The organism is Rhodococcus sp. NBC_00294 (assembly GCF_036163995.1).
In the GTDB taxonomy this organism is placed as follows: Bacteria; Actinomycetota; Actinomycetes; order Mycobacteriales; family Mycobacteriaceae; genus Rhodococcoides.
This window is the reverse complement of record NZ_CP108045.1, coordinates 56,884-108,569: the sequence shown is the minus strand read 5'-3', so window position 1 is coordinate 108,569 and position 51,686 is coordinate 56,884. Positions and strand designations below refer to the sequence as shown.

57 protein-coding genes and 2 pseudogenes are annotated in these 51,686 nt (G+C 63.2%); 35 read left to right on the top strand and 24 right to left on the bottom strand.

Annotated elements, in window-relative coordinates:
* Window positions 1–390: 390 nt before the first annotated feature.
* Both OHB23_RS22915 and OHB23_RS22910 read right to left on the bottom strand, forming a co-directional pair.
* Entirely contained in the window at window positions 391–561 is a 171-nt protein-coding gene (locus tag OHB23_RS22915; RefSeq protein ID WP_328811805.1) for a hypothetical protein, read from the bottom strand.
* A 70-nt stretch (window positions 562–631) separates the two neighbouring features.
* Complete coding sequence (locus tag OHB23_RS22910; protein ID WP_328811804.1) at window positions 632–1,084, bottom strand: hypothetical protein; 453 nt, start codon at window positions 1,082–1,084, stop codon at window positions 632–634.
* Window positions 1,085–1,287: 203 nt separating this feature from the next.
* On the opposite strand from OHB23_RS22910, the gene OHB23_RS22905 reads away from it, so the two are divergent.
* The 3 genes from OHB23_RS22905 to OHB23_RS22895 all read left to right on the top strand — a co-directional run bounded on the left by OHB23_RS22905 (window position 1,288) and on the right by OHB23_RS22895 (window position 3,339).
* Window positions 1,288–2,448 (top strand): LysR family transcriptional regulator, encoded by a 1,161-nt coding sequence (locus tag OHB23_RS22905; RefSeq protein ID WP_328811803.1) that lies wholly within the window; start codon window positions 1,288–1,290, stop codon window positions 2,446–2,448.
* Between the two features lie 215 nt (window positions 2,449–2,663).
* On the top strand, window positions 2,664–2,945 hold the full coding sequence (locus tag OHB23_RS22900) for a DUF3892 domain-containing protein (RefSeq protein WP_328811802.1): 282 nt from the start codon (window positions 2,664–2,666) through the stop codon (window positions 2,943–2,945).
* A 271-nt stretch (window positions 2,946–3,216) separates the two neighbouring features.
* Window positions 3,217–3,339 carry a hypothetical protein gene (locus OHB23_RS22895; protein ID WP_328811801.1) on the top strand — a complete coding sequence of 41 codons (123 nt, stop codon included), beginning with the start codon at window positions 3,217–3,219 and terminating at the stop codon, window positions 3,337–3,339.
* A gap of 96 nt (window positions 3,340–3,435) precedes the next feature.
* Here OHB23_RS22895 and OHB23_RS22890 read toward each other — a convergent pair whose 3' ends face one another.
* The 3 genes from OHB23_RS22890 to OHB23_RS22880 form a co-directional block, all read right to left on the bottom strand.
* Entirely contained in the window at window positions 3,436–3,969 is a 534-nt protein-coding gene (locus OHB23_RS22890; protein ID WP_328811800.1) for a hypothetical protein, read from the bottom strand.
* 39 nt (window positions 3,970–4,008) lie between these two features.
* Complete coding sequence (locus OHB23_RS22885) at window positions 4,009–4,362, bottom strand: LGFP repeat-containing protein (protein ID WP_328811799.1); 354 nt, start codon at window positions 4,360–4,362, stop codon at window positions 4,009–4,011.
* 362 nt (window positions 4,363–4,724) lie between these two features.
* On the bottom strand, window positions 4,725–4,880 hold the full coding sequence (locus tag OHB23_RS22880; protein ID WP_328811798.1) for a hypothetical protein: 156 nt from the start codon (window positions 4,878–4,880) through the stop codon (window positions 4,725–4,727).
* 87 nt (window positions 4,881–4,967) lie between these two features.
* Here OHB23_RS22880 and OHB23_RS22875 point away from each other — a divergent pair, with 87 nt between their 5' ends.
* Window positions 4,968–5,096 (top strand): hypothetical protein, encoded by a 129-nt coding sequence (locus OHB23_RS22875; protein WP_328811797.1) that lies wholly within the window; start codon window positions 4,968–4,970, stop codon window positions 5,094–5,096.
* Between the two features lie 208 nt (window positions 5,097–5,304).
* A complete protein-coding gene (locus OHB23_RS22870) occupies window positions 5,305–7,347 on the top strand; it encodes a NucA/NucB deoxyribonuclease domain-containing protein (protein WP_328811796.1) in 2,043 nt (680 codons plus the stop codon).
* 432 nt (window positions 7,348–7,779) lie between these two features.
* Here OHB23_RS22870 and OHB23_RS22865 read toward each other — a convergent pair whose 3' ends face one another.
* Window positions 7,780–8,400, bottom strand: coding sequence for a hypothetical protein (locus OHB23_RS22865; protein ID WP_328811795.1), 621 nt, complete (start codon window positions 8,398–8,400; stop codon window positions 7,780–7,782).
* A gap of 167 nt (window positions 8,401–8,567) precedes the next feature.
* Between OHB23_RS22865 and OHB23_RS22860 the strand changes: the two genes are divergently transcribed.
* Window positions 8,568–10,295 carry an LGFP repeat-containing protein gene (locus OHB23_RS22860; RefSeq protein ID WP_328811794.1) on the top strand — a complete coding sequence of 576 codons (1,728 nt, stop codon included), beginning with the start codon at window positions 8,568–8,570 and terminating at the stop codon, window positions 10,293–10,295.
* An 86-nt stretch (window positions 10,296–10,381) separates the two neighbouring features.
* Complete coding sequence (locus tag OHB23_RS22855) at window positions 10,382–11,017, top strand: hypothetical protein (RefSeq protein ID WP_328811793.1); 636 nt, start codon at window positions 10,382–10,384, stop codon at window positions 11,015–11,017.
* Between the two features lie 669 nt (window positions 11,018–11,686).
* On the opposite strand, the gene OHB23_RS22850 is transcribed toward OHB23_RS22855, so the two are convergent.
* Complete coding sequence (locus tag OHB23_RS22850; RefSeq protein ID WP_328811792.1) at window positions 11,687–12,472, bottom strand: GAF and ANTAR domain-containing protein; 786 nt, start codon at window positions 12,470–12,472, stop codon at window positions 11,687–11,689.
* A 55-nt stretch (window positions 12,473–12,527) separates the two neighbouring features.
* Complete coding sequence (locus tag OHB23_RS22845; RefSeq protein ID WP_328811791.1) at window positions 12,528–12,647, bottom strand: ANTAR domain-containing protein; 120 nt, start codon at window positions 12,645–12,647, stop codon at window positions 12,528–12,530.
* A gap of 346 nt (window positions 12,648–12,993) precedes the next feature.
* On the opposite strand from OHB23_RS22845, the gene OHB23_RS22840 reads away from it, so the two are divergent.
* The 10 genes and pseudogenes from OHB23_RS22840 to OHB23_RS22805 all read left to right on the top strand — a co-directional run bounded on the left by OHB23_RS22840 (window position 12,994) and on the right by OHB23_RS22805 (window position 23,775).
* Complete coding sequence (locus tag OHB23_RS22840; RefSeq protein ID WP_328811790.1) at window positions 12,994–13,554, top strand: hypothetical protein; 561 nt, start codon at window positions 12,994–12,996, stop codon at window positions 13,552–13,554.
* Window positions 13,555–13,831: 277 nt separating this feature from the next.
* On the top strand, window positions 13,832–15,400 hold the full coding sequence (locus OHB23_RS22835; protein ID WP_328811789.1) for an LGFP repeat-containing protein: 1,569 nt from the start codon (window positions 13,832–13,834) through the stop codon (window positions 15,398–15,400).
* Window positions 15,401–16,774: 1,374 nt separating this feature from the next.
* On the top strand, window positions 16,775–17,929 hold the full coding sequence (locus OHB23_RS22830) for an ATP-binding protein (protein WP_328811788.1): 1,155 nt from the start codon (window positions 16,775–16,777) through the stop codon (window positions 17,927–17,929).
* A gap of 193 nt (window positions 17,930–18,122) precedes the next feature.
* Window positions 18,123–18,356, top strand: a complete 234-nt coding sequence (locus tag OHB23_RS22825; RefSeq protein WP_328811787.1) for a DUF2188 domain-containing protein — start codon at window positions 18,123–18,125, stop codon at window positions 18,354–18,356.
* Between the two features lie 22 nt (window positions 18,357–18,378).
* The gene (locus OHB23_RS22820) at window positions 18,379–19,245 is read left to right on the top strand and encodes a hypothetical protein (RefSeq protein WP_328811786.1); all 867 of its coding nucleotides are present in this window, start codon (window positions 18,379–18,381) and stop codon (window positions 19,243–19,245) included.
* A 1,026-nt stretch (window positions 19,246–20,271) separates the two neighbouring features.
* Window positions 20,272–20,808, top strand: a pseudogene (locus OHB23_RS22965) (LGFP repeat-containing protein); the annotation flags it as partial.
* A 365-nt stretch (window positions 20,809–21,173) separates the two neighbouring features.
* Entirely contained in the window at window positions 21,174–21,590 is a 417-nt protein-coding gene (locus tag OHB23_RS22815; RefSeq protein ID WP_328811785.1) for a hypothetical protein, read from the top strand.
* Window positions 21,508–22,563, top strand: a complete 1,056-nt coding sequence (locus OHB23_RS22960) for a NucA/NucB deoxyribonuclease domain-containing protein (RefSeq protein WP_442973055.1) — start codon at window positions 21,508–21,510, stop codon at window positions 22,561–22,563. The genes OHB23_RS22815 and OHB23_RS22960 overlap by 83 nt, the downstream gene beginning before the upstream one ends.
* Before the next feature lie 219 nt (window positions 22,564–22,782).
* The gene (locus OHB23_RS22810; protein ID WP_328811784.1) at window positions 22,783–23,082 is read left to right on the top strand and encodes a hypothetical protein; all 300 of its coding nucleotides are present in this window, start codon (window positions 22,783–22,785) and stop codon (window positions 23,080–23,082) included.
* A gap of 81 nt (window positions 23,083–23,163) precedes the next feature.
* The gene (locus OHB23_RS22805) at window positions 23,164–23,775 is read left to right on the top strand and encodes an SMI1/KNR4 family protein (RefSeq protein ID WP_328811783.1); all 612 of its coding nucleotides are present in this window, start codon (window positions 23,164–23,166) and stop codon (window positions 23,773–23,775) included.
* Between the two features lie 438 nt (window positions 23,776–24,213).
* Here the strand turns inward: OHB23_RS22805 and OHB23_RS22800 are convergent, their stop codons facing one another.
* Together OHB23_RS22800 and OHB23_RS22795 are read right to left on the bottom strand one after the other, a co-directional pair.
* On the bottom strand, window positions 24,214–25,200 hold the full coding sequence (locus OHB23_RS22800; RefSeq protein WP_328811782.1) for a DUF2971 domain-containing protein: 987 nt from the start codon (window positions 25,198–25,200) through the stop codon (window positions 24,214–24,216).
* Between the two features lie 596 nt (window positions 25,201–25,796).
* Window positions 25,797–26,198: a hypothetical protein gene (locus tag OHB23_RS22795; RefSeq protein ID WP_328811781.1), complete on the bottom strand. Its 402-nt coding sequence runs from the start codon at window positions 26,196–26,198 to the stop codon at window positions 25,797–25,799.
* Window positions 26,199–26,331: 133 nt separating this feature from the next.
* Between OHB23_RS22795 and OHB23_RS22790 the strand changes: the two genes are divergently transcribed.
* Window positions 26,332–27,192, top strand: a complete 861-nt coding sequence (locus OHB23_RS22790; protein ID WP_328811780.1) for a DUF2690 domain-containing protein — start codon at window positions 26,332–26,334, stop codon at window positions 27,190–27,192.
* A 96-nt stretch (window positions 27,193–27,288) separates the two neighbouring features.
* On the opposite strand, the gene OHB23_RS22785 is transcribed toward OHB23_RS22790, so the two are convergent.
* Entirely contained in the window at window positions 27,289–29,070 is a 1,782-nt protein-coding gene (locus OHB23_RS22785) for a relaxase/mobilization nuclease domain-containing protein (protein WP_328811779.1), read from the bottom strand.
* Entirely contained in the window at window positions 29,067–29,447 is a 381-nt protein-coding gene (locus OHB23_RS22780; RefSeq protein WP_328811778.1) for a plasmid mobilization protein, read from the bottom strand. Before OHB23_RS22780 ends, OHB23_RS22785 begins: the two co-directional genes overlap by 4 nt.
* A 426-nt stretch (window positions 29,448–29,873) precedes the next feature.
* Here OHB23_RS22780 and OHB23_RS22775 point away from each other — a divergent pair, with 426 nt between their 5' ends.
* The 9 genes from OHB23_RS22775 to OHB23_RS22735 all read left to right on the top strand — a co-directional run bounded on the left by OHB23_RS22775 (window position 29,874) and on the right by OHB23_RS22735 (window position 37,331).
* Entirely contained in the window at window positions 29,874–31,367 is a 1,494-nt protein-coding gene (locus tag OHB23_RS22775) for a pentapeptide repeat-containing protein (protein ID WP_328811777.1), read from the top strand.
* A gap of 157 nt (window positions 31,368–31,524) precedes the next feature.
* Window positions 31,525–31,941, top strand: coding sequence for a hypothetical protein (locus OHB23_RS22770; RefSeq protein WP_328811776.1), 417 nt, complete (start codon window positions 31,525–31,527; stop codon window positions 31,939–31,941).
* Window positions 31,938–32,921 (top strand): hypothetical protein, encoded by a 984-nt coding sequence (locus OHB23_RS22765; protein ID WP_328811775.1) that lies wholly within the window; start codon window positions 31,938–31,940, stop codon window positions 32,919–32,921. The genes OHB23_RS22770 and OHB23_RS22765 overlap by 4 nt, the downstream gene beginning before the upstream one ends.
* Complete coding sequence (locus OHB23_RS22760) at window positions 32,918–33,478, top strand: thermonuclease family protein (protein ID WP_328811774.1); 561 nt, start codon at window positions 32,918–32,920, stop codon at window positions 33,476–33,478. Before OHB23_RS22765 ends, OHB23_RS22760 begins: the two co-directional genes overlap by 4 nt.
* A complete protein-coding gene (locus OHB23_RS22755) occupies window positions 33,471–33,821 on the top strand; it encodes a hypothetical protein (protein WP_328811773.1) in 351 nt (116 codons plus the stop codon). The genes OHB23_RS22760 and OHB23_RS22755 overlap by 8 nt, the downstream gene beginning before the upstream one ends.
* A 776-nt stretch (window positions 33,822–34,597) precedes the next feature.
* Window positions 34,598–34,972 (top strand): SdpI family protein, encoded by a 375-nt coding sequence (locus tag OHB23_RS22750; protein WP_328811772.1) that lies wholly within the window; start codon window positions 34,598–34,600, stop codon window positions 34,970–34,972.
* A gap of 70 nt (window positions 34,973–35,042) precedes the next feature.
* Window positions 35,043–35,738, top strand: coding sequence for a hypothetical protein (locus tag OHB23_RS22745; protein ID WP_328811771.1), 696 nt, complete (start codon window positions 35,043–35,045; stop codon window positions 35,736–35,738).
* A 67-nt stretch (window positions 35,739–35,805) separates the two neighbouring features.
* Window positions 35,806–36,321, top strand: coding sequence for an SdpA family antimicrobial peptide system protein (locus OHB23_RS22740; RefSeq protein ID WP_328811770.1), 516 nt, complete (start codon window positions 35,806–35,808; stop codon window positions 36,319–36,321).
* On the top strand, window positions 36,315–37,331 hold the full coding sequence (locus OHB23_RS22735) for a sporulation-delaying protein SdpB family protein (protein ID WP_328811769.1): 1,017 nt from the start codon (window positions 36,315–36,317) through the stop codon (window positions 37,329–37,331). The genes OHB23_RS22740 and OHB23_RS22735 overlap by 7 nt, the downstream gene beginning before the upstream one ends.
* 309 nt (window positions 37,332–37,640) lie before the next feature.
* On the opposite strand, the gene OHB23_RS22730 is transcribed toward OHB23_RS22735, so the two are convergent.
* The 4 genes and pseudogenes from OHB23_RS22730 to nrdH all read right to left on the bottom strand — a co-directional run bounded on the left by OHB23_RS22730 (window position 37,641) and on the right by nrdH (window position 38,912).
* A complete protein-coding gene (locus tag OHB23_RS22730; protein WP_328811768.1) occupies window positions 37,641–37,880 on the bottom strand; it encodes a hypothetical protein in 240 nt (79 codons plus the stop codon).
* Window positions 37,877–38,464: a DnaB-like helicase N-terminal domain-containing protein gene (locus OHB23_RS22725; RefSeq protein WP_328811767.1), complete on the bottom strand. Its 588-nt coding sequence runs from the start codon at window positions 38,462–38,464 to the stop codon at window positions 37,877–37,879. Before OHB23_RS22725 ends, OHB23_RS22730 begins: the two co-directional genes overlap by 4 nt.
* Entirely contained in the window at window positions 38,461–38,628 is a 168-nt protein-coding gene (locus OHB23_RS22720; RefSeq protein ID WP_328811766.1) for a hypothetical protein, read from the bottom strand. The genes OHB23_RS22725 and OHB23_RS22720 overlap by 4 nt, the downstream gene beginning before the upstream one ends.
* Window positions 38,629–38,669: 41 nt before the next feature.
* Window positions 38,670–38,912: pseudogene (nrdH, locus tag OHB23_RS22715) on the bottom strand (glutaredoxin-like protein NrdH).
* A gap of 233 nt (window positions 38,913–39,145) precedes the next feature.
* On the opposite strand from nrdH, the gene OHB23_RS22710 reads away from it, so the two are divergent.
* On the top strand, window positions 39,146–39,325 hold the full coding sequence (locus OHB23_RS22710; RefSeq protein WP_328811765.1) for a hypothetical protein: 180 nt from the start codon (window positions 39,146–39,148) through the stop codon (window positions 39,323–39,325).
* A 154-nt stretch (window positions 39,326–39,479) separates the two neighbouring features.
* Here OHB23_RS22710 and OHB23_RS22705 read toward each other — a convergent pair whose 3' ends face one another.
* The 4 genes from OHB23_RS22705 to OHB23_RS22690 all read right to left on the bottom strand — a co-directional run bounded on the left by OHB23_RS22705 (window position 39,480) and on the right by OHB23_RS22690 (window position 41,435).
* Window positions 39,480–40,442 (bottom strand): DUF4192 family protein, encoded by a 963-nt coding sequence (locus OHB23_RS22705; RefSeq protein ID WP_328811764.1) that lies wholly within the window; start codon window positions 40,440–40,442, stop codon window positions 39,480–39,482.
* Window positions 40,443–40,480: 38 nt separating this feature from the next.
* Window positions 40,481–40,621 (bottom strand): hypothetical protein, encoded by a 141-nt coding sequence (locus OHB23_RS22700; RefSeq protein WP_222626631.1) that lies wholly within the window; start codon window positions 40,619–40,621, stop codon window positions 40,481–40,483.
* Between the two features lie 494 nt (window positions 40,622–41,115).
* Complete coding sequence (locus OHB23_RS22695; protein ID WP_328811763.1) at window positions 41,116–41,286, bottom strand: hypothetical protein; 171 nt, start codon at window positions 41,284–41,286, stop codon at window positions 41,116–41,118.
* Entirely contained in the window at window positions 41,283–41,435 is a 153-nt protein-coding gene (locus OHB23_RS22690; RefSeq protein ID WP_328811762.1) for a hypothetical protein, read from the bottom strand. Before OHB23_RS22690 ends, OHB23_RS22695 begins: the two co-directional genes overlap by 4 nt.
* A gap of 286 nt (window positions 41,436–41,721) precedes the next feature.
* Between OHB23_RS22690 and OHB23_RS22685 the strand changes: the two genes are divergently transcribed.
* The 7 genes from OHB23_RS22685 (at window position 41,722) to OHB23_RS22655 (ending at window position 48,468) form a co-directional block, all read left to right on the top strand.
* The gene (locus OHB23_RS22685) at window positions 41,722–42,102 is read left to right on the top strand and encodes a carboxymuconolactone decarboxylase family protein (protein ID WP_328811849.1); all 381 of its coding nucleotides are present in this window, start codon (window positions 41,722–41,724) and stop codon (window positions 42,100–42,102) included.
* Window positions 42,103–42,950: 848 nt separating this feature from the next.
* A complete protein-coding gene (locus OHB23_RS22680; RefSeq protein ID WP_328811761.1) occupies window positions 42,951–43,739 on the top strand; it encodes an amino acid ABC transporter ATP-binding protein in 789 nt (262 codons plus the stop codon).
* Complete coding sequence (locus OHB23_RS22675; RefSeq protein ID WP_328811760.1) at window positions 43,739–44,392, top strand: amino acid ABC transporter permease; 654 nt, start codon at window positions 43,739–43,741, stop codon at window positions 44,390–44,392. Before OHB23_RS22680 ends, OHB23_RS22675 begins: the two co-directional genes overlap by 1 nt.
* Entirely contained in the window at window positions 44,389–45,075 is a 687-nt protein-coding gene (locus OHB23_RS22670) for an amino acid ABC transporter permease (protein WP_328811759.1), read from the top strand. The genes OHB23_RS22675 and OHB23_RS22670 overlap by 4 nt, the downstream gene beginning before the upstream one ends.
* Before the next feature lie 16 nt (window positions 45,076–45,091).
* Window positions 45,092–45,940 carry a substrate-binding periplasmic protein gene (locus tag OHB23_RS22665; RefSeq protein WP_328811758.1) on the top strand — a complete coding sequence of 283 codons (849 nt, stop codon included), beginning with the start codon at window positions 45,092–45,094 and terminating at the stop codon, window positions 45,938–45,940.
* A 159-nt stretch (window positions 45,941–46,099) separates the two neighbouring features.
* Window positions 46,100–46,957 (top strand): aspartate/glutamate racemase family protein, encoded by an 858-nt coding sequence (locus tag OHB23_RS22660; RefSeq protein ID WP_328811757.1) that lies wholly within the window; start codon window positions 46,100–46,102, stop codon window positions 46,955–46,957.
* A gap of 1,139 nt (window positions 46,958–48,096) precedes the next feature.
* Complete coding sequence (locus OHB23_RS22655) at window positions 48,097–48,468, top strand: histone-like nucleoid-structuring protein Lsr2 (RefSeq protein WP_328811848.1); 372 nt, start codon at window positions 48,097–48,099, stop codon at window positions 48,466–48,468.
* Between the two features lie 144 nt (window positions 48,469–48,612).
* Here OHB23_RS22655 and OHB23_RS22650 read toward each other — a convergent pair whose 3' ends face one another.
* The 4 genes from OHB23_RS22650 to OHB23_RS22635 form a co-directional block, all read right to left on the bottom strand.
* On the bottom strand, window positions 48,613–49,647 hold the full coding sequence (locus OHB23_RS22650) for a hypothetical protein (protein ID WP_328811756.1): 1,035 nt from the start codon (window positions 49,645–49,647) through the stop codon (window positions 48,613–48,615).
* Window positions 49,648–49,765: 118 nt separating this feature from the next.
* Window positions 49,766–50,122, bottom strand: a complete 357-nt coding sequence (locus tag OHB23_RS22645) for a hypothetical protein (RefSeq protein ID WP_328811755.1) — start codon at window positions 50,120–50,122, stop codon at window positions 49,766–49,768.
* A gap of 63 nt (window positions 50,123–50,185) precedes the next feature.
* Window positions 50,186–50,398 carry a hypothetical protein gene (locus tag OHB23_RS22640; RefSeq protein WP_328811754.1) on the bottom strand — a complete coding sequence of 71 codons (213 nt, stop codon included), beginning with the start codon at window positions 50,396–50,398 and terminating at the stop codon, window positions 50,186–50,188.
* Between the two features lie 43 nt (window positions 50,399–50,441).
* Entirely contained in the window at window positions 50,442–51,509 is a 1,068-nt protein-coding gene (locus tag OHB23_RS22635; protein WP_328811753.1) for a GGDEF domain-containing protein, read from the bottom strand.
* Window positions 51,510–51,686 lie beyond the last annotated feature (177 nt).

The window sequence follows — 51,686 nt, the reverse complement described above, 5'->3', positions numbered from 1 at the left end:
GAGGTGATTGACCGCGAATTGGCCCTCCCACCCTTGAGCCGTCCGTTCGAGTGGGGTAGCCATGATCCCGGAGGTCGCGAACAGCAGATCGACGTGGTTGCCGAAGTCCGCGATCGTCGCTGCGGCGGCGCGGATGCTCTCCTGGTCGGTGGGTCCATCTCCTCGACCTGCACGCCGGTGACGCCGCCGAGCACGGTGTGGGCGGAATCGACACGGCGGGCCGGGAGGAGAAACACGGGCGCCGGAGCGGGAGAGCGCCGTGGTGGTGTGCAGCCCCAGGCCGGGGTATCTGCCGGTGACGACCGCGACCGTGCCGGTGAGGTCGACACCGTCCACGACCCCCGGCAAGAACGTCTAGGTCAAGAGCAGAGCGGCGTCCATGTCCATCGATCACCGCGCCAGCACCTTCGTTCTCTCGGCGCCAATTGTCCCGATGGTCAGATCCCCGGTGGCGGTGGCGGTGGCGGTGGCGGTGGCGGTGGCGGTGATGTTCGGTCGCCGCGCTCCGGTTTCCGCTCGACCGAACGTGACGAGCTGGTCACCGCACTGTGGCCGAGGCATCGACCCCGACGAGGCGTTTGGGCCGAGTGCCACGCACATGGCGCACTCGGCCCGAGCCCAGTCAGGACCCTTACAGCGCTTTCGCAGGAGCGGCGGCGGGCGAGCCGGTCATCGACAGGGCACCGGGAGCCTCCGCGGTCGGTGCGGTCACCCCCTTCATGACTGCCATGCCGATGAGTGAGAGCAGGACAAGCGCGGCGATCACGCCGGCCTCGATGATTGCTGCATCAGTGACGAACCGGAACGCACTGGCCGTCGCGGCGACGGTAGTGGGGAGCCAGGTCCGCTTGAGTCTTTTGGCAGTTACGGCCAATCCGAATCCGATGGCGATCGCCGCGGCGATACTGCCGACGTAGAGCGGGATCGCGATGGTCTCGAGGGACCACCCCGGGATGCTGTGCAGTGCGGTCATCACCGCGATCGCGCCGACGACGGTCTGCATGGTGGGCTCGAACGTTTTGACCTCGAACTTTATCCCCACCGAGAGCTTGAGAAGCCGGTCCTCGGTTATAGACTGCGACATGGCGAACCTTCTTCCAGGGAGGATTCTGCTACTGGTGGCGCCCTGGCCGGGGCGCCACCTTATTTTTACCCGCATCCACGGCTTCGGGAACCCCCATTCACCAGGGATAACGCGACTTTGCCGTCGCATATCTGAGTAATCTGAGCTTGAGCGACTAGAAACTCATTTCAAACGACATTGTATCGTCTGAGGAGCTCAGCGCCATGAACTCTCGTGCAGAGTCCACACCGGAAGCTGTGGCCCGTGAGATCGAGATCGCCCGAGGTGTCGACACCTTGACTCCGGTGCGGATGCGGGTACTCGTCGAGGTGGCACGCACGAAGGTGATCAGTACCGCGGCCGAGAATCTCAACGCCGACCCGACCACGGTGACCAAGCACCTGCGGACTCTCAATGCACTCTTTGGACCGTTGACGGTGGCACACCGAGGCAACGCCGAGGTGACGATCACCGAGCTGGGCCGCAGTGTCGCTGCACGCTTCGACGAGATTCTGATGGCCCAGCGCAGTCTGGTGCACCAGCGGCGCACGACGGCGGTCCGTTATCTGCCGCATCACAGCCCGACGGTGATGCCGGCCGCCGCGGCGATGATCGCCGAGAACTATCCGTTGGAGCTCAGCGTGCTCGGCGAGCACCACCGCGCTGTGGACCACTTCGTCGACCGAGCACTCAGGCCGCTGGTGGCCGGATTGTTCGATGTCGCTATCGGGATCGACCCACACGACTTCGGAAGCTCTGCGGAGGTGGCACAGTCCTATGCGACAGTCACCAATCAACTCACCACGACGCCGCTGTACAGAGCGTGGCTGGAAGTGATGGTGCCGAAAGGTGGGCCTCACGCAGAACGCCGATACATCACCGTCGCTGATCTCGCCAACGACCCATTGCCGTTGTTGGTTGCACCGGTAGGAACCCGGTCCCGGGGGCAACTGGAGAAATTGTTCGCGCAGGCCCGACTCACTCCCACTGTGCGAATCGCAGAGTACGAATCGAAGGTACTCATCATGGCGGCGTACTCCGGGCTCGGCTTGGCCGTCCTACCTTCCGATCTTGCTCTGCAATTCGACAGCGCATGGGACGCGCCACTCGCGAGCACGGCTCAGGCCGATCGCTGGGCATGGGTACCGCTCAGAGCCCGCCCGGACGAACCCGCCGACACCTACAACGTGGTCGCCCACCGACGCCGTCAAACCACGGCCGATGCCGGAGCTGGACTGTTCATCGCCAAACTGCAGAATGTCGTACACGAGGTCATGACCGCCTCCGGACGCCTGGACGCACTCGCGATCAGTCAGGAGGACACTCAGACCGTCACGTCAGAACCCGATGGATCAGCCGAACGCGCTGCTACTCGAGGTCCATGACCCAACGCCCCGCCCTTTCCTGCCCTGCCGGGCGGGGCCAAGCGGTCAACTTCGGCGAGCAACTCCACAACGACGACAAGTTCTCGCCCAGGTCGATTATCCAACGTCGGCTGAAGCTAATGAGCGTGAGGACTCACCAACTACCGGGCTACAGCGGCCTGTCGGTGAGCCGTGATAAAACCGGTCGGTCGGGCTACTGAAAATGAGGTCAGCGCATGGCAGTTCAAATCACGCATCGCCGTATGTCCCCGGGCGGTACGAAAAATGAGCACATCACGATGGTGAAGTGGCGGAGCGACGCCGACGGGAGCGTTAATTCCAGCACCAAGGCAACGATGGTCGACTGGATCGACAACAAGAACGGGTCGGCCTACGTTCAGGGCCGGGTGTCGCGGTCGCAGGTGGGGACCGTGCACGAGTCCGGTGCGACTCCGTATCTCCGCACGTATGCGAACGGAGAATGGGACGACAATTTGTTGTCGTTGCCGATTTTCTGATCGGGCGTGCCGTGTCCCGTCTTCGATTCGAGTCCGAGGACGGGACACCGCACAAGCGCGTTTCGTGATCGACTCGGGCCGGCTTCTCGGTCACATCGAGAAGCCGCCAGCGAACTGGCAGAGATGAGGGCGTTCTTCGAAGAGGGCGGAGAAGCATCAGCGCGAGGGACCGCGACCCACCCCTGGATACGAGCAGCCCTGTCTTGGTCGACGGCTGGCTGGACGGTCGGGGCTCCGATTGGGGCGCATCCTGATTGTCGAGCAGACGCTGATGAACGCAGTGCGCTACCACTTCCCGGTGACCGATTCGCAACGCGCTGTAGCGGAGTCGACCAATTCGCAACAACTGTGGCAGGACGCCTACCTCCGCGCCAAGGCGTTCCCGCACACGTAGACCTATCGATGCTAAGCCGACCCACCGGAATCGTGGCGAACCCGGTGGCGCTGACACCGGACCGTCCCGAGTGAGGCGAACGGCCCGGTATCGGCCTCAGCTGCCGAACGCGTCCGTGAGATCGCTGATCGCGGGAAGCGCCGGCTCCGGCGACGCCTGATCGATGGTGATGACGACGGACTTCTGCTGGACGGTGTACGTCGTCCACGGCACGAGGTCTTCCACGTGTTCTTTGATGCCCGGGTAGTCGGACAACCACCAGGCTTCGGTGGAGTCGAACTCGCCGAGCGTGCAGGTGGCGAGCACGACGTACGAGCCGGGTGGGATGTCGGTCACCGTCTGAGTCGTGGTGGCGCCGGCTGCGATCGAACCACTCTCGTAGTACTCGTGCGTCTGCGACACCACTGTCTCGACCGGAGGGAGGACACCCTCGGGTGCCGATGCCAGGGCTGTGGTGCACAGGACGGTGCCGTCGGCCGTGTTGGTGATGGTGTTGGTGACGGTATCGCCGACGACGTCGTAGGAGTAGGTGATGTCGGTGGGCTCGGCAGCGGAGACGCTGCCGGGTGCGGCCAGCGCCAGGGGTACTGCGATGGCTGCGACCACTGCTACGCGTCTGGGTATTCGCACGGTGTGCTCCTTGCTGTCCGGTTGCGTTCGAGGACCTGACTATTCGACGTAGGCGCCGGTGGTGGGGGAGTAGTAGACGGAGCCACCGAGGAATGCCTGGCGGGTGCCGATGCCGTCGCCGGCGGGAGCTTCCGGGCCCTGCGGGTACGACAGAGTGCCGGTGGGTCCACCGAGGGAGGTGTAGAGGTCGAGGATCTCACCGCACACCGGGTACGGGGTGGGCCAGAACGACTGGCACGTCGCCGCAGCAGTGGCCTGCGGGGCGGCGGATGCGGGCTGGGCCATGGCCTGTCCTGCGCCAGCGAGAGCGAGGGCGGCGCCGAGGACGCTGACAGCCGTGAAGCGGACGCGAAGTCCGGTGCTGCGGCGGGTGGAGGTGCGTGTGGTGGTCACGAGGAGGGCTCCTTTACCGGGTTATGCGATGAGCTCACGGGTGCGCCGACACCGACCACGCCGCGAAGCGAAGCGAGACCGCGGAGTCTGATGTCGGACTTGTCGGACGCTATCAGCACTCACGAGCCCCTGTCGCGACAATGACTCCAAGGCCGAAGTCCTTGGCGCAATCCGAAACAGGTTGCGAAACAACGGTACTCGGCGCGTCGCATGCATCTTCACCGTTCCAGACGAGAACCGAGAACAATCGTTCCGTTTTCAACCAAGTCAGCGTGACGAATGGTTCGTTTAGTGACCAGTGGGACCACAGTGACAGTTGCGGTTTCTGAGAATCCGCTTAAGGATGCTCTGGCGACCATCGCTCAGACCGGTCGCAATCCCTCCGAGAGAGCAGCGTCCATGACGATCCTTGCTCGGCCGCCACGGCCGAAACCGATATCCACTTCGTTGCCGCGGTCGGTGTTGACCGCCGGCTTGATCGCGGTCCTGATGGCCACCGGCGGGGGAGCGGTTGCCACTGCGCAACCGTCCACTACCCCGGCCGCACCGACCACCACAGCAGCCCCGCAGATCCTGCAGCAGAAAGCGCCGGCTCCTGCCGATCCGTGCGCGACGACCACAACGCCTACCTCGACGAGCACGGCGCCCCCGACCACCACAACACCGACGACCGCGGTCCCGGCGACATGCACCACAGTCCCGACCACCCCGTCCGCGTCGGCAGTGCCCCCTAGCGCAGAACCTGCCGCACCTGCGCCGGCGACAACCGCCGCTACCGCACCTGCCCCGGCATCGGAGCTCGCCCCCGCGCAGCTGCCGGCTGAGCCCGCCGCTGTCGAGCCTGTCGCACCCACCGACGACGAACTGTCCTCCAAGACAGCCGAACCAGACCCTGACTACACGCCGACCGAGAACCCCAACTCCACACTCGTCCCCGGCCAGATGCGTTCGGACCGCGAGGAAGTACCCGCCCCGTTCACCAAGGAGGACGCCGACCGCGCTGAGATCGCCGAAGCGCGCCTACGCACCTCGCGGGCCGCCACCGCATGCCAGGTCTACTGGCCGTCGTGGTTCAACGTGTGCGGCGAGATCAAGGCCAAATACGACTCACTCGGCGGACCAGGAAGCTTCCTCTCCTACCCGTCCAGCGGAAACATCGTCAACCCCGGCAACACCGGTGAACGAGTCACCTTCCTCAACGGACCCATCTACTGGTCCGCCGCCGGCGGAGCACACCCCGTCGTCAACAGCTTCCTCAACCGCTGGGGCATCCTCGGCTACGAAGGCAGCTACCTCAAATACCCCACCACCGACGAGATCGTCCTCCCCGACGGCGGCCGCCGCCAGGAGTTCCAGGACGGCGCGATCTACGTCTCGTTCCAGAACGCCATCGGCTCGGCCATCCAGAACGGGCCACTCCGCGACAAGTACAACAGCGTCGGCGGACTCACCCCCGGCAGCAGCTTCCTCGGCTACCTCACCGAAGACCACAAACGCACCCTCCCCGACGGCCAAGGCCAAATGGCACGCTTCCAGAACGGCGTCATCTACTACTCACCGGCAACAGGAGCGTATCCGGTCACCGGCGATCTGCTCACCCGATGGACCTGGTCCGGTTACGAGCAGGGGTCCTGGGGATACCCGACAGGAGACGCTACAACTACAGCCGGTAACTCAAGCCAGCAGTTTCAGTACGGCTTGATGAGCTGGCCGTACACCAACGCAGCAGCGGTGGTGGACGACGGGGATCTTGAGCCCATTTTCGTAGACGGCCGGACCCCCACGACCGACCAGGACTACGCAACTGATGCACTTGACGGGCAAAACCCCGCAGACGGGTTCCGCGCAATCTCCAATGGAGGTGGGTTCAGCACAGGCTCTTGCGAGTCGACGCTAACGTGCGTCGAGGGTGGAGACCCGGAAGAGCCCATCGTCGACGCACCAGCGCCATCAATCCTCGCCCCCGAGGATTGCTTTGCCGATACGTCAACCAATCTTGGCGTTTGGTTTGCGACTCGCAAACAAGCCTGCTTGTTGACAGAAACAGCCGGCTACACGGTCAAACTCCCCCAGGATCCGACGAAAGTAGTCGGACGCATACCTGCCTCTGGATACTCCTCCATCACGACATCTCATTTATCGGGAAAGTTTGTGCAAGAGGTCAAACTCTCCTTCGGCCAACACACCGGACGCGTCGGCATCGCACGTCTCAACTACCAGGTCTTCGGCGATCACGCCGAAGACGGTGAGGTAGAAGTCGAATCCGACTTCGAATCGGGAAGTGTTCTTTACTCGAACACCACCGTCACCTTCAAGATCAAGTGGAACTTCGAGGGCGTTCCTCAAGGACAGATCGATAGCCGGCAAAATAATTTCCGCTATTGGTTTACCAACGACGATTCCCAGATCTTTAGCCCGTCCTCGGACGGGAAGTTCGACGCCGACATCGTCAGGTGCGACAACACGATGCGGACGTCAGGCGGCCAATACCGACAAGGATGCGTCATTGCCGGTCATCCTGCTTCGTGGGCAATGAATGAATATGGTGACATTGACGAAGCAGCAGGTCACGTTCTCGCAGCTCAGGGTGTGGGCCTACCGGGCGGATCCTTGGATTCGATGCTCCAGAGAACCACGAACGTGGCGAGTCGAAACGACAATCGCAATCAAGCCTGCCCACGAGGCAACCAGAAAGCGGACAAGCGCCGCGAGGGTGTCCCGACTCGGAGCTGCGACGAGTACCCCTTCGCCAGCACGATACAAGGCGCAGCTGGTAAGGACGGAAACGGGCGCTCCTTCAACCCGGAATGCCACGTCCCCGACCTGCTCAATCCCGGAACCGGCTACAGCGTGTGCATGATCGACAACTCCGAGAACCTCCGCGCCGGTGGCCAACTCGGCGGATTCTACGGCCGCAACCGAGTGGTTCATCAAGACAGCTACTGGGTCGACCCTGTGAGTGGCAACTTGCCACCTGTGCCGTGACCTGCGGCTGTAGAAGCGGTATCATAGAAGGATGCAATCTGGGCAAGTAAGGTCAACGAGAGCGCTCGCTCTAGCGGGCATACTCGTTGCGGCCGCCGGAATTGCCGCTTTCATGGTCGTCGGCGGCGGTCAAGGGGATTCTACGGATCCTTTGTCGCCGCCGGCGGTCACCCGGACGGAGCTGCCGGCCGAACGTCCCGTAACGGCTCCTCCGCCCTCCACCGCAGACGGACCAACCGAGGCTGACGACATGAGTGAACTCGATCCCGAATATTTCGACCCCGAGGAAGCCGTTATCGAAGACGGGCGTACTCCAACCTCGGACAGCGACTTCGCTGAGGACGCTCGAAGTGGACGAAATCCGAATGAGGTTCCGACCCGCCTAGACGGAGGCGGTGGTTTCACCCCGCCACAGTGAACGACGGCCGAGGCTCAGGAGGCCAGGCCCTCTTTGAACACTTGGCACAGTTCTGCAGTCATCAATAGCTCGGCGCGGTTAGCTTTTTCCGAGTTCAATTCGCGCATACCATTTCCGTAATGCTTAGTCAGATATTTACTGCTGTGGTATTGAGATATGACAGTCGCTAGCATCACCGAATTTTCCCATTCCGCTTCCATCCCCGCCTCTGCCGCGATGCTGGCCACTTCAGATGCATCCCGGGAGACTCCCCCACGGTATTCTGCGATATCTATGTATCTTGAGATACTTATATCGGAGCTTGTCTCGATAAACTGCTCGTAATCGGATTTTATGAGATGATCCAAACGATCCAGAATGAGGATCCATCGCGGCCCCAGGTGATCGACCAGGTCCTCACTTGCGATTTGCATACTTCGTAGGGACTGAAGTTCTTGTTGTGCCGGCATGCCAGGAATCCGGTATTTACGAAGCCACTCACGTTCCACCAAAGCGGCGTCTAGGGGAGACCCGACTCTATTCAGGCAGTCTTCGAGAAGTACGTTGTTATTCTGATCAAGCAACTTGGACATAAAGTCCGCAGCCATGTGCGCAACCTGCGTCAATGCTTCGGTCCGTTCCTGTTCACGCTTCATGAACGGATTATAGGTTCGCCGGCTCGCCAACATCGAGGGGCGTGCAATCAGCCAACCGCCGCAACCGTCCCGACTGACGGTGATCGGACGATCAACGAACCCACTTCGATCAGGACGACCGCGCGTGTTGCCTGCTGCATCGTCCGCCGTAACCAGTGACCGCCGGCATGATCGCAGTCCTGATGGCCACCGGCGGGGGAGCGGCGGCCACCGCGCAACCGTCCACTACCCCGGCCGCACCGACCAGCTCCGCGCCCGCAGCGCTGCAGCAGCAGCAGCAGCAGGCGCCGGTCCCGACCGACCCGTGCGCCACCACCACGGCACCGACCACCACAGCGGCCCCGTCTACCAGCACACCGGCGACGCCGACCTCGTGCGCCGAGGTGCCGTCGCCGGCACCTGCCCCGCAGCAGGCACCCGTCACACAGTCAGAAGCCCCGGTCGTCACTGACGTACCGGCACCCACGCCTTCGGGAACGACGACACCGACCACCACGAGCTTGACGCCGAGCGCGGAGGCCACCGCGCCGACCGCAGTGGGCAAGCGGATCCCGTACACCGGGCTACCGACAGAGAACCCGAACAGCACCCTGATCCCCGGCAAGATGCGCTCGGACCGCGAGGAGTGGCCCGAGCCGTTCACCAAGGAAGAAGCCGACCAGGCCGAGATCGGGGAAGCCCGACTGCTCGCCAAACAGCGCACCTCCCGAGCCGCGGCGACCTGCCAGAAATACTGGCCGTCGAACTTCGACGTGTGCGGCGCCATCCGAGACAAGTACAACTCCCTCGGCGGAACGTTCAGCTTCCTGCTGCTGCCCACCAGCGGAAACATCGTCAACCCCGGCAACACCGGCGAGCGCGTCACGTTCATGAACGGACCGATCTACTGGTCCGCAGCCGGCGGAGCACACCCCGTCGTCAACAGCTTCCTCAACCGCTGGGGCATCCTCGGCTACGAAGGCAGCTACCTCAAATACCCCACCACCGACGAGATCGTCCTCCCCGACGGCGGCCGCCGCCAGGAGTTCCAGGACGGCGCCATCTACGTCGCCTTCCAGAACGCCATCGGCTCCGCCATCCAGAACGGACCACTCCGCGACAAGTACAACAGTGTCGGCGGACTCACCCCCGGCAGCAGCCCCCTCGGCTACCTCACCGGAGACCACATCCGGTCACTGCCCGACGGCCAAGGGCAGATGGCACGATTCCAGAACGGCGTCATCTACTACCACCCAACACACGGAGCATGGCCAGTGCGCGGGGATATCCTGTCTCTGTGGGGCCACCTCGGCTATGAAGCCAGCAAGTATGGATACCCCCGCAGCGATGCGATTGATGACGGCACAGGATGGTTCACACAAACTTTTGCGAACGGGCCGCTCTCGGGCGAGATGACCCCTCCGATAGCGGGACCCGAAGGGGCTTTCTACTCCTTCGACAGTCGCGAAGCCGCAATTGCATGGTTCGACAGTCAGGAGGCGTTGGCGGGTGACCCGCAAGCGCGTCAGAGCGCTACGGCCTCACGCATTCCCCCAGGCTCTGTCCAATACGGACCGTGCATTTTGATACCACAATTTCTGCACTGGCGGACAGACAGTGGTCCCGGAGCTATCGTCGGTTATAAACCGGTCACACGCTGTGACGAGCCGATGACCTCAATCAAGCACGAAACCGATCTGCGTTACGAATACTTCGGTTATTGGCGAATTGCTGACTCCTACTCTTCGAACAACTACGGAGTCAAGAATCTCCAACAGAAGAACGTGGAGTTTCACTGCACGGGTGACACAGGAACATGGTTTGGCGGACGCACGCTGGGCACAATCAATGTAGGCGGTAAGGAGTATTACGCTGCCGTCTACCCGCCGCGCAAAAAGTTCGACTGCGAGGTTTAGCTTTCGCTCACTCGACATTTACAGATAGTTCTGGGGGCGCCTTCGATGGCGCCCCCCAGAACTATCTGAAGGTGTAGAATAGAACAATGACGAGCTTGGATTGGTGGACTAGTTACAACAAAGGCATCAGGAACCTGCAGCGTAAGAATGCTGCAGGTTGTGCATCCACCTTGTCCTTTGAAATTTGCAGCCTGCTTGATGACGTCGACCAGGCATACCACTTGTTGGCCGCCGATTCGTCGACGCGTTCGGACTCAGCCGCTACACGGCGGGCAAGAGCATGGTGCACGGTCGCCGTCAATCGCGGCTGGGCTCAGCTCGACGACGACGCATTTGAGGGCCATCGCCAAGAAATCTCGCTTATCCCATTCGCCAAGGACGCGTTTCCTCTCCTTTTTCAGATAACGAACGCAGATTTTGGTCGGATTGACTGCGGCGTAACAGCATTTGCAATAATCGATCAAACTAAAATCCAGTTAGTTCATGTACAGGAATCTCGCAATATGCAAACGTTCGCCGAGGAAATCGAAGATCTTGATAAATGGGTTTTTTCCATCCTAGACGGGTCTTTTATGATCGAATCGGCCCAAACGTATTTCACGGTAAGTACGTCATTCATGTCCGAAACTACGAAATCTCGTCACCGTCAACTTGGGCTTGGTCAGTATATCGCGAGGCCCTGGATGCACGGTTGGGAAAGTCGCTCGATTACAAAGCCGTAAATTTTCGTACACCGTCAGTCCTGAGCACCAGCATGGTCAGTTCCGGTGGAGCGACCTTCGGCGCATCCGCGAGCAGATATTGTTCATGCTCGGCCCATCCTTCGGGAAGGCGCCCGCTGTGCACTGACACCGCCTTCACGCAGCAATGCACGACCGCTCAGATCGTGGGCGGCGCGCTGCTCGACGATGCTCGCCGCCGAAGCCCGGACCCGTGGCAACAACGCCCTCAGCCTGTGGGCCGTGCACTGGGGAATGTTCGGGGCCTGGTCGCGCCCGGTGTCGTCAGCCCACGGCCACCGCCCCCCTCGAGTCCTGGTGCGGCTGGTCGACGAGACCGCGACACCGTCGTGGTACGAGCGGCGGCGACATTCTCCGCGGCAGTAGAGGTGGCCCGCGCTCACAGCGCGGCGTGGGGCGGAAGCATGCGCCACATCGAGGGACCCGATGGCGTCATCGTCGAACCTGACAAATGGGAACAGCTCATCGCAGTGGACGTCCCGTTGTCGTACGTATACACCGTGGAGCTGCGTTCACCCCGCCCACCGAGATGAACGAAACCCATGAACTGGTGTCTGCGCTGTGGACCACCACCAATCCCACCGCGCCGACCGTCCACTTGGCACCCGTGATCGGCCTTGCGGCCACCTCGGGCGAGACAGAGTCGGCCATTCAGCTCTCGCGTCTGTTCGGATTCCGTACAGACTCGATCAGCTCCTGCGCGAGGTCCCGGACCTTCCGGTTCGTGTGCTGCGACCGTTCCACCAGTACCGCGAATGCCTTCTCGGCGGTGACGCCGTGCACGGCCATGAGGATGCCTTTGGCCTGCTCGATCGGTGCGCGGTGCTCCATTGCTTCCCGCAGCCCCTGGACTTCGGAGCGGAGGGAGTCGAATCGGTCGTAGTCACCGAGGACCTCCGCGAGCACCGAGGTCAACCCGACGGCGGTGTCGACGTCGGCGTCGGTGAACGCCGCCTCCGCCTCGCCGTAAAGGTTGAGCGACCCGAACCGGATGCGCCCGGTGCTCAGCGGGACCGCGAGAAACGAGCGGATGTTCTCCTCGCGGGCAGTGTCCGCGAACCGCGGCCACCGCCGCTCGGCCTGAACAGAATCGACGCGCACGACCTCTCCAGTGCTGGCGGCGTGCAAGCACGGACCCGAACCGACTTCGTATTGGTCGGCGTCGACGCGCAAGGTGCGGGAGTCGCTGTGGACAGCGGTGAACATTCGCTGACCCACGTGCACGGTGACCCCGCAACTCGCGGCGCCGTCGATGGTCTTCGACGACAGCGCCACCAGCGATCGCAGCGCACGGTCGAGTCCGTCGTCGGTGTCGACGACCGCCCCGAGCGCCGCTCGAACGTCGGCGTCCTGCTCCACCTGCCCCCACCGGACGTCGGCGGGTTCCATGGCACGTACCGAGTTCTGCGTCGCCCGATCCGCGTCCTTCGCATCCATGACACCCATTATCGCCATTACCAGTGAACACCGGCGCCAACCGACTTCGCGACGATCAGTCGGGATCGCTTTGTGTGATGCGTTCGGCGAGCTTGATGACCGATGTGTGCCATTCCTGCGAGAGTCGCACCAGCATGGTGAACGCCGCATCGGCTCGCAGGTCGTAGCGTTCCATGATGATTCCTTGGCCTGGCCGATGACATCGCGGGTAGCCAACGCCAATTCGAGTTGCGCTTCTAGCTCCGCCGCGACGAGGGCGACCGCTGCGTGGGTGGCGAGCAGAATCCCGTCGTCGTCGTCGTCGTCGTCGGCGGCGACGAATCCGGCCGCGCACCGTGACACCGAGGATGACGCGCGACTATGGGTGTGATCGCACCAAGGGAGTCGAGGCAGTGTAGAAGCACCAGCGGCCGGCGTGGGGAGAACCTTCGTGAGGTGGTGTGCCGCGGTTTCTAGGGGCTCCCGACTCGGCAGGCATGATGTCGTTGACGCTCCAGACAGCGTGCGAGCACACTCCACTGATGGACTTGCAGCCATATGTGGTGCGCGAAGGGTGTGCTGTCACCGGTACCGGCGTCGTCGTCATGGACGAGTCCGGTGCCGCTCACCTCGCCCCGAATACACCGTTCCCTGACCCGCGAGAGGCGGCGAGGAAGATACCGCTGCGCTACAACGGCTTCGATCGAGAGTGGGACGGCGCATGGGCCGACGTAGTGGGCCGCTTCGCCCACGGCGGGGTCGACGTGGACTCGGTCCAGCGTTTCGACAGGCCCGCCTTCCCGGGCGAGGCGACTGTGCTCGTGACCTACCCGGACAGTCCAGGGTGGACGCGCGACGAACTACTGACTGTCGCGGGAGACACCGACCTGCACACGACGAGAGACCCGATTTACGGCTCCGGCGCTCGGCGCGACAAGAACGGAACGGACACACTGACCCTCGACTGCCTGTACATCGACGAGCCCCTCGCGCAATGGCTCGGCCACCCCCACCCCGGTGACATAGAGATTCGCAGCGCGCTCGTACCGTGTTCAGTGAACGACGTCACCCCTGGGGCGGGTCAATATGGACGTGCGCGGTAACGAGGTAGTGGGCTGCCAGTGAGCCTCTGTGACTGAAGTACTTGACAGAAACGGCACGGGTCGCTGATCGGCTCGATCGGCGCGTCGCGGTCGAAAAACCTGTGGAAATCCCCGCGCTCGGATGCAGTGGCGGTTCCACACCCTCCTATCGACCGGATAGTCAGCTTCGTTGAGTTTGCGAGTTTGGTGAAGTTGCACTTCTCGTGACTTGTGCTCAGGATGCAAGGCGCGACCGGCAATCGGACCGGTCGTATTCCTCTCCGAGAGAGCAGCATCCATGACGACCCTTGCTCGGCCGCCACGGCCGAAACCGATGTTCTCCTCGACCCCGCGGACGGTGTTGACCGCCGGCATGATCGCAGTCCTGATGGTCACCGGCGGGGGAGCGGTGGCCACCGCGCAACCGTCCACCACCCCGCCCGCACCGACCAGCTCCGAGCCGGCAGCGTTGCAGCAGCAGGCACCAGCGCCGGCCGACCCGTGCGCCACCACCACGGCACCGACCACCACGACCACCACAGCGCCTCCGTCGACCACCACGCCGGCAACGCCGACGTCGTGTGCTGAAGTGCCGACGCTGGCTCCGTCCACCTCGCAGGCACCCGTCATCGAGTCCGAGGCACCGGGTGTCGCGGACGTACCGTCGAGCACGACAACACCGACAGCCACGAGCCTTCCCCCGAGCGCCGAGGCCACCGCGCCGACACCTACCGGCGAGCGGATCCCGTACACCGGGCTACCGACCGAAAACCCGAACAGCACCCTGATCCCCGGCAAGATGCGCTCGGACCGCGAAGAGTGGCCCGAGCCGTTCACCAAGGAAGAAGCCGACCAGGCCGAGATCGGGGAAGCCCGACTGCTCGCCAAACAGCGCACCTCCCGCGCCGCGGTGACCTGCCAGAAATACTGGCCGTCGAACTTCGACGTATGCGGCGCCATCCGCGACAAGTACAACTCCCTCGGCGGCACCTTCAGCTTCCTACTGCTCCCCACCAGCGGAAACATCGTCAACCCCGGCAACACCGGCGAGCGCGTCACGTTCATGAACGGGCCGATCTACTGGTCCGCAGCCGGCGGAGCACACCCCGTCGTCAACAGCTTCCTCAACCGCTGGGGCATCCACGGCTACGAAGGCGGATTCCTGGGGTACCCCACCACCGACGAGATCGTCCACCCCGACGCAATTGGGCGGCGACAGGAATTCACCGGCGGCGCCATCTACGTCGCGTTCCAGAACGCCATCGGCTCCGCCATCGCCAACGGACCAATCCGCAATGAGTGGAATGCGCTTGGAGCTCACACGGGATGGCTCGGCTATCCGACCTCAGATGAGCTAAGTATCGGCACAACTAAGTACCACAATTTTGTCAACGGAAGCATCTACGACACCGAGTTTGACGTACCACGCGCCGTCGCAAATACCGACTCCCTGGAAAACTCAGCAGGAGACCCTTGCAATGCGATCGAACTGAATGCAGGGCAGTGTGATATCAATAGCCCTGATTTCAAGGGCGCACTGCAAGCCATGGAGGACTGCCTGTACTCCTCGGACGCCAAAAAGCGCGATCCCGAAGTTGTCGTAGCAGTCATCAAGTCTCCGTCGAATCTCGATCCAAAGCTCTACTTGACGTGCGGACGCTACAGGCACATGAAAAACGAGCACCGTGCCGATCAAGACCCCGAAAATGCGCTCGCCTGCATCGGTTTGGTCTATAACTTCGGTAGCGGAGCGGCCGCTGCACCGGATAGTACACAGGCAGGCCCCAAGAAAGGCCCGCGAATGGACAAATCCGAAAACAAATGTCAAGAGTACCGTGGTGTGGGAAGACACGCCCGCGCGGGCTAAAATCGTTACAGCGTTTGCCGGCCCCGAGAGCGATGACAAAGAATTCAATGGAAACGACTGGGGTAACTGCGCAGACGGTTACATAACCGACGAACCCAGACCGTAGACGGGCACCGACATGATCCAGGATTTGAACCAGAGGGCAGAGCAGTTCCTCTTGGCCGGCACGGTGACAGTGTCGGAAGCTCGCGCACTTCGGGTTCCCCTTGAGGCGAATGACCTACTTCGCGATCTCAGAGACAATGTGCTCATGCACTTGTGCGCACACCCCATGGGTGAGGCGGGTCGCTCCTCGGGACTAGCAGAACTCGAAGCTACCGGTCGGGCGATCCAGCGTGAACCAGAAGAATGGGAGGGGGTGCTTGCCAATGGCATTGGGCGTCATTTCATCTCCGTTGCACGATCGGTGACAAAAGAGAACAGACCGGATAAACGATGGGAAATGCTAACGCCGCTCGGTGCCCCAGCGGAAAATGCAAGAGATGCTGCGATCAATGTCTTTGCGCGAGTCATTTCGTCGCGAGTATCGGACGGATTACTTCATCCAGTCGTAGCCGCGGACCGCGTTCACACTTTCGAGTACGAAACGACAGACTGGTTGTCAGGCATTGGAGTGATGAACGAGTCGAAACGACTTTTGGAATCCTGGAAGGCAAGCTCTAGTGACTCACGCGGACACATCGAAACGGATATGAGGTCACTTTTCGAAGCTTGCAGCTGGCCAGCACTCCCGTCCTAGAAGGCTTCGACCGTGGCTCGCTCGCGCAACGTGCCCCATCCTCTCCCATGAGGATGGGGCACGAGAAGCAAGCACCCAACGCACGATGACCCACCCTGCAAGGCCCAGGGTCCCGGCTACGTGGTGCGCCCGGGGCCCTATCTCAACACCACAGTCGCCTCACACTACCTGCTGAACCCGCCCGGAACGGGCCTGTCGAACCGCGGGTCGCGCATGCACGTCGACGGCCAGAAGGCGGCGGACGACTGCCGGACGACGGCACGTCGATGCTCCTGGCGTAGCGAATCTGTTCCGGCTTCGCGCACGGCCTTACCTAGGCCACAAGCAATCTCATGCCGCAGTACAGCCACGAACAGATCAGCCCAACCATGCACGAGGTTGAGACCTCACCGAACTACCAACTGGTGGCGAGCCAATCGGAACGGCGTTGCGGGCGATAGAGCTCGCCGATCCCATGTTGCACACCAGGAGGTCGTCTCGGCCGCGCTCCGGAGAACTGGACATGACTCCCTACGTCTGGGCACAAAGCGCCCGGCGCCTGGGCCACCGGTTGACACCTTAACCAACTCGAACATTTCATAGCAGACTGTAACGTTTCAGCTATAGCGACGTCTAAATTGCTATAGTCTTGACGGATGGACCCGGCCTTGAACCCCTACACCCCCGGCTCGGGGCTCATGCCACCGTCCCTGCAGGGTCGAGATCGTGAGATCGACGCATTCGATCGCCTCGTGGCCCGCGCCAAGGCCCGGCACTACGACCGTGGGATGATCCTTAGCGGGCTGCGCGGAGTGGGGAAAACCGCCCTGCTCAATCATCTACGCAACCACGCCGAGCATCACGGTTGGTACACCGTCAGACTCGAGGCGCAGGATTCCGCAGCCGGAGCTCGACTCAATCACAAACAGCTCGCGTTGGGTCTGCGCACTGGTCTGCGGAAATTCAGCAGAAAATACGCCCTGAAACAAGCGGGCGAAAACGTCCTGAGCCTGATCGAAGGCTCCTCGCTCTCAGTGGCGGGCGTCAGCATGTCCGCCCCACAGGCGAAATCGCCGGAAGACACCCTGATTGACATCGAGGAGATCGTCGAGGCCATCAGTGAACTCGTGAAACCGAAGGGGTCAGCACTTGCGGTGTTCGTCGACGAGATGCAGGGCCTCGACCCGGATCTGATCGCCGCGCTGCTCGTCGCGCAACACCGAGCCGGCCAGGAAGGGTGGCCATTCTACGTCATCGGTGCCGGGTTGCCGAATCTACCTTCCGTCCTGGCCGAATCACGATCCTACGCCGAACGACTCTTCCTGTTCAGCACGATCGGACCGCTTGACCAGGGGGCCGCTAGGAACGCACTCGATGACCCCGCGGCCAAGATGGGTGGACACTTCGACCCACCTGCACTCGACATGCTGGTCGATGCAGCCGACGGCTATCCGTATTTCCTGCAGGAGTTCGGGGCCGCGATGTGGGAGGTCGCCCCAGCATCACCGTTCACGACCGCTGACGCCGCCGCCGCTATCGAAACGGGTACCACCCAACTCGACCAAGGGTTCTTCCCCTCGCGGTGGGACCGTGCAACCCCCGCAGAACGGCGCTACTTGCGCGCCATCGCCGACACCGGCGAACAAGCACCAAAGACCGCATCGCTGTCGATCTCACAGAGCGCTAGTGGGCCCTTTCGGGCGGCGCTGATCAAGAAGGGCATCGTCTACTCGCCAGAACACGGCAGGATTAGCTTCACCGTCCCCGGAATGGCTGCTTTTATCGCCCGCCAACCCGTCAACGACGCCTAGCAGAACGTATCCACTAGTCACACCTGGTCGATACTGGACGAGGACACATCGCCGATAATTGGGTTCTGTCAGCTAAAGGCTGAGTCCTTGTCGGGGCAACCCGTGACACGGACGAAAGGTCAGCGTTGGCGACCACGCCGAACGGTACGGTCGGTACATCGAGTTCGACGGTTTCCTTTGCAGAGGAGTGCAGGTGGCTGATTACGACGTGCAGTACGACCACGATTCCGGTGATTGGACCGCGAAGCGGGCGGGGGCGTCCCGAGCAGCAGGCAGGTTCGATACGCAGGCCGACGCGCACGACGCGGCCACCGGGTACGCCGAGCGCAGCGGCGGCGGCGAAGTACGGGACCACCGCAAGGACAACAACCAGATCAGGAACACCGACACGATCGGCAAGAAGGATCCGCACCCCCCGAAGGGCTGAGCGCCTATCCGGAGGTATCGACATGGGCCGTAAGTGGCGTCGGCGGCGTTCCACGGAAGCTGGTCGAGGGGCAGCGGGCAGAACAGTCGGCGGGTGGTGGGCTCGGATCAAGACCGATCGTCTCGCCGCGGCCATCGTGCTGGTGGTCGGCTACGTGCTCTCGGTTGTCGTGGCTACCGCTGCATACGGGGCACTCACCCTCGAGGTGCTCGGACCACTCGCAGCCTGGGTCGGCGCCATTCTGACAGCCGGCGCCGTCGTGGTCGCGCTCACGACGAACAGACGAGACCGCGCGTTCACTGCGAACCAGCAGACGGCGAGAGCGGTTGCGGATCTGTGGTCCACGATCGTGGCGGTGCGTAGACCTCTCGCGGCGTTCGACGCCGTTGCGCGCGAACCGAACTCGTTCGTTGACGGCGTTCCCTCCCGCGAGCTGGACCGGTTGTCCGGTGACGTACAAGATGCACTCACGGCAGCAGAAGCATCGTCGTTCTACGCGCGGCTGGTGATCGATACCGGCCGGCTTCTCGATCACATCGACCACATCGCCACCGAATTGACAGAGATGAGGGCATTCTTCGAAGAGGGTGGGGAGCATGAGCGTGAGGGACCGCGCCCCCCGGGATACGAGCAGCCCGTTTTCTCCGTTGACGACTGGCTGGACGGTCTGGGGCTCCGATTACGGCGCATCCTGTCTGTGGAGCAGACGCTGATGGACGCAGTGCGGTACCACTTCCCGGTGACCGATTCGCAACGCGCTGTCGCGGAGTCGACCGATTCGCAACAGCTGTGGCAGGACGCCTACATCAGGGCCAAGGCGTTTCCGCACACGGAGATCTATCGGCGCCATGCCGACTCACCGGGATCGTGGCGAACCCGGTGGCGTTGATACCGGGCCGTCCGGAGTGAGACGAACGGCCCGGCCTCGGCTCTAGTTGTACCCGGCCATCAGGTTGGTGACAGGCGGCTGATGGGTGGGTGACCGCCGAGTGCGCTGTGGCGGCGTCGAGTGTTGTACTCCTCGAGCGGCTACGTGTTCACCTAGACGTCGGAATCGAACCTCGATTACGGCGCTGCGCCGGACAGCAGTGCCTTCGATCTGATGGTGTCGACCCGTGATGTCTCAGATCTGACCCTCTGTCGCTACGACACTGTTGCATTCGACTACACACCCGTCCCGGTCGAACTGGGGAGCCGGGAGGACGACATCCCATTGGAGTTCAGCGATGAGACCGACCAGTTGATCCACTTCGGAATTCGACTCTTCCGCCAGCTTCAGCAACTCGGGACAGTGCTTGCAATCGACATGAGTGCCTACGAGAGGGCGCTCACTTAGAGGACGGCTGGCTCGGACGGCAGATGACCCGCTCACCGGCAGGTGCAGCATGGACGGTATCCGCGCGAACCGAGTGCCATCGGCCTTCCATCCATAAGGACACCGCTGTCCGTGTTCCGTTTGGTCCCGTTCGTCGCAATCCACAACCACCGGCGCTTCGCTTGACTCGTGGCCTCAAGGCTCGGAATCCCTCCTGCGGGACTGCTTTCGCACACATTAACGGGTGCATAGCCCTACTTCACCATACCCAGTGTCACGCAACACCGGTTTCGAGCATTGTACAGTCTCGGTTGCCGTATATACCGAAGGTATTGGCTCGCGACACGCTTTAGCGCGCCATATTGCTTGAAAATTCTTTGTTCATAGGTTTCTGTTGCGAATTGCCGCATGGCGGTCTTTACTGAGCCAAAGCCAACGGGACCGTGCCATACAGTCACCTCTATAGCGGTGGACGGCGCCTAGGTTCGCATAATCACTCTCTCAGGGGGACTAGTGGGTTCAGCGACTAATAGTGGCGCACGACCTAAAATTGATGGCTGCAGACCCGCATGGCGAGGTGCACGGTCACTTGCCCGCGTGATGTCGCTGCTGATTGCATCGGTGGTCACAATCAGTCTTGCAACACCCATTGCACACGCGGATGCAGTCTACGGGAACTATGTCGTTGGCGGCCGAATCGAGCAAGAGTATCTCGCCCGGGGTGGTCCGAATGTCGTAGGAAATCCAACATCGCCCGAATCCAACGCGTTCAACGGCGGAAAATTCCAGACGTTCCAGAACAACGCTTCGATCTACTGGAACGGAAACGTCGCGGGCGGATTCGCGAAATTAGTTGGAGGTCTGATTAGAGATCGTTGGGGTCAAGTCAATTGGGAAAATGGGTTCCTAGGCTACCCCACTACTAGCGAGGGAACGCTGTCGAACCAGAACGGCAGGTTCAACCACTTTCAGGGCGGCTCAATCTATTACACTGCCGCAACCGGCGCAGTGATCGTCAACGGGGCCATCAAGGACATCTGGGCTCAGGCCGGCTGGGAGAACTCCACTTACGGATACCCAGTCAGCGAGGAATATCCGTTGAACGGCGGCTACCAGCAGGAGTTCCAAAATGGCTTGATCTCGTGGAACGTAGGACCAACTCCGGATGGTGACCCGAATCAGACCAACGCACTGGTTGGTGCCGACGATCCCTTCAATCGGTTCCCCAGACGGACGGCAGATCCCATCCCGTCCACTAGCGGATGCTCCACACCGGATGCAGACGGGGATATTATCTGCTTCGGCGTCGGCAAAGCCGCTCCGACGCCAGTTTCACCTTCGCCTGCCCGGTCCGCCCCTCAAGGATCCATGCCGGAAGAATCGTCGTCACCCAGCGAAACATCACCTGGAGCGACCTCGGAGCCGATGCCGTCGAGCAGCACTCCCAATGCCACAACGCTCCCCCCAGCCACGACGGCCACTAACTCGGCGACACTGCCATCGTGCCCGACGACGACAGAACCCTCGCCGACAACCCTGCCAACACCTACAACGGCGGATTCTTCGTGCACACCGGCGCCCGCGGACTCCTTGGCCCCTCCCCCAGAAGCTTCGGCACCTTCATCGTTGCCCGCAACGACCTCAAGTCAACAGCCTGCTCCCCAGAATCGACCGTTCCCGGCATTGCCTCCACTGCGGACGCAGGCCGCCTTTACTATTCCTCCGGACCCAGCGCGAAATCTCACCGCAGAAACAGCGTTCTACAACTCAGGTGGATCGTGCGCAGGCGCAGCTTTTGGCTACTACTTCGGCAAGCGATTCTATCTGTGTGGGACAATGAGGTACGTGCTGAACAGTTGGAAAACAGTCAACGGTGTCATGGAGTTGGCTGGGTCAGAAAAGGGCTTCGTATACCATGACGGTAAAGCAGATGCGTCAGCTAAATCGCAAGTAATCGATTACAGGGTCAGGATCGTACGTGCCGTATCAACCGGTGACACAATTGGCAACACGGCCGTATTCAAAACTTCGGTCGGAGGTAGTCAGAGCCGAACAGGGGAAATCACGCCGGCTGCTAATATTCCGCGGGTAGTCTCATTATCGTCTGGCGGCCAGACTCTTACCTGGAAAGTAACAGCCAAGTTGCCAAAGCCGGGAGAGGCATCGTACTCCCAACGCTGGGAGTGGGACACCGTACAAGGCTCCCTCAAGTGGGCAAGCCCTAGATATACGGAAACCCCGGTTTCGGTGCTACTCGAGAGTGATCTTGTTCTGCCTACAGCGCGATGCGACAACTTTCAGTACATTTTTGCGAATGATCCTGGATGCGTCATGGCACCCACGTTCATGCGCCGCAACCTCCCAGTCATGGACCTCACCACCACACGGAACCTGCCCACCCCTTCGGAGGCGACACAGTTCTGGGATCACGTGCTGACGGCGCAGAACTCAGGTGTTCCGGGGCAACCTGTCGCGCTGGCAGCTCTTACCGGCGCCGGAGTCGCCCTCCAGCGAATCCCCAACGCTGACCAGGCAGGCGAGGCAGGTCGGCAGGCGCGACAGAACAGGCGGACAGCGTGCTCTAAGCGGGTCGCATACCGGCCCGCCCCCGGTGTCGGCGGCTACAATGCTTGGGAGTGCGACGAGTATCCCTTCGCCTCAACTCACCAAGGCGCTAGATTAGATCCAAGCAACGGCCGAACAAGGGACTGGTGTTTCATCCAGAATCTTCCGATCAATATACAGAGCCCGGGCGGATGGAGCGCGTGCTACATACCGAAGGATATGAATCAGGCCGGAGGTCAGCTAATCGCTCCCTTCAACCGCGAGAATCGCATTCTTCTGCGAGCTGATGACCCTCTCGATGGTTACTTTGTCTCGGCGTACCATTAGGGTCCATCTACTTCGGAGTACGGGCGAGATGTACCTCCTCGTTGACAGGAGACGGCAATGAAACCGACAGGCAGGACTGCCACTCTGCTCATTCTCGGTGTTGCAACGACCGCTGCTCTTGTTTGTTTTGTCCTGTGGCAGAGAGAACCGCAGTTCCACGCCCGAACAGCGACCATTAGTTTCCCGCAAGGTCATCCGACAGAAAATGAACAAAGGCCCATGGATCCACCCACAATCTATTCGGGCCAACTGATCGACCTAAGCGACTTCGAAAATGCTAGGAATGTCGCAATACAGCTCGCAGTCGATCGAGGCGGCTCGGTCGACGAGTACTTCGAGCGGCTGTCGATAGATGTAGTTGACACACGCGTAGAGGTAACGGCGACCGGTCGAGACGACGGCGATGCGGTAGATGTCGCTAACCAGGCAGCAGAAATATGGGTGAAGCAGTTCAACGCCATTACGAGAGCCTCGGACGTTGACGGGATACAAGCCGAACTGACTCAACCTGCACGATGATATACCCGACGCGAACTTCCGAGATGCCACTATGTGCCAACCACAAGCAAGTCACGAAGATTTGCTGGGTATGATCACCGCATGACGCTCGCTGAAGTGTGGACAAACTACATGCATGTTTTACGCGAGAAAGCACCGGTCACTGCCTCGTCGATTCGACCTCCGCGCCCAGCAACCGATGTGAGTGAGGCTGAACGCACGGTCGGCTCATGGACCAACGAATTGCGCGAGTTCTACTTGCTCCAGGACGGCCAGGACCCCCTCCATTCTGGTGCAACCCCGCGTGGAGAGGTGTTGCCCGAACTGCGGATACTTCCGCTCGACGAAGCCGTGGCACTTCATCGTTGGTGGCAGGAGCACCCTCACTCGATCGAGTCCTTAGGGCCTACCTGGTCCGAACAGGTGCGTACGCAGAGTGCGGGCGAGAGCGCCGCCATGTTCCTGCCCGAGTACATACCTGTCGCTGAGGGCCTGGCCGGGTCGCTTGCCTACATCGATACCCGGGGCGGAGTGCACAGTGGGTGCGTTCGATTCTTCTCTGCCGAGTCGGCGGACGAAGGCGCAGCAGCGTACGAGTCGCTGTCCGAATTTGTGCGACAGGTGGCCGAAAGCGTGGAAGCTGGTTCGGCGCACGGGGAATTCGCTCCGTCGATTGAAGACGGAATTCTTCTCTGGGAAGAGCTAGACGACTAAGGTCGTGTGTAGTCCGGTGAGCGTGCTGTATTCGTCTGAACGCAGAACACTCGGAAGAATGTTCAGACAAAGACGGCTTCGCTCGCAATCACGGTCCACCCACATAGACCGCAGCTTCGCTAGACGGCCTTGCGGCGGCCCTGGAAGTCGTCGGCGTGGGCACTTATTCACATCGATAATCATTGCCGATAATTAATATTATGACATATGCGCTGTTCAGAAGCCATTCATGAGTCAAAAAAACCGTCGCCATGAGGTGCGTGATACCGACTTAGGGTTGCAGCGCCTTATATCCGAGTGCGTTGTACCCCGATCAAATCACCGGTATGCACACCGCGGCATCCACCGTGCGCACCCGACGACCCCGACCTTGCGGCCGTCGCCTCTCGACTGCGAGACAAGTTTCGTCGACGCTTCACGCCACGATTCGCCACCAAACTAGTCGCGAAACGGCACTTGCGAGTGGACGACCTTAACTCGGTTATAACCAAAACCGTAGCTTTCTAGGAGCTGATGGACTGCCCGTTCACGAAGCTCCGAAGCACTCCCCGGACCAATTACTATATTACTTATAGATTCCGTCGGAAAACCAATCCTCCTGAAAGGAACGACGCCACCGTTGCCGCGGCTACCAGGTCTAAATTCCAGCTTCCCAGTGAACGCGTCGTGCACTACGAGACGCCACTCGTCTTCTTCTTCGAATGCACCGTCTTTCAGGATGGCGCAAAGGCGCATAGCTATAGTGAAAACCTGCGTCGCGAAGTGTGTGTATGGAACTACTTTGTCGTTACTTGATATGAATTTCTCAAGCAGCCCTTTGACGTCACCCATTGTGGAGTCGCGGGCCTCATCCCCATACAACACCGCCTGAGGCGCTGGCACCGGCAGGTCGAGCCAACGGTCAGATTGCGCGTCGACAGCCCCGTTCTTATAATCCCATCCCTTTACGGTCAGTTGGCCCAGCCGAGCACGGTCGAAGCCGATCGCAAACCCGTCACCTCCCGCATAACCCCTCCATTGCCCGAGAGAATCGGGACGTGCAGACAAACACGTGACGTAACCGTTTCCCCATTTCCAGTCAAGCGGCATCTGCGGCAGTGAGGGGTCAACGAGGGCAGCTAGCATGGCCGCCGCCGCATTCACAGCTCTATTAGCCGGTCCGAGTGCATTGGGGTCTTTGTGGTTGGTAACGTTCTCGCCGGGTTTGTGAAGGGTGCCATATTTTACGAGATCATCACCCGCCAGATCCGGCATTTCTTCAGCTATTCCTGCGAGCAGAGCAGACATCTCGGAAACACCGTATACTAGCTCGTTTGCGTCATTCAGGTAGCGAATGTCCGTCGCCCATAGTGATCGAGTACGCAGAATTCCCTCAAGCCCGCGAAAATTGGTGTAGTGATACAAAGTGCGCGATTCTTCGGCCATACCTCTAGCGTAATCCTGGCTTGCTGCTGTGGCCATCCGCCGGTCACCCTGGTCCAACCGGCTGCTCAGTGCCGCCTACGTCGTGCACTGGACGATTAATCATGGAGTGACGACGCCGTGGCTGGACGGGTCGCAGGTAGCGTCGGTAGCACGAGCTACGACGACGATCCCGAACACCGTGTCTTTCTGCTGTAGCAGCACGATCAGTGGCGAGACCGCGCTGCCAGCGACGACTCCGAGGCGGTCACGCTGGTTGCGCTGCTGTATCGGTTCGCCCTGTTGCGCCCGAAGATCACTCTGGTGCACGCGCTGCACAAAGCCTCGGCGGAGGCGCCTGGTCTGGACACCGAGGCGCCTACCCAGCCATAGCGGTGACAAACTTGCCCCATGCCCAGGAGATAGATTGGGCACCCCGCCGGGGCACCGCCTGCGCCACGCACACGGTCACGGCCTCCTCGCCCGTCACCTAGCAGTCAGAGGAGTGGGCGCGGTCCGTGCCGCGACTGCCGGTGCAACGGTCGAGTCGGGAATCGAGCGGGACGAAGTCGGAGGCACCTCGCCCAGACCTCGAGCCCCGGCGGCGACGAACAGGTCGATCAGTTGTCGAGCAGCTCATCGGCCGCGGATGTCGCACACCCGAAGAACGCTGAGCCGATCAAACCTTGTGGGGACATCTTCGCGAACGGCACCGCAGCGACAGCCCAGCCGACGCCCGTCGCGCATGCCTCAATCCATCCCGCGATCTCGGCGCTGCCGGAGTTGCCCGGGATCCAGTGCGCCGGGCCGTACGAATTGCATCCACCACCCATCATGCCGTCACCGCTCAGCGCCTTTACCGTGCACACGCGTCCGTAGTAGCCGGAGCTCCGATCTTGAGCGTGGGCAGGAGCGTCCGCAACCAGTTGGCCTCCGAAGAAGAGGCTGGCACCCATGGCGATTGCTGTCGCTGCTGTCGCCGCAACCGCTTTGCTGTCTCCGGTCGAGGGGAGAATCTTCATCGAAACCACGCTCCTTGGTTGATCCGGGTGCTGCTCTAGGGATTCCCACACAACCACCGATTGCGTCCATCCAGGTGCTCTGAGCAGCAGATCTGGAAGAATCGGAAAAGGGCGGAGCGACCAGGGGGCCGACATGGCAGCTGACAAGCAAGCGAGAACCGAACCGGTGTCGGACACGACGCACACGGAGGAGGCAGTCTCTCTTGAGCAGCTCCTGTGCCCATTCCGCCGAGCACTACAAGACCTCAATGCGGAGAACAAGACAGTCGAGGCATTGTCTAGGGCCGCGAAGAAAGCCGGCCGCACACCGAACAGCAAGTCCACGATGCACACAGTTCAGCAGTGTGTCCGACTTCCTGCTTCGGGTGCCGTCGCCGCATACGTGGCCGCCGTAACCGACAACGACGCCGCCCTCGTCGAGAAGTTCATCGAGTGGCGCACCTCGATCGCAACCAAACTGAGACGCGAAAGCGCTCATGAGGCCGAGCCACCACAGGGCGGCCACTGGACCCGACGTCGTCTCGGCGCACTGGTCATGGGCACGGCGTTGATAACGGCTGTCATCACGGCGTTGATCACTTCGGCAGTGGTAACCCCCCGCACGGTAGACCCCTCCGTCGAACATGAGGCGATACCTCAAACAGGGGAAGACCCTCTCACCAGCGGATGCAGCATGGACGCCGTCCGTGCGAACGCACCAGAGACTGCCGAAGGCATGACTGTCTTCGTGATCTACTCCCCTGCTTGCAATGCTGTGTGGGGAAAGGTCGAGCGGACGGATGGATCAGGTGCTGGCGACTCGATCACGGTCGTCACTTATCGTGGGAATGACCCAACCAGAAGCGACACTCAGCGTGCCGTGGAACCTGGCGTAGGCAACGCCTACTCCCCCATGATCGTCCGCTCGGGAACCGAACTCATCTGCGTACTCGGATCCGTGACCGTGGACAACGGTGCCCGCGTCATTGAGGTCGCAGAACCACAATGCACGTAAATTGCCACTGTTCTCTCGGGCCCCGAACCTCTTTCATTGCGTTCACGGCCGCGGCCGCCGCTCTGGTTAGCGCAGATGCTGCCGCGTATAGAAGGCCTAGCGTCCCGGCCCGTTCCAGTCGCGATCCCGCTCAGGCGACGTGGGGTTCGCACCGTGGGCGCCGTCGCCCGCCAGGCCCCGCCGCATGCGCCGTTCGTCCACTGCCAGCGCTTTGTCCCGTTCGAGCGTCGCCAGCAACTCGTCTCTTTCCTCCGCTGGTAGGTCTTCGATAGAAGTACCCCGTGCGCCCTGCGCCGCCGAACCCGTTGCAATCTCACCTGCCGCGCTACCCGTCGGCTGCGTCGGCGCACGATCAGGATGGGCATCGTCGGTACCGACTCGCACAAGTAGTCGGTCGCGCAGCATCGTCAGTTCTCGTTCCCGCACGAGGGTCAGCGTGTGCGCCTGGTGGGCATGGCCGGCAACACGCTCGGCGTCAGCGAACGCTTCCATCGTCCGCATCATCTGCCGCAGCAGGAGTGCGTTCGCTGCCGCACCGCCATGAGTCGCGAGCGCAGCCTGCAACACGATCAACGCTGCCCCGCCCGCATGACGCCGTTCCGGGTCCGGAGTGATGCGTTGGTGCGCCGGGATCTGCGCGGACCGCGACAGCGCCGCCGCCGCTTTCGCCAATGGCCCCGGTGTCGGCTCGGTGCGCGCAGACCATGCAGCAAACACGCCCGCGGTACGGCCGGCGGCGCGCGCCCACTGCGCGGTGTCCCCGACCGGGATCGACATCAGGTAGGTGTTCCACTTGCTGATGTCCTCTGCCGCCCGCGCCACCAACTCGGGATCGAGCGCCATACGTTCGCGCCCGGTCGTGATGGTCACCGCGGCGCCGCGCCTAGCAGCGGACCACTCCGCGGCTGCGTCCTGCGGGGCGGTCCCGGTGGTGTCCCATTCGTCGCGCAGTCGCGGCAAGGTTAGGTCTTTTGCCAACCGTCCGCCGCCGTACCAGACAGGCTTGGTCCCGGCGGCACGCTCGGTGGCCGTAAGCGTGGTGGCGACGGAGTATCCGATAACGGTGCCTGTAGTTCCGGTGTCGTAGCGGGGGCGCAGGAGCACCTTTTGCCCGCGCAGGCGGCGAACGAACTCCGCCTCGGTCTTCGACGCTGTGGCGCACGCCCGCACTGTGCGCTCCAACAGTGCCCGCGAGGTTTCCGGTGCACCAACTCGGGTGGCGCGAGCTGCTTCCGCCGGCTTGGTTCCGCGGGTGCCGCGTTCGTTCTCACGCGAAGTCAACACGACCAACCCGTGGGTGCGCTCAAGGGTGTTGCACGCAGCCTGTGCGCGCGTGAAGTCGTTGAAGGTGTCGACTTTCGTGCCGTCCTCGCGGACCGCGGATGCGGCGATGTGGATGTGGTCGCCGCCCGCGGTGGTCTTGCCGTGCCGGATCGCCACCCACCGCGCAGACGGGCGGGGAGACTCCGGGTCGTCGAAGCCCATCTCGCGCATGAAGTCGGCCGCGATGGCGCCCCACTTCTCGTCCGACAACTCCCCCTCGTCGGGGTTGAGTGACAGCGAGCAGTGCCAGACGTTGCGGTCACTGGTGGCGTCGGCGAGCGCCACCGACCGGGGCGTGCCGTCCTCGATTGCTGCGTTCATCCGGCGGCGGTTCGTGTACGAGACCTCGGTGCCGAACACGACGCGCGCCGTGTCGATCTCGTGCGCCAGCTCGATTGCCTCGGCGTGCGACAGCTCTCCGGTTGGTGCAGTCAGAATCACGCTGTCGTGGCCGGCGACGATGTGCGGGTTCTCGTGCTCGTTCGACCGGCCGGGACCGGCGAGGTACGACACCAGTCCCGTCATTTTCGCGCCGCGCGTGATGTTCGGGATCACGTCCCGGTCAGCTCCCGCGGCAGCGTGCGGATCCGGTCGAAGACACGGAGCACCGCCGCCAGCGTCGCCTCCGTCTCCGGCGCCAACTCACCCGTCGCGTTGGCGACTTTCGCGAGCTGGTTGACGTTGCGCCCGAGCGCCGCGATGAGCTTGGTGACAGCGAACAGCTCCGTCAGATCCTCACGCGAGACCGACGCCCGCGGAGCCTTGAGCGCCGAGTCCGCCAGCAACCGCGCCACCGTCACACCCTGCACCCGAGCAGCTGCTTGCACGGCGAGTTCCTGCTCGTCGGTCAGCTTCACCACATGCCGGTGCACCCGGCCCCCGATGACGTTGGCCTGGCGGCTGCGCAGCCAGTCAGCTCGGCTCTCACTCACCGCCCGCTCCTCACGTTCATCCCGCACCTTTTCGGCCCAGCGCAGCGACCCCGAACCGGGGACCCACACCGCTCAGTGTGGCAGGTGCCCGCCGAAACCGCCAGGTTTAGGGCACCCAAGTAATAGCTTGCTCCGCCTGGGGCATGACGGTGGGCCGTGGAGCGTGCGGAGCGGGTCGCCGTGAAAGAAGCTCAGGACGAGCGCAGCGAGTTCCGCAACGGGCGGCGAGAGCTGCGCGGCCGGCGGTTGTCCCCGGTGGTGCGTCCGACCCCGACTTGTGGGTGCCTGAGATCGAGCGCAGCGACCGAGAAATATCGGGCATCCACACGAGGAACACGGTCGGTCCACGGCTGGGGTCAATCGCCCACGTTTTTCATCGCGGCGCGCCTGCACTGTCTGTGGTCCTTACCGCGGTGTCATATCGCAATGGGTAAGAAGCCGGACGGTAAAGACAAGGAGCCGCGCCACCTGGGATGGTTAACCGCCCTAGGGATTCTCGCGTCGACGATCACAGGGCTCGCCCTGTTTTACGCGTTCGCCTGGCAGCAGGCTGGCCCTGAATGGAACTTTTTCCTGGACAACACCACTGGCCAGCAAATCTTCGACTCGGCCCGAACCACTGTCACCCTCGTCGGCGTCATCGGCCTCGGCGGAGCCGCGTTTATCGCCTTCCGCCGGCAGCGCAGCACTGAGGAAGCCCAACTCACCGCGAGGGAAGCCCAACTCACCGCGAGCGGTGCGCTGACGCTCAGCCAGAGCGAGTTTCAACATAATTCCGTGCGAGCACTCAGGGAGCGCTACACCGCCGCCGCCGCGCAACTTGGATCGGATTCATTCGCGATCCGGTTAGCCGGCGTTTATGCACTCTCAAGCCTGGCAGACGACTGGGCGGAGGCGGGCTTCGAGACGGAACGCCAGGTGTGCGTTGACGTACTCTGCGCGTACCTGCGCACACCCTCCATTCCCTTCAAGGTCACAGAGTCGGCTACGCAACCCAAGCCCTCAATCCGGACGCTCAGCCGCTGGATTGGCCCTCGACCGAAACCGGATCTTGAGGCGGACAACCGAGCAGCGCAAGAGGGCCAAGTGCGAGGCGCCATCCTCGCTGTGATTGCTGCCAAGGTCAGCGACTTTCCGGACCCTGGGGAGGGTCCGTGGTCGACATGCGCGTTCGATTTCAGTGCCGCCAGGCTCGACGAGGTGGACTTCTCTCATGCACGCTTCTCAAACCGTGTGCTGTTCCGCGGAACTGTGTTCACCGGAGTCGCCAACTTCGCCAACTGTTACCTGACGTCGGACGATTTCACGGATGCCGTCTTCACCGACACAGTGACGTTCCACGCCGCGTACTTCTGGTTCCGATCAACGTTCACCAGAACTCAGTTCCAGGGCAACGCACTCTTCGACTGCGCTCACTTCCACATGGAAACTTCCTTCGACGGTGCAAATTTCAGTGGACAATATTGCGGGTTCAAACTCGCACGTTTCAAGTCCGGCAGTTCCACCTATCTCCAGGAAGCCGAGTTCGACCCTCGCACCACCGTCAGCTTCACAAACGCGAGCTTCGATGGCGCGGTCATGTTCAGTGCAGCGACGTTGAAACGAGCAAAGCTGGTTGAGTTCAAAGCACTGCGCTCGATTGACGTCGAACCATCATTGCTCGGGGAGGACGAAGTTCTTTTAGAGGAGAAGGGTGCACTCCCGAACTTCGAGCCCAGGCTGTGGCCTCCCATCAACCGGTCGAAGCGCAAGGTAACCGCGGCTGACGACGCGCCGGAACCGTCTGGCACGAGTGCCGGTTCTGGGCGGGGTGACAGCGGCACCGACGTCTCTACTTCAACTGTCTCGACGAGGCGCTTCGTCGGCCAGGTAGTGGCCGAACACCGCCGCGCAAAACACCGGAGGCCACCGGGCAGATAGACGCATCGCACGACTGTTTGTAGAGTCGTGGGCGATCGGGACGCCGTGCGGGCCGCCCCGGTCAGCCCTCCTCCATGGGTGAGTCGAGCAGTCGCGTGCGCAGCACGCGGACTCGCGGTGACTCACCCGGACTGACCGCCTCCGAAAGGCCCGCATTATGTCTGTCACCACTGTCACTCCTGTCGACCCGGCCGCAGTTCGCGCCGCCGCCGAGGCGGCGCTGAACGACCGCCTCGCCCACATCGACGCCATCGTCACCGCGCAGAACGACCGCGCCGCCGCCGCCGAGGAAGTGAGAGCGGCGCAGGCACGGGAAGCGGCGCTCGCGGCCGCCGAGACCGCAGCGTTCCGCACCGCTGTCGCTGGCGGGTGGACCGTCGCCGAGCTCCGCAAGGCGGGCCTGTCCGTCCCGGACTCCGTCGCCCGGCCCAGCAAACGCGCCGCCCGCACCACCGGTGGCCGCGGACGGGGCACCGACACCGCGTCCGGCCGGCCCCAGGACACCAGCACTCCCGCCGTCGAGACGACGGCGGACGCCGAGCAGACCGCTGTCGACGAGTCGAGCGCGGCATGAGCGGCGGAGTCGAAGCGACGGTGTGGCGGCGCACCCCTGCTGGGGAACCCGGCCGCACACCGTTGGCGCACGGGGTGTTCGTCGACGACGTCGGCGCGCACGAGTTCGTCCGCCACCAGGTGCAGACGCTCCCCGATCGTGGCGTCGACGACGTGATGATCCAACTCGTCACCGTCGACGGCAACGGTCCGGCACGGCCGACGCGCAACATCGTCGGGTCCACCGAATCGGTACTTGCGGATCTCGACCATCCCGACCAGGCGGCGCACGCGATCTCCTCCGTCCTCACCCGCATCGCGCAGACCCGCAGCGTGGACGTCGCCGCGGTCCTGGAGCATGCGGCCGCGTCGGCGGCGGCGAACGTCGGCGGCACCGACACGTTGCTGGCGGCGTCCCCGCAGTCCGAGTCGGCGCAGCACGTCGCCGCACTGGCAGCGTTCGGGACCGACCCGCAGTTGCCGTTGGCGAAGCGGACAGCGCCGGTGGTGCTCTACCTCGAGACCCGCGACCAACAGCTCGCCGACTACGGGATCCAGGAACTGTGGCACCGGGACCGGACGAGTATCCGGGCGGCTATGCGGCCGGCCGAACTACCGTCCTCGGTGGTGACCGAGCTCGGCGCGGAGCTGGTCGCCGTCGACCGGCTCTACGCCGCGGACACCGCCGCCTACCTCGCCGCGTGGACCGCGGCGGCGACGGAGAAGGCGCGGCGGATGGGCATGCGCGAGTCGGTACCGGTGGTGGTGTCGACGGAGGAGACGGAGTTCTTCGACGACGGGGATCTCGAACCGATCTACGACCACGCGTTCGCCCTCACCCCGTTGCCCGGGTGCGGGTACATACCCGACACGTTCCCGCACCGCACCTCTGACGGCGGTGTCGACGTCGAAGCGTTCATCACCGCCGAACATGCCGCCCGCCGCGGCTACCGCGACCGCGCACAAGGGCAGACCAGTACCGACGAACAGGTGGCGTCATGACCCGACGTCGCCGTGTCGGCGCAGTGGCGGCCGGCGCGGTCGTGGTGGTCGCCGCGACCGCTGGGTGCCTGCCGGGCGGCACCGCCGATGCCGGTCCGCCGAGCACGGTGGGGACGGTGACCCGCGTCGTCGACGTCGAGACCGCGGTCGAGGGCACGGTGCGAGTGCGGGTCATCGGGATCGACACCCCGGAGACGAACCGGCCGAACACACCGGTGCAGTGCTGGGGACCGGAAGCGACCAACTTCGCCCGGGCAATGCTCGACGGACAACGCGTCCGAATGGTTCCCGACGCCGGACAGGACGACGTCGATGACGACGGCCGGGCGTTGCGGTACCTGCGGATCGGTCCCGCGGAGACGGACCACTCCGTGCCCGGTCCTCGGAGGCGGGCGCAGCCCGCGCCTACGTCTACGACCGGAACAACCCATCGTCCGCTGCTTCGGACATCGCCGCCGCCGAGGACCGGGCACAGGCCGCCGGTGTCGGTCTGTGGGGAGCGCCCTGCGGCGGCAGTGTCTGACGGTCACGGCAGCCGGAACCATCGGAGTGCTTGAATCGACCCTGTCCAGGGGGAACGTCGAGAAGGGGGTGGCGGTGGAGTCCGAACGTCAACGCGAGTCGATCATCGACTTCTACCGTCAGGCAGCACTCTGCGATGACCTCGTGAAGAGGCGTGCGGCCGGCGACGAGCTGGCGGGCATGCTCGCGATCTGGGACGACGCATGTTCCGCGCACGAGGACCCGTGGTGGGCCATCCGCAACGAATGCTCGATGTACCGGTTCGATCACCGGCCCTGGTCGACAGCGGCAACCAGCGAGAACTTCCTGCTGACGCTGCGCGCTGTGCTCGAAGGTCGCGGCCACGGACTCAGCGACGCTCCATACGAGATTCGCTGACGAAAACCGCGGCTCGCGGGCCTGGCACCATGTATAGATTCATCCAGCGATTCGCCCGTCGACCGCCGATTCAGCGCAAGAGCGGCGCCGCGCACATCGGGTTCGACCGACCGGGGACTGGCGAGGGCTCGACATGGACGGTGGCCGAGCATGAGAACCTCCCTTCTGCCAATCATCCGCCGGAACAAGCATCATGCCCGTCTCGGCTAAGCGGATGGGTGCGTCCGTAAGAGCACGCAATAGCCCAGTTCACGCGGAGCGCACATCGCACGCGGCGGGCTCGATCGCACGGCTGGAGTCAAATGTTCGCAGGAAGTGCGTGCCCGCACGTAGCCTGGCGCGTCTTACCCGCACCGGTGGTTCATCGCGTACCGAACAAAGACCGTAGACCCCGAAATGGGCGCATTCCCTGAATTACAGGCGGGATGGGGCGAGTTCCATCTAACGACGCGCGTTTCTGGATTCATCGGCGAATCCGATGGGACAAGACGGGTCCGCGCAACTGATACAACTGGGTCCTATTCGGTGACAACAGAAGGTATCGCTCGACGAAGCCAGTGATTTGTAATGCTCTGTTGCGCAACATGATGCAGACCACCACGGTGCTAACTCCGGTGCGATCCGCGACGATGGATCACCCACGTCTTTACTTACTGGATACCAAACCTTGTGTTACCTTTTAGGAGTCAGCGGGTCACGAACGGTGACCCTCCTCATCGATGCGGCCGACTACCGCTCGGCGTGTCGCAACCTGGAAGGGATGCGTAAGACTGAACATGAACACTCCAGCCGTAATATCACTAACGCTGGGGGTTGTGCTGATCGGGGCGCTCGCAGCGTTCATGCGTAAAGGGTACGAGAATCTGGGCCCCAACTCCGCAGTGGGAATCAGAACCAAAGCAACAAAGGCTTCACCAGCGGCATGGCGTGTTGGTCACGAGGCCGCCTCGCCCTTCTTAATGGCCGCAGTCATCACAGCGGTCACCGTTGTTGTACTCACGATCGGGGCGACGATAGCGTCAGCCCTGTCTGACTCCACGGTGACCGACCACGCGGCTGTTGCGATTCCTGCGATTGGTCTCGCTGTCGAAGTAGTGATCCTGATCCTGGCAACCGCGCAAGCAGACAAGGCGGCCAAATCCGCTCGCTGAAGTCCATCGATTACATCACCGTGAACAGCCCTCCCAAGTTGTTCACGACCGACCCTGGAGGTTCTCAGGTATGCAGACACGCTTTATTGCCGGTGCGGCCGCCGGCATATTGACACTGGGCCTAGCGGTGGTTCCGACGGCTACCGCACAGGACTCCGACCCACAGAGCGGGTCTACTGGAGCTGCGCCGGCGCGAGCCAGCTTGAGCAGCCCTGTATCGACGGAAGCAAGCTACTCAGATCGCGACGTACTGAAGCTTCTCCTCGCTGGTCAGGGACAGTTGGCATCCGATCGACCGGAACTACTCAATGTTCTCGGATTCTCTGCCGACAAACCAGCGTCGGACGAGGGTGCGCTGGACCGCGTGGTTTCCGACTATCTCTCGGCGCACCCTGACTTCCACGAGACCGTCAGCGTCCCCTTCCAAAGTGGTGATCCAGCGCGAATCGACTCCGCGTTGGCGACTCTGACACGAAACTTCAACAGCTTCCTCGACGAGAGTGGGCGAGAGGTTGACCCAGCCGTTGTCGGCCAGGACGGTGGGGCGACGGCACGCGGTTGGGCATGGGCAGGTGCCAACGTCGTCATCTACGCCAATGCTGTCGGCGTGGCGAACGCCGTGGGCTACGCCAACGTCGGTGTCGCCACATTGGCACTTGCGACGATTGCCTTCGTAACCTGGTACCTCCCGGACGGTAGCGGCATGGCCGGCGATCCCATCGACCACGAGAACCGAATCGCGCAAATTGCGACCGCGCTCCGCTGATATCGATACTGCTGCGCGAACCGGCGGGGCCAGCAAGGCCTCGCCGGTTCGCGCGGTGGTTGTGGGCATGCTCAGCATGCTCGTGCTTACATCGATTCTCGGCGCGGGGATCTTCTTCTCACTCCCGAGCAATGTCGTCGACCAGCGCAACGGATCGCTTCAGCGAACCGTAGCAACGGCGATCCTGCCAGAGTCCTGGGCTTTCTTCACCAAACCACTGGATTCTCCCGAGTACACCGCGTTCTCGCCGGAAGGAGCACCACTCACTTCGCTACCGAACTCCCGGCCCGACAACATGTGGGGGCTCACGAGAAAACAGCGGGCACAAGGCCCTGAAATGGCGAATCTGTTCTCTCAAGTTGATACCGATCTGTGGGTAGACTGCGAACAAATAGCAGGAGATTGTGTGACAGCAGCAGTGGACGGCAACGCGCCGTTATCTGTGAAAAACTTGTCCACAGTCCCCACCTTGTGCGGCGAACTGGTGCTTGCATCCACCAGCCCTGTCCCGTGGAGCTATCGAAACTTGTACACCGGGTGGCGAAACGAAGATATGACAACTTATTTGGACGTCGAATGTTGACAGCGACACAAAATCGAATACTGGAGGCCATCCGAGCGCACGCCTACCAATCACGCCTGATCGGCCTCGGTCGCACTCTCATAGCCGTCAGCCAATTGTCCGTTCTTGTTTTCACACCCTCCGAGTACCTGTTTGTTCCGGTCGGCTCACAAACATTCGAGATGGCATGCGATCAAGTGCGGAGTGCGTCGGCCTACTGTATTATTCCGGGGAGCCCGCAAACCACGTCATATGTGTTGATGGCAATACTGGCCCTGGTGGCGAGCGGGTTACTGCCACGCCTGACAGCGCCTCTTCACTTTTGGGCGAGCTTTTCTATGGCCTCGTCCATCTCGTTGCCAGATGGCGGAGAATCCGTCGCTCAAGTCATGACCTTTTTCCTGGTGTTTGCACTCGCAGGCGACCGAAGAAGATGGCACTGGGCGAAGCACGAAGTGGCGGCGGAGACGTTCGCTCCCTCGGCATTACGGGCCGTCTCTTGGTCCGGAGCGTGGGCCTTGAGACTTCAGGTCGCATACTTGTACGCCAATAGCTCACTTGCAAAACTGTCCGTGCCGCAATGGCAGGAAGGGTCTGCGACATATTACGTCGCGCGGATGGAGTCGTTCGGGTCGGCAGGGATATTCGGGGACTCGTTCCGAGACGTGGTGGCAATCCCTCTGGTGAGCCTCGCTACGTCGTGGGGATCGATAGTCGCCGAGTTTGCAATCGCAATTCTAGTGCTGATGCCGTTTCGGAATACCGCCCGAGCAACGTTGTGCATCTCTATCGCACTCCACACGTTCATCGGGCTGATGTTGGGCATCGTCAGCTTCGCGGTGATCATGGTCGGATCAGTCACGGCGGCCGTCGGAGTTGTTCTCGACCGAAGACAAGTGCACGATGCGCAGCTCAATACACCTCAGACCGAGAAATTACCGGGCGCGCCGATACCGCAGACGGGCCTTACACACATCGCGCATCCCGACACAGCATCCGCGAACGGTCGGGCAAGTGCCACCACGCCGTGACCGATTAGTTCGAACTCTTAACCATGGTCGACGCGAAAGACGCCAGGAAGCCACTTTCCCCAGGCCGGTCACATCGCTCACGGCCACACGCAGCAGACCTATCCGGTAGTGGGCGACAACTCCCAGGCGAGCCTATCGTGCACGACACCGACGTACTCATCATCACAGCCGGCTCGGCGTCCGTGCCGGTGAGCATGTCGATCAACACTGGGGCCTCCTCGTCCGAGCCGGAGACTGTCACAGTCGCGGTGGTCAGGATCGGCGGGCGTTGAGCATTGGGCGGACGCACCACCAGCGGCTGAGGCAAGTTCAGAACAATGCGTGTTGCGCCTCGTCGGCGGCGCGGTCGCGGGCGGCACACCACAGGGTGTGCAGGTGCCGGGCAACGCGCGGGTGCACCTCGAGAGTGTCGGCGAGCGTGTCCCAGTCAGCGCCGCGTGCGCGTTCGGTGTCGAGCCACCGACCGGCGTCGTCACCGTCCGCGGTGAGCATCCCGTCGGCGGTGAGATACCGGTCCGGACCCTCGCCGTCGAGCTCGTCGCGAGTCATGCGTGCGCCCCTCCTGCTCGGAAAGTGTTGAGCCGCTTCCACGCTGCCCGCTGAGCGGTGCCCAGTTCGACCATGTAGTCGAAGAGTTCATCCTCGGGGCCTTGTTCAGCCGCCTGGATGAGTCGCTGCCCGGTGATGTGGAAGGACCGCCGGTAGGACTGGGAGAGCACGATGTCGGCGTAGTGCACGGCGGCGGAGGACCCGGTGATGTCGGCGGTGACGACGTCCGCGAGTGCTCGGCGCAACGGTGCATCCTTCTGTCCTCCCCCGGCTCGGTGCAGGACGGCGGCGACGGAGGCGGGGTCGTGCGGTTGTCCGGTGGTGACGAGGTCGGCGATGACGGCGAACAGTTCCGCGTAGGCGGGCTCGGCGAAGTCGGCCGGCACGAGGGCGTCGGTGACGCGGACGGCGGCGGCTGTGTCCGTGGACCACATGAGCGCGCAGAGGGTCAACGATTCCGGATCGGTCCGCGGGTCGAGGCCGTCGCTGGTGTCGACGCCGGGGTCTGCGATGTCGGGTGCGAGGTCGAGGACCGGGTCGGTCGGGTTCTGCTCGGGTTCGGGGACTGCCCGTAGTGCGCTCATGACGTGTTCCCTGGCCTTACCGGGCGAAAGTGGTGTCGGCGCGGGTGGGTGGTCCAGTGGCCGGGGGTGATGACGGCGCTGGTGGTTTCGGCGGCGAGGTCCACTTCGATCTGGGCGGCGATGAAGTCGTGGTCGGGCTGGTAGTCGAACGCGAGGTGCGCCATGACGGGGTCTCCTTCGGTCGGTGGTGGGTTGCGGTGCGCGGTCAGGCGGCGGACACGGCGACGAGCTCGGCGAGGCGGTCGTCCCGGTATCCGCTCCAGTGGGTGTCGGCGTCGACGACGACAACGGGCGCGGCGAGGTAGCCGAGAGCCATCACGTAGTCGCGGGCTTAGGTGTCGACGCTGATGTCGACGGTGGTGTAGTCGAGGCCGGCCTTGTCGAGCGCCCGGAACGTCGACCGGCACTGCTGGCAGTTGGGCTTGGTGTAGACGGTGATTCCGGACATGACTCGCGCCTTTCGACTATTCGGTGGAGTAGTTCCATTCTATTTCACGAACGGGTTTATTTCCACCGCTGGAGTGTATTTGTTCGATAACGATGAATCGGTCGTTTAAGTTGTGCTGCAACCGATATGGCGGTGTTCGGGAATGTAAATCGGTCCCGATTCGGGCGGGTTTGTGTAGTGCGCTTTTCTCGTCATTGGCGGGTTTGTTCGCGGCGAGAGTCTAGGATCGCGGGATGACGTATTCGCGTGTGGAGTCGGCGTTGGTGGCGATGGCGTTGGATCGGAGTGCGCCGTCGGATCTGGCGGTCGAGGCAATGGTGTCGGGGGTACTTGTCGAGGAGACGCTGGCCCGCGCCGCCGCCGCGGGCGCTGTGGATGTGGTGTGGGTGCCGGAGGACATGCCCGACCTGTGATCGCGGTGGCCGGCCCCGCTCGGTAGCGACAGGTTCGCTCGGTGGTGGGTGCGTCGAGGTCGGAGTGAGGGCTCGATGCCCGATCGCCGGCTACCCCCCCCGCCGGTGGCCGGGCGTCCCCCGCTGACTGCGGGAGCCGCCCGGCCCGGTGTTTCTAGTCCCGGTCGGGTGCCCCGGGAAGGTGCGCCCCGGTGGTGGCGCGGACCGTCTCGGCGTCGACGTCGACGTCGAGGGTCCGGATCTCGGTGGGGCTCATGGCGACGTCGAGTGCCTGACGGAGTAGGCGGAGCATCTGCGGGGTGGCGATGCCCGCGCTGGTCGCTTCGTCTTCTGCCGCGTCGTAGGCGATGTTCGCGGCCGCTCCGTCTCCGGCGCGGTGGCAGAGCCACCCGGCGATGCTGAGGGCCTGGATGCGGGCCTCTGCGCGGGTGTGGCGGGCGATGGTGGCCATGACGGTGTGCGCGGATGTGCTGCCGTAGAGCGGGAGCCGGAACATCGCGTCGCGGACGGGCAGTGCGGTGATGACGGCGGCGGTGCGGGCGATGAGGCCACTGTCGGGCAGCTCGTCGGCGTAGACGACTGCGGCCAGTTCCTCAAGCACCTGCGCGGCGTCGGCGTGCTCGGCCGGGTGGATCTCCTCGGCGTGGGCGTAACGGTTGCCGATCGCGGTGCGGCTTCCCTCGATGACCGTTCCGGCTTCGACGGTGCTGGCGGCCAGTTCCGACGCGATGGGGTCGACGTCGAACGTGTCGAGGGTGTCGAGGTCCTGGGCGGTGACCGGTTCGGCGAGGGTGGGGACCCAGTAGGTGCCGATCACCTCGACGGCGGTGGCGAGGATTCCGGCGATGACCAGGTTCTCGACGGCGGCCGCTTTCTTGCCGGGTCGGTCTGCGATGGTGACGATGACGACCGACTCGATGCCGTGGCGACGCAGGACGTCGGTCATTTTGTGCGCCTGCGCGGCGACGTCGACGCGGTCGAACCGGGCGGCGAAGGTGAGGGTCTTGCCGGTGAACGCGAGCACGACGATGGACTCGGTGGGGACGTGCCGCAGGGCTGCGGGGATGGCGGCGATGACCTGGGCTGCGCTGGTGAGGGTGATGCGGGGTTGCGTCATGAGGGTGAACCTTTCGGGTGGTGTGGCTGGGGGGACGGTCAGGATCGGAGTGCGCGGCGTGCGTTACGGCGGTCGTAGCGGGCGCTGGCTCGTTTGACGGTGCGGCGAATCTTGGGGGCGCCCTGCTTGTGGACGAGGATGTCGATCTCGTCTGCGGTGGACGGGTGCTGTGCGCGCATGACTGGTGCTTCCTTCCGGGACTCGTGTGGCTCGGCCCTTGTCCCTCACCACGTTCTTTCGCCGTCATCTGGCGTGGCGCAGAGGAGGCGGCGCACGGGAACGGCGTCCTGCACCCGATACGAAAAGTTCTCAGCCGGAGGCGTTCTGAGAAGTTTTCGGACCCCGGAGGGGCCGGAGCGCAGCGGAGGTCGGGTGTGGGTAAGACGGGCACGGGTGACGCAGCATCGGAGTAGCCAGATGTGTCGAAAGAACGACGCTTTTCACTCCGGCGGAGCGCAGCGGAGTTCCGATCAGTGGACGCCCGCAGGGTGGCCTACGCCCGGCCGGCGGCCGGCTCTTCGTTCCCTCCGCCGGCCGCCGGCACTCTCCGGGGGCGACGCCCGACGACCGCGCCGGCAGACCACGGACACGGACACGGACACGGACACGGACACGGACACGAAAAAAACCCGCACCCTGTGGTGGGTGCGGGCCTGATTCGGTGGTGTGAGGTCTATCGGCTCACGGTCGGGGGTGCTGCGTCTTTGCCTGCGGCGACGTCGCGGAGCCACTGCGGGACGGGCTTGTTGTCGTACTCGAGCAGTTTGATCGACGCTTCGGCGGCTGCGGATCGGACTTTCATCGAGCGGCCACCGCTCACGGTGCGGCGTTCGGTGGTGGTCATCGCGGATCCTCCGTCTCGGTGTCGGGTCCATTGTCCCCTGTGTCGTCCGGTTCCGCCAGGTCGTCACCGGCGGTGTGCTGCGAGATCGCCTGCAAGGTGTCGCGGTCGGTGGCGGCGATGAACGGTGTCGTCGCGACGGTGCCGAACACTTTCCATCCGAGGGCGGCTTCGTCGTCGTCCTTGCTGACGGTGCGCTCGAGGCGAAGATCATCGGGCAGGGTCAGACCAGCGCGGCACTTCGCACGGCCGTGATGCGCGCGTCGGGCGGGCCTGCGATGCCGGAACCCTACGACCGTCTGGCTCGTCGGATCGGCGAGGCGGCATACCGTGTGACGGACAAGGACGTCGCGGCTGTGCGAGCTGTGACTGGTAGCGACCGGAGTGCGTTCGAACTGATCCTCGCTGCCAGTGTCGGTGCCGGCCTGGCGCGGTGGGATGCAGCCGCTCGCGCGATCAATGGTGCCGAAGATGCGTCTGCCTGAGATCGACCTGGGAGACCGCCTTCGGACGAGGCTTCTGTTCCGCTTCATCTCGACTGTGTCGAGAGCACGCTTGCCGGATGCCGCTCGGGTCGCGTTCTACCACCGCGACTTCACCGGGCCCGATCTCAACGCGTGGACGCAGCAGGCAATGCGAGGTCCGAGCGAGTGGTCCGTGGCAGAGCGAGAGCTCATGGCCGCGATGGTCGCTCAATGGAACTCGTGTCCGTTCTGCGTCGGCGCGCACAGCGCTGTTGCCGTGCACGGTCTAGCGGTCGAGGTGGTACGTGCCACGCTCGATGACTATTCGACGGCTCCGATCTCACCGGCGTGCTGACAGTCGGGCCGACTGCGGCGAGGCTAGCCATGAGCGCTGCGATCTCAGGCATGTCCGGTTCGACGGGTTCGATATACGCGATGTGGTTGATGGACACCCCACCGCCCCGTCCTGCGGTGACGGTGATGGGAACGCCGGAATGGCGAAGCCGTTCAACATCACGCGCGATAGTGCGTTCGTTAAGCCGGAGCCACCGAGGCTCAGATCGTCGGTGAAGTTGTGGTGACCACAGCTCATCCATCTGTTGTAGCCCGCGTGTCGGCATCCACGGCTACGTGCATCTGTCCGGGGTCGTTAGATCTCCGAGATCCGACCGCTGTCGTCAGAGATCACACAGCAGCCGTGATGTTGACCACACCCTAGTCTTCACCACGCAGCTCACCGCTCGGATGCTGCGCAGGACCTCAAGCTCGGCCGTTCTAGCTTCGGAGCCTCGATGCCGTCTTACACTGCCTCACCTATCGTTCGATCAGACCTTTTCTCGGCGAACCCTGGTACTCGCCCGGATCAACTGGTTCCCATACTCGTCCGCGCTACGAGCTCAAGCACCGCCAGCGCCGACCCGGACATTCGGCTCGCATCGCGTCGGCGGGGAATCAGCCCCTCCATCCGAGGGCACGAACACCATGCGCCAGCAAATGCTGTTGCACGCAGGACCAGTTCACAGATGCTCGTCGATGCGACCCGGAAGCACCATCAGAGATGGGATGTCGAGTCCGGTGGTGAACAGTCGGGCGAGTTCTGGACTGCTCGCATGCTGTGGTCGCACGACCAGGGCCACACATCAGCAGCAGCGCACGGGTTCCGCCGCTCGACACGTCACAGTTGCAATCTCAGGAGGCTTTCCGATGTCTGACACCACCCTCGACTCCGGCATCAACACCAACTCTTACGCAGCCGAGGCCCGCAACATCGTGGTGGATTTTCACGGCCACCGAGCGGTCGACGACGTCTCGATGACCATCGCCAGAGGAGAGGTGTGCGCTGTCATCGGACCCAGCGGTTCAGGGAAGAGCACTCTGCTACGCACGTTCAATCACCTGCAGCAGCCCACGAGCGGCGAGATCTACATCGACGGTGTCGGGAGCGTCCGTGAGGGGCGCAAGCCCAGGCCCTCGGATCTGATGCAGCTGCGCCGCAAAGTCGGTATGTGTTTCCAGTCCTTCAATCTGTTTCCCCACCTCTCTGCACTGGAGAACGTGATGTTGGCGCAGACCCATGCGCTCGGACGCAGCAAAAAGGACGCACGTGAGCGCGGCCTCGAATTGCTCGACCGTGTCGGATTGGCAGCGAAAGCGGAGAACAGGCCCTCACAGTGCTCCGGTGGGCAACAACAGCGCATAGCCATCGCACGAGCACTCGCTCTCGATCCCGAGCTGATGCTCTTCGATGAACCCACCTCTGCTCTCGACCCCGAACTCGGGGCCGAGGTGCTCGCCGTCATGCGCGAACTCGCCGAGTCCGGGATGACGATGATCGTCGTCACGCACGAGATGTCATTCGCAGAGAACGTCGCCGACCGACTCGTATTCATGGCAGATGGCCGCATCGTCGAGGAGGGCGATCCGACCGCAGTTCTACGGTCTCCGCAGCAGCCGCGCACCCAGAAATTTCTACGAGCCGTGGCGGGGCACTGATGACCATCAGCGACATTCTCGGTGAACTCGCCCGTGGACTTCCGATCACAGCCTTGCTGACCGTCGCCGGCTTCGTGGTCGGCGCAGTCTCAGCCGTCCCAGTGGCTGCAGCGCGGGCCAGTTCCATCACTGCGGTCAAGACCCTCGCCGTTGCGTACATCGAAATTGCCCGCGGCATTCCGCCGATCGTGTGGCTGTTCTTGCTGTACTTCGGGCTCAACCAGTTCGGCATTCAACTCGAAAGTATCGCCGCGGCCATTCTCGGCCTGGGCATCATCAGTGCGGCATATCTCTCGGAGATCTATCGGTCTGGACTCGCCTCTGTTCCCGCAGGGCAACTCGAAGCCGCACAAGCTCTGTCATTGTCGCGCATGACGGCATTCGTTCGGGTCACCCTCCCGCAGGCAATCGTGACCATCGTGCCGCTCGCGACGGCGTTCTTCATCGGGCTGCTCAAAGACAGTGCCATCGCCTCGGTGATCGGCGTGCAAGAGATCACCACCGCCGCACTATCGTTGAGCCGGCGAACCTTCGACGGTCTCACAATCTTCGTACTCTGTGGCCTCGTCTACTTGGTGATCAGTCTCCCGATATCGGTTCTCGGACGATGGCTCGGAAACCGCCTCGCACAACAATGGACGGTCGCACGATGAATGACAACACTTTGCTCGACTTCGCCGGCGATTTACTACCGGGACTGCTTGTGAGTTTTCAACTGACAGTCGCCACACTCGTTTTCGGAATTCCGCTCGGCATCGTCCTCGCGCTGGGACTGCGGGAAACGAATATGCTGGTTCGCGCCCCGGCGATGGCTGTCGTCGAGATCGGCAGAGGTTTCCCGGTCTTGGTCATTCTCTATCTGATGTACTTCGGGCTCCCGCAGGTATCGATAACACCGACGGCCATGATCGCTGCGGTTGCCGGACTGGCCATCAGTTTCGGCGCCTACACCAGTGAAGCATTCCGAGCAGGTCTGGCTGCAGTACCTGTGGGCCAGTACGAAGCAGGGCTGTCGATAGGACTGTCGGTTTTTGCACTGTACCGCAAAGTTCTGCTACCCCAAGCGATCAAGATCGTCGTCCCGCCCCTGATCGGTTGGTCGATTGTCTACTTTCAAACCACCTCGCTCGCGTACGCCATTGCAGTACCAGAATTGATGAGCCGCGCCTACACGCTGGCCACCAGTAACTTCCAGTACCTGTACATGCTCGGCCTCGCCGCGTTCATGTACGCCGCAGTGTCAATTCCTTTGTCGCTCATCTCCGAACGCCTCAACAATCGGTCACCACGTAAGGCAAGAACAATCGGCACCACTGTCGCGACCCCCACCCTCTGACCAGGAGCACCACAGCATGAATACCCACATTCGCAAAAGCTTCATCGCTGCAGCCCTGTCCCTGTCGACAATTGCTGCCTTGACAGCGTGCACCTCGACCTCCACCGACACCGTGGCATCGGATTGTCAACCGCAGTACACCTTCCCCACCATCAAGGATGGTGTGCTGAACATCGCAGGGCCCGACTACCCACCATTGTTCACTTATCAACGTGGTGACATCGACGGTGTCGATGGCGACATCCTTCGCCAATTCGCGGCAGAAAGTTGCCTGAACACCACTGTCAACCTGCTCCCGACCGCAGGAGTGATCGAAGCCGTGAAGGGCGGACAGTCCGATATCGCGGCGGGAGGGTGGTACCCGACCAGCGAGCGTGCGGAGTTCGTCAACCAGACAACAGCTGTTTACGACGATCCTGGTGTCATCGTCGGGAAAGACCCCTCTGGACTCGTCACCGACTATGCCGGCAAGACGATCGGCATGAACCAGGGAATGCTGTGGATTCCCGATTTTCAGCGCTGGGCAGGAGATGATTTGAAACTCTATGCATCGGTCGACGCGCTCTTCCAAGATCTTCTCACCGGTCGTATCGATGTCGCGGTGATGGCGTCGAACGAGTCGGCGACCCGACTGGCGACGGCTCCAAGTGACGCCGGCCTGTCCGCAGTCCGCATGGAGGAAACGGACACCATTCCCACTACCAAGACGCCGTCGGTGACCAACTTCCCGCACACCAAGGACAATCAGCAAATGACCGACGCGCTGAACGCGTTCATCATGAAGATCCGTGACAACGGCGACTTGTCAGCGATCCTCGAGGAAAACAACATCAACCCAGATTTCGCAAATCCGCAGACATCGTGACGCCCCAGAGCAGGAAACGAACAGGACAGACTGTTCCGACTCGACGCCGCTGATCACTGCGCGGCATCAGCCGCCGTCAACCCACGGAGCTCACTGATCAAAAGTGACCGCACGTCGAATTGCGAAGCAATCGAGGCGCGCGAAAGACGAGGACCCATAATGTCGCGTTTGCTATTTCTCAATCCCTTCGGCAGCTCGCTCTACGATGACCTCATCCGCCGGAGCATGAATCTCGCCGTCCGCCCCGACACCGATATCGACATCCGTCACTTGACTGGGCCGGTCACCGCACCTGACTTCTGGGCACAGAAACACCTACTCGAAGTCGAGACGATGTCCGCGGCGATTCAGGCAGAGGACGAAGGGTACGACGGGCTGATCATCGGCTGCTGCTACGACCCCGGAGTCGCCCAATGCCGCGAGATCGTCGACATACCAGTCATCGGCCCCCTCGAAGCCTCCCTCGGTTTTGCACGTGCTTTCGGACGCAATTTCGCCGTGGTGACCGACCACCGCAAGGCAGCGACTGAGATCGAAGATCAGGTCCGTAAGTTCGGTTTCGAGCCGAACTGTAAGGGCGTGACAACCATCGATTGGTACATCGACGAAATGGTCGACGATATAACAGCAGTCGCGCGCAAGACCGATAAGGTAATCGAGAAGGCAATGGCTGACACCAGCGCTGAGACTGTTATCCTCGGCTGCACAATCGTGTCGGCATGCTACGAAATCGCCCTGCGCGAAACACCACTCGACTTACCGCTGCGATCAGTAATGAATCCAAACTTGATGGCAGTGAAAATGGCTGAAATGCTGGTCGATCTCGCCGAAGTTGGTCAATACCGCATCGCCAGAACCGGGTACTACGCCAAACAGGAGTCGCGCGACCCTGAAGGCTCTGCACAAGTTCGCGCTATTCTCAGAGCATCCAGACCCCTGTCGGCGCTCGACGTGCTTCCCCATAACGTCCCCACCTCCATAAATGCCCACTCCATTGCTTCAGGAAAATGGAAATGAACATCGGCAATTACTGAGCAGAGCGCCCGCTCTGATGGTTCTGACTGCGACGACGCGTTGTCGGTCCCGACCGGAGCGTGATCGGCAGGGTCGCCACGACCATTTCGGACAGTAATGGCAACGTCCACTCGCCGACGTCCTCGAACACCTGACATGGCACACGACAAGTGTGTCAGGAGCGTGACAAGATCGGGTCTTCGATAGCGGGTCGACTATTCCCGCTATCGGGGGCCAGTCGGGATGGACCTCAATGCTGCGTCCTCGTGGCACCACAGGCCGGAGACGAAGGTCCACACGGGCATTCATGACCAGGATCGCACTCGAACCGGACCCGGCTACGTTGTCTCGACGGATGTCCCACAATTTCCTCACAAGTCCGTGTACGCGGCCCTCGTGGCACCGTCGGCTGCCGAACAGGCTCGTGCTCGCCCTACTGCCTCACGGGAGGCGTTCCTCATCACCGTGACTGCGATAGATTCTGCAATCTGTGCTGTCCTGCTGTACTCGGTGACGCCGCCACCGTGATGGTCGTGCTCTTCGCCGGGACGGGTGTCCTGGCCGAGATGTCCGTACCTGCTCGCACGGCGTCCGCGGTCCCGAGCGGCCCGTCCGGCTCGGGTCTGAACCATCCTGGGTGTAGGTCACGCGCCGCGTCACCTGCTGCACCACGTACCCGGCGAGGTTCAGCACCCAGGTGCTCCCGGTCGGTGGTGTCCGGTAAGTCATCCATAGAGTCCGATCCCACACCAAGCAACCGGTCAGAACCGCCTCACCCACTGGCGCATCCCCTGTGCCCAGCAGCGTCGTGACGTCGTCGCCGATGAGCGCGACACGCTCGACACCTTCGCCGACCTGAACGGCGATGATCGAGGCGGCGACCTCGGGCACCACCTCCCGGCGGCAGTCCCATCTCTGCTTCGTCCGCACTAGGTGGCGGGAGAGCAACAACGCTCTCGGTGTCGGGGCGTCCGGCCACCACTCCTCGTCGTCGAGCATGAACAGCGCACAGGTACCACGGCGCACATCCTGGGGTTGCGCGTGTTGAAGATCGAACCGAACAGGTAATGCGGTTCGAAATGAAAAAGCATTGTGGCAGGATCGAAAAGGCACTGATCAGTACCGACAGCGAGGAATGCACCGTGGCGAAGCAGTTGATCACCCAGTTGACCGATGACATCGACGGCACCGCCATCGACGACGGTTCCGGTGAATCGATCGAGTTCTCCGTCAACGGCGTCGCCTACGCCATCGACCTGAAATCGAAGAATGCGGCCGAGTTTCACCGCAAACTCGATTACTACATCAGCCATGCCGAACGAATCGGCGGACGCAAGCGTCGCACGACGAAGGCGGGCGCGGCGTCCACCGCTGGATCCGGTGCCGCGCCGACGAAGCGGGATCGGGAGCAGACCCGGGCAATCCGCGAGTGGGCGAACAGCAACGGGTACGAGCTCAGCGGCCGCGGCCGCATTCCTGAGCACGTCATCGAGGCATTCGACACCGCCCACTGAACCGGCGCCTCGCCCACCGGGTGCCCCGTGCAGCAGTGCTAGCTGAGCTATCATCGCTGTCTCGCCCTGGGGTTCTGCACGCGCCGACGCACGGACGCTGCCCAAGGGGGTGGCACCTCGTCGACGTGCCGGCGACCACGGCGGTCAGAGGTCGTCGAGCAGGTCGAGGGTGCGGCGCAGCAGTTCCTCCGCACGGCCCTCCACCTCGTCGAGGACGTCCCCCACGTCGGCGAGCGCGATGTGCGCCGCCGACCGGGCCGCGACACCCGCGGCATAGGTGTCGGACAGTGCCGCCGTGTCGTCACCGCCGGGAACTTCTGACGGCTCCGCCGACAACCTTCTCGGTCCGGGACGTGCAGGAAGGGGTCGGTGTCGTGCGGGTGTCCCCACCAGGTGGCTGGTCACCACGGACGTGATCGCCGCCGGTGTCATCGCCCCCGGTGGGAGCGGGACCGCGCCCCACCGGTCGATCGGCACCACCACCGGCCCCGACCCACCCGGCCCGTCGTCGTCGGGGTCGGGGTCGGGGTCGGGGTCGGGGTCGGGGTCGGGGTCGGGGTCGGGGTCGGGAAGCTTGCCTGCCCGTAGGTGCTGTTCGAGCACCCGCGTCGACGGGTGCTCCTGCACCACCCGCAGCACCTGTGCCCACCGCCGCCACACCGCTGCATAGTCGATGATCGCCTCACCGCCGCCGCCCTGGTCGGGGTGCAGGTGCAGCTGGTGGCGACCACCGATGCGCACACCGTCCCCGACGACGGTGATGTCCCGCCGGTCGAGGCGGCTGATGTCGACCGCACGCAACCCCGCCGCGTGCAGACCGAGGATCACCGCGTCGCGGCGCCCGAACATCCCGCTCGGCCACCCCGCCACCGGGAGCGCGGCGATGATCGGCGCCGCCCGTCCCCGCAGCACGGTTGCCCGGTCGGCGCGCGCCCGGTCGAGCTGTAGACGGATCGACGTCACCGTTCCCGGCGCGGGGTGACCGGCAAGGGTGTGGACGCGGTTGACGACGGCCACCCGCCGACGCTGGGCAGCGTCCCCGGCAGGATTCTCGGCCAGGAACATCGCCACCGTGAGTGGTGACGCCGGCAGTGCGGCCAGATCGGCGGCGGCGCACCAGTCCGAGAACAGCGCCCACTCGTACCGGTACCTGCCCGGCACATCAACACCCTCCGCCATGACCGGCGACGCTATCGCCCCTGACCGACACCCTCACGCCCGCGCCGGGGGCGAACACCGGAAGGACGGCATCGACAGCGCTTGGTCGCCGCGTGCCCGCCGACCGGATCAGAGTGGGTCAGAACATCGACAGTTGCGCCGGATCCGGCCGCCGCCGGCGCGGTGCCACCGCCCCCGAGGCGGCGCGGCGGTGCCCCGGAGGGGGCGCAGCGGGGTCGACGACGCCGGCGCGGGCGGCGATCATCGCGCGGACAGCGGTGCGGTCGTCCGCCCGGACGGCGCTGGTGAGCGCGCCGGGGGCACCGAATCGGGTCCGCCAGGACGCCGAACCCGGTGTGGGCGCGCCCATCACCGAATCGGTCAACCGGTCGAGCAGCACGTCGAGGCGGTCGTGCAGCACCCGCACCGCGTCGTCGACCGCTGCACGGGGCACACCAGGTGCCGAGTCGCGCTGCTGGTCAACGGGTGTCGCCATGACGGTCACCGTACGCCGCCCAAACGCTTCCACAGCGGACCTCGCCCGTACAAGGTCGGCGAGTCAGATGAATCTCGTCGGTTCCGTGTCGGCTGCACCGCTGTTCTGCAGACCCGGCGACGAGGCGGACGCCCGAGCACAGTGCCCGGCGATGGTGTCCGACACCATGATCGCGCGCACGGTGTCGACGACGAGCTCGTACGGCAGGGGTGGTCCGGCGAGGGTGCGGATGCGCATGGTCTTGATCGTGCCGCCGGGGTCCGACACGGTCGGCATCGGAGATGCTCCCTGGTGCACGCGGCGCGGTGCGGCGACGGGGTCAGGGACTCTCGGTCACGAACCAGCGAACCGGTGCCGCGGTGGCGTACGCGGCCTGGTTCCGGCCGTACGACTTCGCCGCGTACAGGGCTCGGTCGGCGGCGGCGGTCACCGCGTCCAGCACCGCACCGGTGTCCCGCGTGTTCTGCCCACCGGGAGCGACGGCGCAGCGCACCACCCCGATACTGACCGTCACCCCGCCGCAGCCCCGCAGCGTGCGCAGGATCGCGGCCTCCACACCCACCATGCCCGGGGCGAGGCCGAGAACGAGGAATTCCTCCCCACCGAGGCGCGCCACGAGTGCACCCGGTGCGGCAGCGGCGCGGAGGGTCTGCGCGACGCCGACGAGCACCTCGTCGCCCACGGCGTGACCGAACTCGTCGTTGACGGACTTGAAGTGGTCGATGTCGACCAGACAGCCCGCCACCGGGACCCCGGACGTGCAGGCCGCATCCAACAGTGCCGCCGTACCCGCGGTCAGTCCCCGCCGGTTGAGCAGCGAGGTGAGCGGATCCGTGTCGACCTGCTCCACGAGGCGCTGTGTCGCCGCGTCGACGGAGGACCGCAGCGACGCCAGCAGCACGGTGGGTACCAGCACCACGGTGATCGCCGCGCCCACCGCGACGAGCTGTACGGCACCGTCGGTCTTGTCGATGCACACCGCCACCGCCAACGCGCTCGCCGCCGCCGTCAACGACACCGTGATCGCCCGCGAGGACCCCGATGCGGAGATCGCCGGGACCACACCGAGCATCGCACCGATCGCCGTCGTCGCGGCCGGATCGGAGACCACGCACGCCGACACCGCCATCCCCACCATGCACACGGACCCCAACACCACGAACTGACGGTCGTCGAGCACACCCACCCGCACCGTCACGCCCACCGCGACCAGCCCGGACACAGTGACCGCCGCCAACACCCACACCCAGTTCGGTCGCACCAGGGACGGCACGAGAAGTGCGACCACCAGAGCCGGAACCGCCCCGGACGCCGCACACGCCACCGCCAACGACCGAATGTCGAACCTGGCGGCGATCAAACGGCCGCCGGACGCACCTCGAGCCACGCGCACTCCCTCCCTCCCGGTCCGGAACCACCGCCCGCGCACGCGGCAGCCCGCAACGTCGGTTGCCGCCGTCGATTGTGACACCGGACAGTGCACCCAGCGCGCGGAGAGCGTGCGGCTCCGTGGACGTCCGGTGCGGGGAAGGTCGACACACGGTGACTACGACACGCACTGTCG

What these genes read in the sequence shown, in the direction of transcription:
- OHB23_RS22915 (WP_328811805.1), bottom strand. Translation starts at nt 561, where the DNA reads ATGCCTCGGCCACAGTGCGGTGACCAGCTCGTCACGTTCGGTCGAGCG.
- OHB23_RS22910 (WP_328811804.1), bottom strand. Translation starts at nt 1,084, where the DNA reads ATGTCGCAGTCTATAACCGAGGACCGGCTTCTCAAGCTCTCGGTGGGG.
- OHB23_RS22905 (WP_328811803.1), top strand. Translation starts at nt 1,288, where the DNA reads ATGAACTCTCGTGCAGAGTCCACACCGGAAGCTGTGGCCCGTGAGATC.
- OHB23_RS22900 (WP_328811802.1), top strand. Translation starts at nt 2,664, where the DNA reads ATGGCAGTTCAAATCACGCATCGCCGTATGTCCCCGGGCGGTACGAAA.
- OHB23_RS22895 (WP_328811801.1), top strand. Translation starts at nt 3,217, where the DNA reads ATGAACGCAGTGCGCTACCACTTCCCGGTGACCGATTCGCAACGCGCT.
- OHB23_RS22870 (WP_328811796.1), top strand. Translation starts at nt 5,305, where the DNA reads ATGCGTTCGGACCGCGAGGAAGTACCCGCCCCGTTCACCAAGGAGGAC.
- OHB23_RS22865 (WP_328811795.1), bottom strand. Translation starts at nt 8,400, where the DNA reads ATGAAGCGTGAACAGGAACGGACCGAAGCATTGACGCAGGTTGCGCAC.
- OHB23_RS22860 (WP_328811794.1), top strand. Translation starts at nt 8,568, where the DNA reads ATGATCGCAGTCCTGATGGCCACCGGCGGGGGAGCGGCGGCCACCGCG.
- OHB23_RS22855 (WP_328811793.1), top strand. Translation starts at nt 10,382, where the DNA reads ATGACGAGCTTGGATTGGTGGACTAGTTACAACAAAGGCATCAGGAAC.
- OHB23_RS22850 (WP_328811792.1), bottom strand. Translation starts at nt 12,472, where the DNA reads ATGGATGCGAAGGACGCGGATCGGGCGACGCAGAACTCGGTACGTGCC.
- OHB23_RS22845 (WP_328811791.1), bottom strand. Translation starts at nt 12,647, where the DNA reads ATGGAACGCTACGACCTGCGAGCCGATGCGGCGTTCACCATGCTGGTG.
- OHB23_RS22840 (WP_328811790.1), top strand. Translation starts at nt 12,994, where the DNA reads ATGGACTTGCAGCCATATGTGGTGCGCGAAGGGTGTGCTGTCACCGGT.
- OHB23_RS22835 (WP_328811789.1), top strand. Translation starts at nt 13,832, where the DNA reads ATGACGACCCTTGCTCGGCCGCCACGGCCGAAACCGATGTTCTCCTCG.
- OHB23_RS22830 (WP_328811788.1), top strand. Translation starts at nt 16,775, where the DNA reads ATGGACCCGGCCTTGAACCCCTACACCCCCGGCTCGGGGCTCATGCCA.
- OHB23_RS22820 (WP_328811786.1), top strand. Translation starts at nt 18,379, where the DNA reads ATGGGCCGTAAGTGGCGTCGGCGGCGTTCCACGGAAGCTGGTCGAGGG.
- OHB23_RS22960 (WP_442973055.1), top strand. Translation starts at nt 21,508, where the DNA reads ATGAGGTACGTGCTGAACAGTTGGAAAACAGTCAACGGTGTCATGGAG.
- OHB23_RS22810 (WP_328811784.1), top strand. Translation starts at nt 22,783, where the DNA reads ATGGATCCACCCACAATCTATTCGGGCCAACTGATCGACCTAAGCGAC.
- OHB23_RS22805 (WP_328811783.1), top strand. Translation starts at nt 23,164, where the DNA reads ATGACGCTCGCTGAAGTGTGGACAAACTACATGCATGTTTTACGCGAG.
- OHB23_RS22800 (WP_328811782.1), bottom strand. Translation starts at nt 25,200, where the DNA reads ATGGCCGAAGAATCGCGCACTTTGTATCACTACACCAATTTTCGCGGG.
- OHB23_RS22795 (WP_328811781.1), bottom strand. Translation starts at nt 26,198, where the DNA reads ATGAAGATTCTCCCCTCGACCGGAGACAGCAAAGCGGTTGCGGCGACA.
- OHB23_RS22790 (WP_328811780.1), top strand. Translation starts at nt 26,332, where the DNA reads ATGGCAGCTGACAAGCAAGCGAGAACCGAACCGGTGTCGGACACGACG.
- OHB23_RS22775 (WP_328811777.1), top strand. Translation starts at nt 29,874, where the DNA reads ATGGGTAAGAAGCCGGACGGTAAAGACAAGGAGCCGCGCCACCTGGGA.
- OHB23_RS22770 (WP_328811776.1), top strand. Translation starts at nt 31,525, where the DNA reads ATGTCTGTCACCACTGTCACTCCTGTCGACCCGGCCGCAGTTCGCGCC.
- OHB23_RS22765 (WP_328811775.1), top strand. Translation starts at nt 31,938, where the DNA reads ATGAGCGGCGGAGTCGAAGCGACGGTGTGGCGGCGCACCCCTGCTGGG.
- OHB23_RS22760 (WP_328811774.1), top strand. Translation starts at nt 32,918, where the DNA reads ATGACCCGACGTCGCCGTGTCGGCGCAGTGGCGGCCGGCGCGGTCGTG.
- OHB23_RS22750 (WP_328811772.1), top strand. Translation starts at nt 34,598, where the DNA reads ATGAACACTCCAGCCGTAATATCACTAACGCTGGGGGTTGTGCTGATC.
- OHB23_RS22745 (WP_328811771.1), top strand. Translation starts at nt 35,043, where the DNA reads ATGCAGACACGCTTTATTGCCGGTGCGGCCGCCGGCATATTGACACTG.
- OHB23_RS22740 (WP_328811770.1), top strand. Translation starts at nt 35,806, where the DNA reads ATGCTCAGCATGCTCGTGCTTACATCGATTCTCGGCGCGGGGATCTTC.
- OHB23_RS22735 (WP_328811769.1), top strand. Translation starts at nt 36,315, where the DNA reads ATGTTGACAGCGACACAAAATCGAATACTGGAGGCCATCCGAGCGCAC.
- OHB23_RS22730 (WP_328811768.1), bottom strand. Translation starts at nt 37,880, where the DNA reads ATGACTCGCGACGAGCTCGACGGCGAGGGTCCGGACCGGTATCTCACC.
- OHB23_RS22725 (WP_328811767.1), bottom strand. Translation starts at nt 38,464, where the DNA reads ATGAGCGCACTACGGGCAGTCCCCGAACCCGAGCAGAACCCGACCGAC.
- OHB23_RS22720 (WP_328811766.1), bottom strand. Translation starts at nt 38,628, where the DNA reads ATGGCGCACCTCGCGTTCGACTACCAGCCCGACCACGACTTCATCGCC.
- OHB23_RS22710 (WP_328811765.1), top strand. Translation starts at nt 39,146, where the DNA reads ATGACGTATTCGCGTGTGGAGTCGGCGTTGGTGGCGATGGCGTTGGAT.
- OHB23_RS22705 (WP_328811764.1), bottom strand. Translation starts at nt 40,442, where the DNA reads ATGACGCAACCCCGCATCACCCTCACCAGCGCAGCCCAGGTCATCGCC.
- OHB23_RS22700 (WP_222626631.1), bottom strand. Translation starts at nt 40,621, where the DNA reads ATGCGCGCACAGCACCCGTCCACCGCAGACGAGATCGACATCCTCGTC.
- OHB23_RS22695 (WP_328811763.1), bottom strand. Translation starts at nt 41,286, where the DNA reads ATGACCACCACCGAACGCCGCACCGTGAGCGGTGGCCGCTCGATGAAA.
- OHB23_RS22685 (WP_328811849.1), top strand. Translation starts at nt 41,722, where the DNA reads ATGCAGCCGCTCGCGCGATCAATGGTGCCGAAGATGCGTCTGCCTGAG.
- OHB23_RS22680 (WP_328811761.1), top strand. Translation starts at nt 42,951, where the DNA reads ATGTCTGACACCACCCTCGACTCCGGCATCAACACCAACTCTTACGCA.
- OHB23_RS22675 (WP_328811760.1), top strand. Translation starts at nt 43,739, where the DNA reads ATGACCATCAGCGACATTCTCGGTGAACTCGCCCGTGGACTTCCGATC.
- OHB23_RS22670 (WP_328811759.1), top strand. Translation starts at nt 44,389, where the DNA reads ATGAATGACAACACTTTGCTCGACTTCGCCGGCGATTTACTACCGGGA.
- OHB23_RS22665 (WP_328811758.1), top strand. Translation starts at nt 45,092, where the DNA reads ATGAATACCCACATTCGCAAAAGCTTCATCGCTGCAGCCCTGTCCCTG.
- OHB23_RS22660 (WP_328811757.1), top strand. Translation starts at nt 46,100, where the DNA reads ATGTCGCGTTTGCTATTTCTCAATCCCTTCGGCAGCTCGCTCTACGAT.
- OHB23_RS22650 (WP_328811756.1), bottom strand. Translation starts at nt 49,647, where the DNA reads ATGGCGGAGGGTGTTGATGTGCCGGGCAGGTACCGGTACGAGTGGGCG.
- OHB23_RS22645 (WP_328811755.1), bottom strand. Translation starts at nt 50,122, where the DNA reads ATGGCGACACCCGTTGACCAGCAGCGCGACTCGGCACCTGGTGTGCCC.
- OHB23_RS22640 (WP_328811754.1), bottom strand. Translation starts at nt 50,398, where the DNA reads ATGCCGACCGTGTCGGACCCCGGCGGCACGATCAAGACCATGCGCATC.